General features: G+C 34.2%; 53 protein-coding genes, 4 pseudogenes and 1 riboswitch (1 of these 58 running past the window's edge). Of the genes and pseudogenes, 41 read left to right on the top strand and 16 right to left on the bottom strand.

What is annotated here, in order from left to right:
* Positions 1-466: 466 nt before the first annotated feature.
* The 10 genes and pseudogenes from IGI38_RS06830 to IGI38_RS06785 form a co-directional block, all read left to right on the top strand.
* Positions 467-845: pseudogene (locus tag IGI38_RS06830) on the top strand (ATP-binding protein); the annotation flags it as partial.
* A gap of 4 nt (positions 846-849) precedes the next feature.
* A pseudogene (locus IGI38_RS06825) lies at positions 850-1107 on the top strand (FUSC family protein); the annotation flags it as partial.
* Positions 1108-1318: 211 nt separating this feature from the next.
* The gene (gene tnpA / locus IGI38_RS06820) at positions 1319-1795 is read left to right on the top strand and encodes an IS200/IS605 family transposase (RefSeq protein ID WP_438728164.1); all 477 of its coding nucleotides are present in this window, start codon (positions 1319-1321) and stop codon (positions 1793-1795) included.
* A 26-nt stretch (positions 1796-1821) separates the two neighbouring features.
* On the top strand, positions 1822-2211 hold the full coding sequence (locus IGI38_RS06815) for a hypothetical protein (protein WP_438728162.1): 390 nt from the start codon (positions 1822-1824) through the stop codon (positions 2209-2211).
* Between the two features lie 116 nt (positions 2212-2327).
* Positions 2328-2414 (top strand): hypothetical protein, encoded by an 87-nt coding sequence (locus IGI38_RS06810; RefSeq protein ID WP_438730348.1) that lies wholly within the window; start codon positions 2328-2330, stop codon positions 2412-2414.
* 111 nt (positions 2415-2525) lie between these two features.
* Positions 2526-2669 (top strand): hypothetical protein, encoded by a 144-nt coding sequence (locus IGI38_RS06805; RefSeq protein ID WP_438728160.1) that lies wholly within the window; start codon positions 2526-2528, stop codon positions 2667-2669.
* Between the two features lie 1395 nt (positions 2670-4064).
* A complete protein-coding gene (locus tag IGI38_RS06800) occupies positions 4065-5021 on the top strand; it encodes a N(4)-(beta-N-acetylglucosaminyl)-L-asparaginase (RefSeq protein WP_438728158.1) in 957 nt (318 codons plus the stop codon).
* Between the two features lie 32 nt (positions 5022-5053).
* Entirely contained in the window at positions 5054-5938 is an 885-nt protein-coding gene (locus IGI38_RS06795; protein WP_438728155.1) for an ROK family protein, read from the top strand.
* Entirely contained in the window at positions 5939-7132 is a 1194-nt protein-coding gene (locus IGI38_RS06790) for an MFS transporter (protein WP_438728153.1), read from the top strand. It abuts the gene before it with no gap.
* A 33-nt stretch (positions 7133-7165) separates the two neighbouring features.
* Positions 7166-8200: an alpha-L-fucosidase gene (locus tag IGI38_RS06785; RefSeq protein WP_438730345.1), complete on the top strand. Its 1035-nt coding sequence runs from the start codon at positions 7166-7168 to the stop codon at positions 8198-8200.
* Positions 8201-8621: 421 nt separating this feature from the next.
* Positions 8622-8792, top strand: a riboswitch (M-box (ykoK) riboswitch).
* Positions 8793-9837: 1045 nt separating this feature from the next.
* On the opposite strand, the pseudogene IGI38_RS06780 reads toward IGI38_RS06785, so the two are convergent.
* Positions 9838-10008 (bottom strand): annotated as a pseudogene (locus tag IGI38_RS06780) (transposase); the annotation flags it as partial.
* A gap of 847 nt (positions 10009-10855) precedes the next feature.
* Between IGI38_RS06780 and rfbB the strand changes: the two are divergent.
* The 8 genes from rfbB (at position 10856) to IGI38_RS06740 (ending at position 18832) form a co-directional block, all read left to right on the top strand.
* The gene (rfbB, locus tag IGI38_RS06775; RefSeq protein WP_438728151.1) at positions 10856-11887 is read left to right on the top strand and encodes a dTDP-glucose 4,6-dehydratase; all 1032 of its coding nucleotides are present in this window, start codon (positions 10856-10858) and stop codon (positions 11885-11887) included.
* 655 nt (positions 11888-12542) lie between these two features.
* Positions 12543-12950 carry a DUF4809 family protein gene (locus IGI38_RS06770; RefSeq protein ID WP_438728149.1) on the top strand — a complete coding sequence of 136 codons (408 nt, stop codon included), beginning with the start codon at positions 12543-12545 and terminating at the stop codon, positions 12948-12950.
* Positions 12951-13217: 267 nt separating this feature from the next.
* Positions 13218-15509 carry a formate C-acetyltransferase gene (gene pflB / locus IGI38_RS06765; RefSeq protein WP_438728146.1) on the top strand — a complete coding sequence of 764 codons (2292 nt, stop codon included), beginning with the start codon at positions 13218-13220 and terminating at the stop codon, positions 15507-15509.
* A gap of 82 nt (positions 15510-15591) precedes the next feature.
* Positions 15592-16362, top strand: a complete 771-nt coding sequence (pflA, locus tag IGI38_RS06760; RefSeq protein WP_438728144.1) for a pyruvate formate-lyase-activating protein — start codon at positions 15592-15594, stop codon at positions 16360-16362.
* 81 nt (positions 16363-16443) lie between these two features.
* Positions 16444-17466 carry a YeeE/YedE family protein gene (locus IGI38_RS06755; RefSeq protein WP_438728142.1) on the top strand — a complete coding sequence of 341 codons (1023 nt, stop codon included), beginning with the start codon at positions 16444-16446 and terminating at the stop codon, positions 17464-17466.
* A gap of 19 nt (positions 17467-17485) precedes the next feature.
* Positions 17486-17713 carry a sulfurtransferase TusA family protein gene (locus IGI38_RS06750; protein WP_438728139.1) on the top strand — a complete coding sequence of 76 codons (228 nt, stop codon included), beginning with the start codon at positions 17486-17488 and terminating at the stop codon, positions 17711-17713.
* 358 nt (positions 17714-18071) lie between these two features.
* Complete coding sequence (locus tag IGI38_RS06745) at positions 18072-18266, top strand: transposase (protein ID WP_438728137.1); 195 nt, start codon at positions 18072-18074, stop codon at positions 18264-18266.
* Positions 18267-18670: 404 nt separating this feature from the next.
* Entirely contained in the window at positions 18671-18832 is a 162-nt protein-coding gene (locus IGI38_RS06740) for a hypothetical protein (protein ID WP_438728135.1), read from the top strand.
* Between the two features lie 587 nt (positions 18833-19419).
* On the opposite strand, the gene IGI38_RS06735 is transcribed toward IGI38_RS06740, so the two are convergent.
* The gene (locus tag IGI38_RS06735) at positions 19420-20682 is read right to left on the bottom strand and encodes an ISL3 family transposase (protein ID WP_438730342.1); all 1263 of its coding nucleotides are present in this window, start codon (positions 20680-20682) and stop codon (positions 19420-19422) included.
* 1135 nt (positions 20683-21817) lie between these two features.
* On the bottom strand, positions 21818-22657 hold the full coding sequence (locus IGI38_RS06730) for a LysR family transcriptional regulator (protein WP_438728132.1): 840 nt from the start codon (positions 22655-22657) through the stop codon (positions 21818-21820).
* Positions 22658-23504: 847 nt separating this feature from the next.
* Between IGI38_RS06730 and IGI38_RS06725 the strand changes: the two genes are divergently transcribed.
* The 4 genes from IGI38_RS06725 to IGI38_RS06710 all read left to right on the top strand — a co-directional run bounded on the left by IGI38_RS06725 (position 23505) and on the right by IGI38_RS06710 (position 27216).
* On the top strand, positions 23505-24494 hold the full coding sequence (locus tag IGI38_RS06725) for a TDT family transporter (protein WP_438728130.1): 990 nt from the start codon (positions 23505-23507) through the stop codon (positions 24492-24494).
* Positions 24495-25322, top strand: coding sequence for a dTDP-4-dehydrorhamnose reductase (rfbD, locus tag IGI38_RS06720; protein ID WP_438728128.1), 828 nt, complete (start codon positions 24495-24497; stop codon positions 25320-25322). It begins immediately after the preceding gene.
* 296 nt (positions 25323-25618) lie between these two features.
* Positions 25619-25837 (top strand): hypothetical protein, encoded by a 219-nt coding sequence (locus IGI38_RS06715; RefSeq protein ID WP_438728126.1) that lies wholly within the window; start codon positions 25619-25621, stop codon positions 25835-25837.
* Positions 25838-26031: 194 nt separating this feature from the next.
* On the top strand, positions 26032-27216 hold the full coding sequence (locus IGI38_RS06710) for a class I SAM-dependent methyltransferase (protein WP_438728124.1): 1185 nt from the start codon (positions 26032-26034) through the stop codon (positions 27214-27216).
* 242 nt (positions 27217-27458) lie between these two features.
* Here IGI38_RS06710 and IGI38_RS06705 read toward each other — a convergent pair whose 3' ends face one another.
* The 6 genes and pseudogenes from IGI38_RS06705 to IGI38_RS06680 all read right to left on the bottom strand — a co-directional run bounded on the left by IGI38_RS06705 (position 27459) and on the right by IGI38_RS06680 (position 29621).
* Positions 27459-27653, bottom strand: a complete 195-nt coding sequence (locus IGI38_RS06705; RefSeq protein WP_438728122.1) for a hypothetical protein — start codon at positions 27651-27653, stop codon at positions 27459-27461.
* Between the two features lie 240 nt (positions 27654-27893).
* Complete coding sequence (locus tag IGI38_RS06700; protein ID WP_438728120.1) at positions 27894-28256, bottom strand: transposase; 363 nt, start codon at positions 28254-28256, stop codon at positions 27894-27896.
* Positions 28257-28298: 42 nt separating this feature from the next.
* Entirely contained in the window at positions 28299-28541 is a 243-nt protein-coding gene (locus IGI38_RS06695) for a hypothetical protein (protein WP_438730417.1), read from the bottom strand.
* Positions 28542-28565: 24 nt separating this feature from the next.
* Positions 28566-28784, bottom strand: a pseudogene (locus tag IGI38_RS06690) (transposase family protein); the annotation flags it as partial.
* 388 nt (positions 28785-29172) lie between these two features.
* Positions 29173-29496, bottom strand: coding sequence for an ATP-binding protein (locus IGI38_RS06685; protein WP_438730339.1), 324 nt, complete (start codon positions 29494-29496; stop codon positions 29173-29175).
* Complete coding sequence (locus tag IGI38_RS06680; RefSeq protein WP_438730336.1) at positions 29463-29621, bottom strand: Mu transposase domain-containing protein; 159 nt, start codon at positions 29619-29621, stop codon at positions 29463-29465. The genes IGI38_RS06685 and IGI38_RS06680 overlap by 34 nt, the downstream gene beginning before the upstream one ends.
* Positions 29622-30672: 1051 nt before the next feature.
* Here IGI38_RS06680 and IGI38_RS06675 point away from each other — a divergent pair.
* The 6 genes from IGI38_RS06675 to IGI38_RS06650 all read left to right on the top strand — a co-directional run bounded on the left by IGI38_RS06675 (position 30673) and on the right by IGI38_RS06650 (position 34880).
* Positions 30673-31095 (top strand): RNA polymerase sigma factor, encoded by a 423-nt coding sequence (locus IGI38_RS06675; RefSeq protein WP_438728118.1) that lies wholly within the window; start codon positions 30673-30675, stop codon positions 31093-31095.
* Complete coding sequence (locus IGI38_RS06670; RefSeq protein WP_438728116.1) at positions 31088-31327, top strand: helix-turn-helix domain-containing protein; 240 nt, start codon at positions 31088-31090, stop codon at positions 31325-31327. Before IGI38_RS06675 ends, IGI38_RS06670 begins: the two co-directional genes overlap by 8 nt.
* Before the next feature lie 192 nt (positions 31328-31519).
* Complete coding sequence (locus tag IGI38_RS06665) at positions 31520-31669, top strand: hypothetical protein (protein WP_438728114.1); 150 nt, start codon at positions 31520-31522, stop codon at positions 31667-31669.
* Between the two features lie 25 nt (positions 31670-31694).
* Entirely contained in the window at positions 31695-31880 is a 186-nt protein-coding gene (locus IGI38_RS06660) for a DUF3173 domain-containing protein (protein ID WP_438728112.1), read from the top strand.
* 4 nt (positions 31881-31884) lie between these two features.
* A complete protein-coding gene (locus tag IGI38_RS06655) occupies positions 31885-33033 on the top strand; it encodes a tyrosine-type recombinase/integrase (protein WP_438728110.1) in 1149 nt (382 codons plus the stop codon).
* A gap of 959 nt (positions 33034-33992) precedes the next feature.
* Positions 33993-34880: an aminoglycoside 6-adenylyltransferase gene (locus tag IGI38_RS06650; RefSeq protein WP_438728107.1), complete on the top strand. Its 888-nt coding sequence runs from the start codon at positions 33993-33995 to the stop codon at positions 34878-34880.
* Positions 34881-35227: 347 nt separating this feature from the next.
* Here the strand turns inward: IGI38_RS06650 and IGI38_RS06645 are convergent, their stop codons facing one another.
* Positions 35228-36700, bottom strand: a complete 1473-nt coding sequence (locus tag IGI38_RS06645) for a helix-turn-helix domain-containing protein (RefSeq protein WP_438728105.1) — start codon at positions 36698-36700, stop codon at positions 35228-35230.
* A 483-nt stretch (positions 36701-37183) separates the two neighbouring features.
* Here IGI38_RS06645 and IGI38_RS06640 point away from each other — a divergent pair, with 483 nt between their 5' ends.
* From IGI38_RS06640 to IGI38_RS06625, 4 genes are read left to right on the top strand one after another with little or no spacing between them, the layout of a single operon-like run.
* Positions 37184-39850: a bacterial Ig-like domain-containing protein gene (locus tag IGI38_RS06640; RefSeq protein ID WP_438728103.1), complete on the top strand. Its 2667-nt coding sequence runs from the start codon at positions 37184-37186 to the stop codon at positions 39848-39850.
* Between the two features lie 18 nt (positions 39851-39868).
* Positions 39869-40186: an LPXTG cell wall anchor domain-containing protein gene (locus tag IGI38_RS06635; RefSeq protein WP_438728100.1), complete on the top strand. Its 318-nt coding sequence runs from the start codon at positions 39869-39871 to the stop codon at positions 40184-40186.
* The gene (locus IGI38_RS06630; RefSeq protein WP_438728098.1) at positions 40179-40733 is read left to right on the top strand and encodes a WxL domain-containing protein; all 555 of its coding nucleotides are present in this window, start codon (positions 40179-40181) and stop codon (positions 40731-40733) included. The genes IGI38_RS06635 and IGI38_RS06630 overlap by 8 nt, the downstream gene beginning before the upstream one ends.
* 36 nt (positions 40734-40769) lie before the next feature.
* Positions 40770-41789 carry a DUF916 and DUF3324 domain-containing protein gene (locus IGI38_RS06625; protein WP_438728095.1) on the top strand — a complete coding sequence of 340 codons (1020 nt, stop codon included), beginning with the start codon at positions 40770-40772 and terminating at the stop codon, positions 41787-41789.
* 209 nt (positions 41790-41998) lie between these two features.
* Here the strand turns inward: IGI38_RS06625 and IGI38_RS06620 are convergent, their stop codons facing one another.
* From IGI38_RS06620 to IGI38_RS06610, 3 genes are all read right to left on the bottom strand, one after another.
* Positions 41999-42508: an AAA family ATPase gene (locus IGI38_RS06620; RefSeq protein WP_438728093.1), complete on the bottom strand. Its 510-nt coding sequence runs from the start codon at positions 42506-42508 to the stop codon at positions 41999-42001.
* Positions 42509-42623: 115 nt separating this feature from the next.
* Positions 42624-43421 (bottom strand): class I SAM-dependent methyltransferase, encoded by a 798-nt coding sequence (locus tag IGI38_RS06615; RefSeq protein WP_438728091.1) that lies wholly within the window; start codon positions 43419-43421, stop codon positions 42624-42626.
* Between the two features lie 40 nt (positions 43422-43461).
* On the bottom strand, positions 43462-45321 hold the full coding sequence (locus tag IGI38_RS06610; protein ID WP_438728089.1) for an FUSC family protein: 1860 nt from the start codon (positions 45319-45321) through the stop codon (positions 43462-43464).
* 645 nt (positions 45322-45966) lie between these two features.
* Between IGI38_RS06610 and IGI38_RS06605 the strand changes: the two genes are divergently transcribed.
* The 4 genes from IGI38_RS06605 to IGI38_RS06590 all read left to right on the top strand — a co-directional run bounded on the left by IGI38_RS06605 (position 45967) and on the right by IGI38_RS06590 (position 50133).
* A complete protein-coding gene (locus IGI38_RS06605) occupies positions 45967-46953 on the top strand; it encodes a hydroxyacid dehydrogenase (RefSeq protein WP_438728087.1) in 987 nt (328 codons plus the stop codon).
* Entirely contained in the window at positions 46950-48347 is a 1398-nt protein-coding gene (locus IGI38_RS06600) for an SLC13 family permease (protein WP_438728084.1), read from the top strand. Before IGI38_RS06605 ends, IGI38_RS06600 begins: the two co-directional genes overlap by 4 nt.
* Positions 48348-48488: 141 nt before the next feature.
* Positions 48489-49652 (top strand): multidrug efflux MFS transporter, encoded by a 1164-nt coding sequence (locus tag IGI38_RS06595; protein ID WP_438728082.1) that lies wholly within the window; start codon positions 48489-48491, stop codon positions 49650-49652.
* A 76-nt stretch (positions 49653-49728) separates the two neighbouring features.
* The gene (locus tag IGI38_RS06590) at positions 49729-50133 is read left to right on the top strand and encodes an ArsC/Spx/MgsR family protein (protein WP_438728079.1); all 405 of its coding nucleotides are present in this window, start codon (positions 49729-49731) and stop codon (positions 50131-50133) included.
* Positions 50134-50562: 429 nt separating this feature from the next.
* Here IGI38_RS06590 and IGI38_RS06585 read toward each other — a convergent pair whose 3' ends face one another.
* The gene (locus IGI38_RS06585; RefSeq protein ID WP_438728077.1) at positions 50563-50805 is read right to left on the bottom strand and encodes a YgiT-type zinc finger protein; all 243 of its coding nucleotides are present in this window, start codon (positions 50803-50805) and stop codon (positions 50563-50565) included.
* 37 nt (positions 50806-50842) lie between these two features.
* Positions 50843-51982: a helix-turn-helix domain-containing protein gene (locus IGI38_RS06580; protein WP_438728075.1), complete on the bottom strand. Its 1140-nt coding sequence runs from the start codon at positions 51980-51982 to the stop codon at positions 50843-50845.
* A 382-nt stretch (positions 51983-52364) separates the two neighbouring features.
* On the opposite strand from IGI38_RS06580, the gene IGI38_RS06575 reads away from it, so the two are divergent.
* The 3 genes from IGI38_RS06575 to IGI38_RS06565 all read left to right on the top strand — a co-directional run bounded on the left by IGI38_RS06575 (position 52365) and on the right by IGI38_RS06565 (position 54337).
* Positions 52365-52592 carry a PspC domain-containing protein gene (locus IGI38_RS06575; protein ID WP_438728073.1) on the top strand — a complete coding sequence of 76 codons (228 nt, stop codon included), beginning with the start codon at positions 52365-52367 and terminating at the stop codon, positions 52590-52592.
* 662 nt (positions 52593-53254) lie between these two features.
* A complete protein-coding gene (locus IGI38_RS06570; protein ID WP_438728071.1) occupies positions 53255-53638 on the top strand; it encodes a hypothetical protein in 384 nt (127 codons plus the stop codon).
* 42 nt (positions 53639-53680) lie between these two features.
* Positions 53681-54337, top strand: a complete 657-nt coding sequence (locus IGI38_RS06565) for a hypothetical protein (protein WP_438728069.1) — start codon at positions 53681-53683, stop codon at positions 54335-54337.
* A 218-nt stretch (positions 54338-54555) separates the two neighbouring features.
* On the opposite strand, the gene IGI38_RS06560 is transcribed toward IGI38_RS06565, so the two are convergent.
* Positions 54556-55587 (bottom strand): AraC family transcriptional regulator, encoded by a 1032-nt coding sequence (locus tag IGI38_RS06560; protein WP_438728067.1) that lies wholly within the window; start codon positions 55585-55587, stop codon positions 54556-54558.
* A 300-nt stretch (positions 55588-55887) separates the two neighbouring features.
* Between IGI38_RS06560 and IGI38_RS06555 the strand changes: the two genes are divergently transcribed.
* Positions 55888-57189 (top strand): PTS sugar transporter subunit IIC, encoded by a 1302-nt coding sequence (locus IGI38_RS06555; protein ID WP_438728065.1) that lies wholly within the window; start codon positions 55888-55890, stop codon positions 57187-57189.
* Between the two features lie 81 nt (positions 57190-57270).
* Positions 57271-57671 carry the start of a family 78 glycoside hydrolase catalytic domain gene (locus tag IGI38_RS06550; protein ID WP_438728063.1) on the top strand. It continues 2143 nt past the right edge of the window, so only the first 401 of its 2544 coding nucleotides appear in the window; the start codon lies at positions 57271-57273; its stop codon lies off the right edge, out of view.

Below are 57671 nucleotides of genomic sequence, written 5' to 3'. Positions count from 1 at the left end.
ATAGTGTTTTACTAAGATTGAATGCTTATGTATATATCGTAATTTAATTAAATATTAGTACCGAATCTAAAAGATTCTCTTTGCTCAGTTTCGGGGGATATTGCAAATAAATGGATTGACTCTATATTGAATATGCATTAATTTGGATACTCTTATATTTTAAATCAGAGACATTTACCGCTGTACTTAATACTAACATGACTATTTAATTCATAATATCTTTACGATAGAATTTTAAAAACAGTTATGTATGATTGGAGGTACATTTTTGAATTTATGTTCTGGTCTTTATCACCCAATCTTATAAATGGAGATTTTTCGTTGCTGTTAGCTAGCAACATAGCCCTTTTTGGATTCTCAATTATAAAAAACAATGCTCATCTGAACTACAGAAACAACTAAAATTTAGCTGAAATACAACTATGGATAAGAAAACTGAACAAAATGGGAAAGTTGAACATTTGCTTTGGATGAAGCTTGGAGTTTTCTTCAAGTGGCCCATGAGGAAAGACTTTATCAAATAAGTTAGTCCGAGCTGGTCGAGCCATGAATGCCGGTGTTCATTTTGTCATTTAAAATAGTGATGATTTATTGGATGAACGTTTGAAGAACAATATCGGGTTGAAGTTTGCTTTTCGCAGTACTGATATCCATGAAATCAAGAAGACTTTGGAATTCTTTGGATTAGATCAAGAGGATGAAAGTAGTCAAAACCGTTTACGAGGTTTGGAAAACGGAAAATGCTTAATGCAAGATTTATATGGTTGAGTTGGTGTGGTTCAGGTTCTCCCAGTCTTTGAATAACTCTTCCATGTCGTCCACCTGTTCAAGAGAGAATGGAGTGAGGGGATGAAAAGTAAACTTTTTCGGATTGTGGGAATGATTGCAATCAGTCTCTGCACCATTTCACTTCTTCTCAGTCTGAGTGGCACGGTAGCTGAGGCAACGGAACTGGTTGATGATACGATTGAAACGGGGAATCTTTATTCTCAATATTCACTAGGTAACTATCAGTTGGATTTTTTTGTGGATAGCTCTTGGGATTGGCTACCTTGGAATTGGGGTGATGGCTTAGTAAAGAGCGTGATGTATGGTATTTATGCCATAAGGAAAAGACTACAAAAAAGAAGAGAGAACGAGTAGTTTCAGTAGGCAAGCATCGAAAAATGATGCTTACCCTTTTTTGTATGTTTTGAAAACCACAGGCTAGGCCTGTGGTTCAAGAGAGCTTCCAGCGAGGTAGTAAAAAAATCCTCCCAAGATGCTATGATGAGAACGGTTCCCCAACCACTCACATTCGATCAAAGGAGGATATGTCATGAATGACAAACAAAGCTTAGCATACACCACTTGGAGGTGTAAATATCACATCATCTTTGCACCGAAGTATCGTCGCCAAATTATCTATGGAAAATACAAAGAAAGTATAGGAAAGATCATCCGTGTGCTGTGTGAAAGAAAACATGTAACAATCCATGAGGCAAACGCGTGCAAAGATCATATTCATTTGTTAGTTAGTATACCACCCAAGTTAAGCGTAGCTTCCTTTGTTGGATATCTAAAAGGAAAAAGTAGTTTAATGATATTCGATCGCCATGCTAATTTGAAATATAAGTATGGGAATCGAAAATTTTGGTGTACAGGATACTACGTGGATACGGTAGGGAGGAATCAACAGAAGATTGAGGACTATATCAGGAACCAATTGATAGAAGACTATCAAAGTGACCAATTGAGTCTATTTGAAGAAATTGATCCATTTACCGGAAAGAGCAACAGAGGAAAGAAAAAATAAAGTTCTTTAAGAACTAGGAGGAGAATGTGGTACGTGCGAGGGGAACCATTCATTTTTTCGAAGGGGCGTTAGGCCTCATGTCGGTAGCAGAGGGTTCCACCCGAAGAGCAAACCACCCGTTCTCACGGGTGGTTATGATTGATAAAACTGAGGAAGTATATCGATCTGATACTATAGATAACGTGCAAAATTACTTTTTGATTATTACAGGTAAAAACTCATCTGAAGTTTCGCTGATAACAGAAACTATCGCCCAATTAGATTTGTATTATTTATCATTCTTTCATTTTGTATGTCAAGAGTTTGCCGGAGATATGGTTCAATTACAGGTTGAACTTGAGCACGCTTCAAATATGTATCTGGCAATGAAGGAAATCATTGCTCATTTATCGAGAAGCGATTATTTTACGAAATGAGTTATTGAAAGCTAGCGCGGGTCAGCCCTATATGACAGACATCCTCACCTTGTAGTGAGATAAACCACATTCATTTGGTAGTCAAGCGGGATGGTGTGACAGTAAGTACTCTACTAATGCATCCCTGTTCTTCAAATTGCATTCAAATAAAGCAGGTAGCTATTCACCCAGATTATCAAAGAAAAAGTCTGGGGATTCTATAAAAAATGGGGTATTGTGACTTAATGGATGCTTATTATGAAGAAAGGTTTACATTAAAAGTATTTAAAAAAGAATTAGCATACTTTTCGAAAAAAAAAAGGGGATGAAAACAAATGGATGACAGTAGTTCGAGGCAGTTGGGTTTGCAGGAAAAGATTGAAAAAAACAAATTAATTATTATTGTCTATTTGCTTTTAGTTCCTTACTTAAATCAATATCCAGAAAACATTTCCCGTATTTCGGATGGAATTTGTTAAGATATTTTTCCACTTCTATAGGACTTTGTATTTGTATCTGGATACTAAATAATTTGCTATGAAAAAGGATAAAATTTTGAATAATTGTTTCTAACTGGTGTAATTGCATTATTTGATCTTCACAGATAATAATCGGATACATCATCAGAAATTCTCTTTGTGTTTCATTTTTCGGTAAATTAATATAAGTCATTTTTGAGAGATTCATGAATGTTCCCATCCTATATGAGTTAATTTACTTTCTGGCTGAAAAATAATCTCGGATAAAATACTTAGAGTTATTTCAGATTCTTCCCCGGTAGAACCAGAAAATGTATTATCTTGTATTGTTACTACAGAGCAGGAATTATGATTCTCTCTATATTTTTTGTGTAATTAAATACATTTTCCACTATCGTTTTTTTATTCCCTCTAGAATCTGCATAGCTGTGATATCTCAAGCATAAAAAGCTCCTTCAGTTACCTTAACTACATTGTATTCTTCTCCCTGTAAGAAATATTAGTTGGGATCGAGAATTCTTTAGTAATTTTGTAATTAACGGTTTATCGGGATAAAGTATTATCGTATCTTCAATAGGAACAATACTAGTTAATGCTGGATTACTTTCATGTTCTTTATTTCCAAGCCCAATTTATATTTCATTTTGAGCCACCTTTATTTTTTTATAAGGGATTCTATCTACAACAAAAATTCAGTTGATTCTTTTGTCTCTGCATACGTGATACTTCCTAGTGCAAAAGAAAAAAAGCAAACATAATATAAGACAAATATTCTTTTTCATAAATAACTTCATTCTATAAAATTTGATAGTTTTAAACAAAAATATTACTATATAGAAACTTTAACTTTTTGCATGTTCATTAGAATAATACGTCGTCAGAGCTACCCAAACCCATTTTTATTCAGAATAGAAGTTTAATTTTTTAGTATGGATAATTAAAATAGATTCAAGTATGCCATCATCTCCTTTAGATAAAAATTTAAAAAGCCTGAAATATAAAAAGGAAATTAGGGTATTACTCATATAAAAAACTATAATAAATGTTAGGCGAGCCTAATATATAAATCTTGTTGCAAAGTTTTAAATACGATGAACCCATTCTCCTAGGTTGAACTAAGAAACGCGAGTTCTTCATTTTTGTATTTGAAACTACTATTGGGAAGCCGAGTGATAATGCTAAATATTAAGCCAATCTAAGACTTGGTCCCTAGATAAGAAAAATCAAGTTTAAATTATTTTAAACAAGATATTCTGAAATTGTCAGGATGTTTTCACACTTAGAAAACGATAAGAAAATTTTAAGAATTTCCGATATAGTATATACAATATAGTATATACTATTTACAATTAAGTCAGATTTTGAAATGTAAACGGTAACGGAAGGGGTACGACAATGGTTTGGGGAGCAATTGCCACGTGGCGTATGGCACACGATGGTGTGGTAGAAGCATTGCGCTTATTAGAGAAAAAAGAGGGAGCCGGCGATGCCGTGGAGACCTTGATCAAGACAGTAGAGGATTATCCTTACTATAAATCAGTGGGATTTGGCGGATTGCCGAACGCTGAAGGTATCTTAGAAATGGATGCTGCTTTTATGGATGGAGATACCTTTGAGATCGGTGCAGTTGCTGGAATCACAGATGTAAAGAACCCGATCGCTGTTGCACGACAGCTAAGCAAAGATAAATTCAATAGCTTCCGGGTAGGTGGAGGCGCCACCAAGTATTCGATGCTGGAGGGTTTTGAGCGGAAGAGTATGCTGACAGAGCGTGCTCATAAAATTTGGGAAAAACGCTTGAAAGAAATTCAAGAGAACAATTTGAACCCTTACGATGGTCACGATACAGTTGGAGCGATTACGCTAGATCAAATGGGCACGATGACGGCTGGAACTTCTAGCTCCGGATTGTTCATGAAAAAACCTGGTCGCGTAGGGGATTCACCTTTATCTGGTTCCGGATTTTATGTGGATAGCGAGATTGGTGGAGCAGCTGCCACTGGATTAGGGGAAGACTTGATGAAGGGCTGTTTATCCTATGAGATCGTTCGTTTGATGGGTGAAGGGGTAAAACCACAGGCAGCTTGTGACAAAGCGGTCTACGAATTTCACGATAAATTGACAGCACGTTATGGAAAAGCAGGTGCGTTCTCACTAATTGCGATGAATACCAAAGGTGAGTGGGGAGTTGCTACGAACGTGGAATTTACGTTCAGCGTTGGCAACTATCAGGAAGATGCGCAAATATTTATCGCTAATATGGGAGCAAACCATACTACCGATATTCAACTGATCACGAAAGACTGGTTAGATGCGTATGAGAAAAGGATCAAATCTCCAATCTATGATTAGTATCATAAAATGAATAGCTAGAGGTGAAGCAAATGTGTGTATTGGTAATTGATATTGGCGGCTCAAGTGTAAAAAGTGGATTGTTTGAAAAAGGTCAAATAATTGATGTGAAAATGTTCTCCTCCCCATCATCATGGCAGAAAATGACAAAGAAACTAGATGATCTGGTAGCATATTACAAACATAAATACAAGCTGGAAGCAATTTCTTTTAGTGTTCCTGGAATTGCAGACCAAGGCTCAGGGGAGATTAAGGGAGCTAGTTCTTTGAGCTATATTCATGGGTTTAATTTCAAAAAATATTTCGAAATTAAATATGAATTGACCATCTATTTTGAAAACGATGCGAACTGTGCTTGTCTTGCTGAACTTAAACATGGGAATGCTCAGGGGGTTGAGAGTGCATTATTTGTGGTTATTGGAACAGGTATTGGTGGGGCAATATTTATGGGAGGGCAAGTGCATTCTGGTTTTCATGGTTTTAGCGGAGAATTTGGGATGATGTTAATGGATAAGAATAAAGAATGGAGTGAATTAGGATCAGCAGTTCACATGAGTAGGAAGTTTTCGAAATTCAAAGAAAGAAAATTTACAGGAAAAGAAATATTTGAATTGGCAGAGCAAAAAAAAGACAGGGAGGCAATCAAGTTCTGTAATGAACTTTATCATTATCTTGCCTTAGGTATCTATAATCTACAATACATCTTGGATCCCCAATGTATAATTGTAAGCGGTGGCATATCTGGAAATCTTAATTTAATTAATAACATCGAGAAAGAACTTGATAAAATAATGGATTATGGTCAGCGCTGTCCAATCAAACCTAAAATAATTAAAGCAAGATATGGAAATAATGCAAACTTATTAGGGGCTGGGTTACTAGCAACATTACCAAAAAATGAAATAGGAGTGAACTAAATGGAGCATACAATAAATAAGAATTCAAAATTATTAACTTTGGGAATATTATCAATGTCATTTTTGATGTCTGTTAGTAATGCTGTCTCAGGTACTATTCCTCTAATGGAAGAGCATTTTTCTACAGTCTCCCAAGCTAATATTGAGTTATTGATTGTTATTCCTACCGCAGGAGTATTACTAGGAACTGTAATTAGTGGAATCGTATCAAATATTTTAGGTAAAAAAATGACAGTTTTATTTGGCTTGTTCATTTCTTTGGTTTTTGGATTAGTTCCGACAATGTTTTATAGTTATTTCAGTGTACTAATTTCAAGGGCTTTATTCGGATTAGGGATGGGTATCTTTACACCATTAACGGTCTCATACATCACAGACGTTTTTCCAGAGGAGAAAAGAAATAAGCTACTTGGGTGGCGGAACTCTGCTGGAGCAATTGGGGATGCAATAATGCTCTTTATTGCAGGATTTCTAATTAATGTTAGTTGGCAAACAACTTATTTTGTATTCCTTTTCTTATTAGTACCAATAATTATGATAATCTTTTTTGTACCTAAACAGTTGGATAATGTTGCTGTCGTAGACGGTGAAGTTGAAATTGAGGAAAAAATAAAAACAAAGCCTACTACAAATAGGGATGTAATTAAGCTTGCAGGATTGTTTCTTTTCATTTGCTTATTTTATTCTGCGATCTCTTTAAAATTGCCTAGTTTAGTAGTAAATTCAGGTATAGGCTCAGCCTCTCAAGTAACACATATATTTAGTTTTTTAGTTCTATGTTCTATTATTTCAGGACTAGCTTTTGAAAAGATTTCCAAAATTTTCGGCAAATATACTGTTACAATATTTGAAATAGTAACTGCAATTTCTTTTATTTTAATTCCTTTTGTAACTTCAATACCAATGTTATTAATACTAGTTCTTATTTGTGGATTTTCTAATGGAATTATTAACCCCGCATTAACCGCGAGGATGGTTGCATACTCTCCCAAAGATTCCATGAACTTCACAACTTCAATTATTATTATTGGAATAAATATTGGGTTCCTATGTGCACCGTATATCTTTCAATTTCTGAATAGCTTGTTTCATATGGATAGTGCAGGTGTTGTTATTATGTATTCTGGTGTTTTTTATATGATACTTTCTCTGTATGATCTATTTATAATCAAAAAAGACAATTTAAAAATATAATTTTCATAATAACTCTTAATAAAACAACTTAATATAGAATGGAGAAGTAAAATGAATTCAAATGTAGAATGGTTCAAAAACGCGAAGTATGGAATGATGATTCACTGGGGGTTGTACTCATTACTAGCAGGTGAATATAAAGGTGAATCTTCAAGTGCTTATGCGGAATGGATTCAATCAAAGTTTCAAATATCAAATGATGAGTATGCAAAATTAGCAGAGGTTTTTAATCCTATATATTTTGATGCTGAAGAAATTGTGAGTTTTGCAAAAGAATGTGGAATGAACTATTTAGTTATTACGACGAAACACCACGATGGTTTCGCATTATACAATTCAAACGTGGACTCTTTTAATATTTATAAAGCAACTCCATTTAAGCGTGACATCTTAAAGGAATTTTCTGAAGCTTGTAAAAAACATAATCTAAAGTTGGGAATCTATTATTCTCAAGATTTAGATTGGCACGACCCTAACGGAGGCGGTTATTTATCCAATGATTTAGAAACAGCTGGGACCACTTGGGACAACAGCTGGGATTTTACCCAAGAAAAGGATTTTGATATATATTATAAAAACAAGGTTTTGCCACAGATTGAGGAGATTATGACTAATTATGGAGAAATCGTCACAGCTTGGTTTGATGTCCCAATGACTTTGTCAAGCGAACAAAGTCAAGAAATATATGATACAGTTAAACGGTTACAACCAAATTGTCTAATTAATTCTAGATTAGGCAATGGAAGTTACGATTATGTATCGCTTGGCGATAATGAAATTCCTGAGAGTAAACAGGAAAACAATTTTGAAGTTGACTATAACGCATTAGATGGATTTAAACCATCAGAATTTGACCTTTATGAGACAGCAGCTACTATGAATGATTCATGGGGATTCTCATATCATGATCAAAAATGGAAATCACCAGAAAAAATCTTTGACTACAAAACACATTTGAACTATCTAGGTATTAATTATTTATTGAATGTGGGATTAGATGGTTTAGGTCGGATCCCTATGCAATCCATCAAAACGCTAAAAAAAGTAGCTGAGATGGGGGGGGAATAGGTATCATTTTTTCAGATATGTTGAATATTTATATATGACCAAAAAGAAAATTTTTTGATAAAAGCATTCAAAAAGGGATCTAGGTTGAATGGATATTGCTAAATGTCGTTTGGACATATGAACGAAAAAATATCATAAAATAATATTATTGAATCACAAATTATTAAAAAAAATTGAGAACAGAACAAAAACTGGGTTTCTCAAAAAATCTTGAACATTGAGTGGCAATCAAATGTTATTAGTTAGTTTTATCGTTTTGTTTATTACAAAGCAATTGCAAATAATAAATTAAAATCAAATTATCGAATAACAAGCCTAGTTTTTCATTGATACTATTTTGAACAGAGAGTTCCTAGATAAAAAATGCATTATCATTTTTAGACAGATTTTTTACTTTTGTTAATCTCTCTATGAAAATAAAAAGATAGCTTGTTAGGTAATAATCTTATGTAAAAAATAAACTACTACCGAAAAATATTGAGACTCACCAGTGTGTAGAACAGGAATTGTTGAAAACAGGACTTTTCTTAAGGTAGCTAAGATGATTATTTTTAAGTTGTATAGTGCTTAAAATCAACGATTAGATCAACTTTTTTTTGAAAGGTAATTTGACGATTTCAGAAGGGAATTCGTGTAGTTTTGCTTTTTTGTCAAATGAGGGTGAAATAGTAATTATGAATATTTAATGTAGAATAAAAATTTGGCTTTTAGTCAAATAGTGTTATTTTGTTAAATCACTTAAAGGGAATGCTTCGGCATTTCTTTTTTTGTTTTTTAAAGAAATGCTGAATAAAAATGCGTTTGAGAAGGTGGATGATCCTCTAAATTCTTGTATCTGCGTCGTTGAGGATAAAGTAATTTCCTTCTTGCCAATCATTGGTTCCTTTAAATTAATCAATCAATAAATATTTAGACAAGAAATTAGGTTTTAGCCGTGGTTTTTCATAGAAAAATATACAAGACCTACTCAGATGGTGACCATCATATTATTGAATATAAATGGTTGTATTTAGGTCTTGGTCTAAAATTAAAAGATTTTTCTGGATATGAAGAAATTCCTAACATTATAAGGGGGACCTCTAGAAACTAAGTCGATAGATCTACATTCTAGAAATTTGCTTTTTTGAATTTCCAAAAGAGTTAAATCATTCATTTACGAGATAACATGGTGTAAGTAAGCGTTATCTAATTCCATACTTCAAAAAATTGGAAACACTACTACCTTTATGCCGGTCTTACTTTTTTTACCTAGTCAACACGAAATAGGTTATAGGTTATGCTTGTAATCTTGCCATTGAGCTTTGTACGAATACGCGTTGTTCATCTAAATGGCGAACCATTTATACTGTTCTCAAGAAAAGTAAAGACATGTTTAACGTGACAGCGCAAGATACTTTTAATTTGTTGAGTGAAATTTGTTCATTTGTTAGCGAGTTACGTATCATGGACTTCAGAACGTAGTTCAGCAGGCAGTTTTTGCCCCATATAAGTAATGTCTGCAAAGACGTTTGTGTTTGCCCGTCCATTAAGGTTTCAAAGACTTGATTGTCATGAACAGAGGCAGTAATGAATTTTTGGGAGATGGTTACTGACAAATGATTCTTATAACTAAAATAAGAGGCATGATTTTTCTTTGTCTAACGGGCAACGGGAATAGCTGTCGTATATTCAGAAATTCCAAAAAAACTATGAAATGATAAGTAATCTAAAATGGCATATTCCGTTTGATCGTCAGACAAAGAGTAATATCGTTGTAAAATCAGAATTTTAAACATTAACTGATAGTCACATGGATGACGACCGCCAGATCCTTTGGTAGATTTTACCAATAATTGATTCAAACTTGATTGGAAAAGTTCCCATCCGATAATTGATAATCATATTATCACACTTCAAAGAGGAATGTTCCTGTTTATTTGTAGTTTTTAGAGGGGCCCTAAAGATTACAAAAGGAAATTTTAAGTTGTTCATCGACTGTATACTCAAATCTATCGAGTACTAGAGTTTACAATTACTGCAAAAGTTATAGAAGCAGCAAGAAATAGTTTAGTTATCGCGCTGTGAATAATACTGATTATTATAGTATATTTTGAAAAGTACTTGCTCTGAGAATGATTCCGAGAAGTCTTCAGCGTGGTATTAAAAAGATCGTCCCCAATTGATAGACTATTGTTGGTTTTCTAACCGCATCACAATCAAATTTAGGAGGACCCATTATGTTTAGCACATAATGGGTCCTGAATATGAGAAAAATTTTCAGGTGTATGACGTAGAGATGAACGAAAGTAAAGAACTGGTGAAGCATCATTAAGTAAAGTGAGAAAGAACTCTTTCTCAGTTGTAGTCAACATAATTTTATCAATTAATTTCTGAAAAAAAACCTTTCTTTTGAAATATAAATTTTTATTAGTAATTCAGGTAGTAGATCAAATTGCTTTTTATAACTGGATATTCAGAAGTAAGAATCTACAAAAATATTTCATTTTATACTTACTATAAAATAAATTTATACTAGGTATTTGAATAATTAATTTTACAAATGCTATCATAAAATTTATCATTATAGTGAAGAAAGAGTTAAAAACTTTGAAGCAGTATTATCCTTTAGAGTGGCTAGTATTTTTATATCTTAGAAAAAGATTGAGGAGTGAACTCATGTTAAAGAATATTCTTGTAACTGGTGGAGCAGGATTTATAGGATCAAATTTTGTGCACTACGTAATTGATAATTATCCAGACATTCATATTACTGTTTTAGACAAGCTGACATATGCTGGAAATAAAGAAAATTTAAAGGGATTGCATAGAAATCAAGTAGAGTTAGTTGTAGGAGATGTGACTAATTCTGTATTAGTTAATCATTTGGTGAAAAAAGCTGATGCAATAATTCATTTTGCAGCAGAATCTCACAATGATAATTCTTTGGAGTCACCATTTCCATTTATTCATACTAATATAATTGGAACATATATCATAATCGAAGCATGTTGTAAATATAATAAACGTTACCATCACGTGTCAACCGACGAGGTATTTGGCGATTTACCCTTGGAAAATGATGATTGTTTCGATTTTAAAAGAACGATTGAGCGATTTACTCCAGAAACACCATATAATCCGTCAAGTCCCTATTCAGCTAGTAAAGCAAGTTCAGATTTCTTAGTTAAAGCATGGGTGCGTTCTTTTGGTTTACTTGCAACCATATCAAATTGTTCTAACAATTACGGACCTTTCCAAAATATTGAGAAGTTTATTCCTCGTCAAATAACTAACATATTAAGTGGATTTCGTCCAAAACTTTACGGAGATGGTCGGAATGTTCGGGACTGGATTCATACTAATGATCATTCTTCAGCAGTTTGGACAATTTTAAATAAAGGAAAGATTGGAGAGACTTATTTAATTGGAGCCGATTGCGAGAAGGACAATAAGAGTGTATTGAAAATCATTTTAGAAGAGATGGGACAATCAAATTTGGAGATTGACTACGTGAAAGATCGCGTTGGTCATGACCTAAGATATGCTATTGATTCAACTAAATTAAGGAATGAGTTAGGGTGGATGCCTGAGTTCACTGATTTTCGTGCAGGAATAAGGAGCACAATTGAATGGTATACCCAGCATGATTTATGGTGGCTTGATGAAAAAGAATCAATAGAGAATAAATATATTAGGCAAAATCATTAACTTATAACAGAGGGTTATTGAGAAATATTTTTATTTTAATAATGATAAATGTGTATTTATTTTGCTGTATCGAAAAAAGGTTCATTACAATAAGTAAAACTGATATATCAGCGAAACATAAGCATATAAACAAATAGGTGAATTTTGATTATAAAACTATGGGAGGATTGAAATTGAGGTATGTATAAAATTTTTATTATTTTTTTAATGATTCTTTTTGCACATCTTTTTTTGCCATCAGAGGTTTGTGATGCTAAAAATAAAAAAATTTTTCACGGACTAATTCGTACGACTTTATATTTAGTTGCTATATATTTTTTTCACTTTGAAATTTTATTATATAGAGCAACTAGCGTCATATATTTTTGGTTTCTTTCTGATTTTCATTATGCTTAAAGTCAATTGGATTTCATATAAACGACACAAAAAATGGATTTATATTAAAGCGAAAACAAGTAATAGAAATAATTATTCTCGTAAAGAATAATATTCGGAAAAAATAATAATTAATAGCTAGTTGCTTACGCATTTTTGGTATTTTGAATTTATATTTCATGTTTAAGTGGGTTTATCAAATTATGAAAATGTAGAGGCAAAATTTCTTTAATATTAAAATACTGGATTTAAAATAATTCGCGAAAGATGGGTGGAATTTATGCATAAAGCTGTAATCTCTACTAAGCATTTTTTAATTGAAGGTGGATGTAATGCTTGCGGACTTAAAAATATTTCTACATTTACTATTTATTATGAAGATCACTCGTTTCAAATTTTAGATGGACTTGATTTATTTTCATTAATAAAAATTATTTCTCAAAAGAATGGTTGGAAAGAGCAAGTTATTAATGAAGGAATTAATGATGAAAAGATAATATTTAAAAAAGGGAATTCAATTATTGAACCTAAATATGATTCAAACAGAGTGACTTATAAAAAAAAGACAGAATATATCGAGTTGCCACGAACGTTTTCAAGCAATAAGGAGCTATTTGATCAAGCAAATAAGATATTGAAACACTTTTTTGATATTGAACCTTATGAAATAACTATTGTTGAACCTTAAAATTTAGTTTTTTAAAGAATCATCTTAAAAGGTTATGGAATGCATTCCACCAAAAAAAAAGTTTTTAGTTTATATAAGTATTGAATTGATAGAAGTTTAATTTAAGAAATATTTTTTATTCACTTCAAGAAAATTAGTGTTAGAAGTTACTGGTGATGGTTGATTAGCTATTCGTTTATAAAAATAATTTATATTTAAAAGCTCTGATTTTATTAGTAGTAACCCGTAGCAATTAAGTTTTTATTATTCTAAGGAGGTCCTTTTGGAATGGGAACTGCAACAAATGAACTAGAAAAAATGAAAAACACTGAAAAGTCTGCATGGGAAGGCTTTAAAGGTCATCTATGGAAGAACGAGATCAATACTCGGGACTTTATCCAAGCAAACTACACACCTTATGAAGGCGCGGCTGACTTCTTAGCTGATCCAACTGAGGAAACCAATGCATTATGGAATAAGTTGCAAGAACTTCAAAAACAAGAACGCGAAAATGGCGGAGTGCTAGATATGGAAGCGGATATCGTATCTGCTGCTAACGCATACGGTGCTGGTTATATTGACGAAGATATGAAAGATAAAGAAACAATCGTTGGTATTCAGACTGATAAGCCTTTGAAATGTGCATTCATGCCTTATGGCGGTATTCGTATGGCTGAAGAATCACTTGAAAGCTATGGCTACACACCAAATCCTAAATATACTGAAATCTTCAATGATTATCATAAAACTCATAACCAAGCTGTATTTGATGTCTATACTCCAGAAATTCGTGCAGCTCGTCGTGCTAAGATCATTACAGGGCTTCCAGATACTTACGGACGTGGACGTATCATTGGTGACTATCGTCGTGTAGCTTTATATGGTATTGATTATTTGATGCAGCAAAAATTAAAAGATCATGCAAATTGTGGTCATGGTCAATTCACAGAAGAAGACCTTCGTCTACGTGAAGAAATTAGTGATCAATACAAGGCATTAAAACGTATTAAAGAAATGGCAGAAGCTTATGGCTTTGATATCTCTCGTCCAGCAGAAAATGCGAAAGAAGCTGTTCAATGGACATACTTCGGTTATCTAGCAGCAATTAAGGAACAAAATGGTGCTGCAATGTCAATCGGCCGTGTTTCTACTTTCTTGGACATCTATATTCAACGCGATATCCAAAATGGCATATTGACAGAGGAACAGGCGCAAGAATTGATTGACCATTTGGTAATGAAATTACGTATGGTTAAATTTGCACGTATTCCATCATACAATGAGTTATTCTCTGGTGACCCGGTTTGGGCAACATTATCAATTGCTGGTATGGGTATGGACGGACGTACATTGGTTACTAAGAATGATTTCCGTTTCTTACACACATTAGAAAATATGGGACCATCTCCAGAACCAAACTTGACTGTATTGTATTCTTCTCGTTTACCAGAAGGGTTCAAAGACTATGCAGCAAAAATTTCAATTGATACATCTTCAATTCAATATGAAAATGATGATGTAATGCGCCCAGTATGGTTAGATGATTACGCAATCTGCTGCTGTGTATCTGCTACACAAACAGGGAAAGAAATGCAATTCTTTGGTGCTCGCGCTAACTTAGCAAAAGCTTTGTTATATGCAATTAACGGCGGTGTTGATGAAAAATCTAAAGCACAAGTTGGACCTGATTTCCGCCCAATCGAATCAGACGATGCATTGGACTTTGACGATGTTATGGCTAAATATGATGAAGTACTTGAATGGCTAGCGGGTATGTATGTGAATACATTGAATGCAATCCACTATATGCATGACAAATATTACTATGAAGCAGCTGAATTGGCGTTGATGGATACTGACTTAAAACGTACATTCGCAACGGGAATCGCTGGATTCTCACATGTTGTCGATTCGTTAGCAGCTATCAAGTATGCGAAGGTCTTCCCAATTCGCGACGAAGATGGAATTGTTACTGACTTTAAGATCGATGGTGAGTTCCCTAAATATGGTAATGACGACGCTCGTGCGGATGATTTAGCGGTTTGGGTATTGAAAACATTTATGGAAAAATTAGAACACTACCATACTTACCGTAACTCAGAACCAACAACTTCAATCTTAACAATTACTTCAAACGTTGTTTATGGTAAAGCAACTGGTACAATGCCTGATGGACGTAAAGCCGGTGAACCGTTGGCTCCAGGAGCAAATCCATCTTATGGTGCTGAACAAAATGGGTTATTGGCATCTCTTAACTCATTGACAAAATTACCATACGAATATGCATTAGACGGTATTTCAAATACTCAAAGTATTAATCCTGATGCCTTAGGACATGATGAAGATGAGCGGATTGAAAACTTGACGAACGTTTTAGATGGTTACTTCAATCAAGGAGCACATCACTTAAACGTGAACGTATTCGGTAAAGAAAAATTAATCGATGCAATGGAACATCCAGAAAAAGAAGAATATGCGAACTTTACGATCCGTGTTTCTGGATATGCAGTTAAATTCATCGACTTGACTCGTGAACAGCAAGAAGATGTTATCAGCCGTACATTCCACGCAAAAATGTGACAAAATACTTAACTTTATATTGATGGAGTTTAATCTCTTTATTTTGTAAATTAATAGGAATCTTGAAGAAAAGAGGTTTTTTATGGATATTTGTATTGAACATCTTGTAATTGGAGATATTCATTCAACTGAAAGCTTTGGATCCGTTGACGGACCGGGAGTACGTTTTATTGTCTTTATGCAAGGGTGTCGTATGCGCTGTCAATTCTGCCATAATCCAGATACTTGGAAAATCAATGATCCAAAAGCTAAAAAGAGAACTGCTGATGATATTTTAAAGGAAGCAGTGAATTATAAAAGCTATTGGGGTAAAAAAGGTGGTATCACTGTAAGTGGTGGGGAACCATTATTGCAAATTGATTTTTTAATTGATTTATTTAAAAAGGCAAAAGAGATGGGAATTAACACGACTTTAGATAGTTGTGGCAAGCCCTTTACATTTGACGAACCATTCTTCTCGAAATTTGAGGAATTGATGAAATATACGGATCTAGTTTTATTTGATATTAAGCAGATTGATAATCAAAAGCACAAAGAACTGACTGGTGAAAGCAATGACAATATCTTGGAGATGGCGAAATATCTTTCTGACATCAATAAACCTGTTTGGATACGCCATGTGCTGGTACCTTTTAGAAGTGACTATGACGAATTTTTAGTTCGATTAGATACATTTATTAAGAGCTTAAACAATGTTGATAAGGTTGAAATCCTGCCTTATCATACGATGGGAAAATATAAGTGGGAAGAAATGGGAATGAAGTATCCTTTAGAAGGAATTGAGCCACCTACTGATGATCGTATAGAGAATGCTAAAAAAATATTGCATTATGAAGAGTATAGAGATTGGTAGGAGGAGATTTTTGCTGATTTTTTCGATGAAGAAAATAATTCGAATGAGAGATGATATGTTCTCACATTATTGGAGGATAAGATGAGTGGTATTGTTATTGGGTTCCTATTTGGTTATTTGTTGAAAAGAAGTCGCTTATGTTTCACAGCTGGTTTTAGGGATATTTATTTGGAAAAAAAAAATACTGGATTTTTAATTTTTCTAACAATCGTATTTATTCAAAGCCTTTTGTTTTTTTTTCTTGTATTCACTAAAAAAATCCCCAATGTAACGTATGAAAACTTTTCAATTTTAGCTACTATTTTAGGTGGGACTTTGTTTGGTTTAGGGGCGATATTAGCTAACGGATGTGTTACATCATCACTAATAAAAGTTGGCGACGGACGATTTACAGGTTTCGTCTCTCTCGTAGCCTTTTCACTAGTCGCTACAACATCTAAATTTGGAATATTATCAAATTTCATTAAACATATACAAGAAAGTTATTTTGTTATTGAGGATAATTTTGCACTTCACGCAGGTATGCGTATCCTCTTTTTGATAATTTCTGTATTAACAGTTTTATTATATGTCTTATTTAGTGATGTAAAGAAAAGACCTAAAAATCATGCTTTTCCATCTGTTAAATACACAGGATTGAAACATATTTTTTTCGAAAAAATTTGGGATGCTAGAATAGTTAGCATCCCAATAGGTATAATTGCAGGTTTAAGTTTTTATTTAAACTACATTTTATCGGGAGAGGCTAAAGGATTGGGACTTACATCTCCGTTAATTGAGTTCGTAATTACATTTGTCAGTGGATCGAACCAAATGAATTGGGGAAATTTCTTTGTAATAGGAATAATCTTAGGCTCATTCCTTTGTACGTATTGTAGTGAAGAATTTAGCATAAAGGGAGCAGATGGCGAATCCCTAATGTTTTCTTTATTTGGGGGGGGACTAATGGGACTAGGTTCTGTCTTAGCAAAAGGTTGTATCATTGGCAATGGATTAACAGGGGCGGCTACGATGTCTATGAGATCATGGATAGGAATTATTTCTATAGTAATTGGAATATGGATTGGTACTTATCTAAAACTAGTCAAACCCTATAAAAATTAAATAATGTGGAGGTATCATTATGACACAAGAATTAAAAATCGATACGATGGGTAAAGATTGCCCAATTCCTTTATTGGAATTAAAGAAAGCAATTAAGAACAGTAATAAAGGGGATATAGTTGAAATTCTATTCACGTGTCCTGAAGCTGTGGAAACACTGCCAAGCTATTGCGCTGAACAAAATCATGAAGTTTTAGAGTTTGATAAAAAAGGGCTGAACGGTTGGGTTATAAAAGTTAAAAATTGATTTCAATCATGTTGATTGAATAGAGGATTAATAGAAATATCAGCGTTATAAAAAACTTTGAAATACAACTGGAAGAATTGGCTAGTGTGATGCAATTAACTTTGAATGTTTAAATATTTCAATTTTCTTTCTTTTTGTCCTTTATGATAATCTTAGAACAAAAAGTATGCAAATAGAGCACGTAAGTAACGTTTTCTGAAAAAGTCCCAAGAACAATAGAAGTGAAACACGTGTGAACCCATCTTGGCTTCACACGTGTTTCTTCGTATAATTGAATTATCAAATAATGGTGGTTAGACATATGCTGAAAAGACAAGAAAACTAGTTTTGAGTCTCTATTCTGATAATCCTTGAATTAGTGGATTTTGAATTTAATTATGAAGAACTAGAGGATAAATACTGCTTGTTGGATGGTCAAAATGTCATTGACCCAGTTCGTATGTTTAAATACATTCTCTTGAAAGTGATTTATAAAATGTCTGATCGAGACTTAGTTGAACGAACAAAGACGGATTTGGTTTTCAAATTATTCCTTGGCATGGCACCAGAATAAGATGTAATCAATCCATCTGCTCTACTCTAACTAAGTTTTGCCATTAACATTTGAAATATAAGAATTTACTAGATATGCAGATTTCTAAATCTGTTCACATCGTCACTGATTAAGAGTAAGACAATTATCGTTGATGGCACTCATACAGTTCTCACGGTCTAATAAAAAATTACCATAATCATTCTAAAAACCTGAGAAAAATGTCTTATGGAAATCTAAAAAATAAGCTTCCCACTAAGCCACCGATTAACGACTCAGAAACCGAATAAGTCTCTACCAAAGAAGCAATTCAAACGATTAAAAAGCAATCTTATACTAATCTACTAGTAGTGTTGGAAAGTTTAAATATGTTGAAAGAGAATCTCGATAATGACACCCGGATTGGTCACAAAACGCATGTTGCTATGACTGACGTAAGAATTATTACAGCTGCCGTTCTAATTCCATCTACTAATGGATTCAAGAGCATGAAAAACACGGAGAACATGCGTTTCCCGGAAGATGGAATCGTGAATTCATTCGTAGAAATGAAATTACGTGCCTCTAAAAAGGGAATAAATACTTAAAAGAAGAAGTGGAACTCATAGAAATTACCGAAGTCTTCCTGAAATAAAAAGGAAGACTTCGGTAATTTCTGAGGTTATTAACGGTCACCGTGGAACTCTATTTATTTTAAAGAACTGTCGTTGCCTAAATGTATCACGAGCAGGTATTATTTGTTCTTTCAGCGAGAACCATCAAATCTTGAAATTGAAAACGAAACCTTAGCTGAACCATTGAAAGAAATTTGAGGGCTATGGGTTCAGAAGCATCAAATTTGTGTTACAAAAAGAATACCAATTAACAATCTGTTGTAGACGTATTAATAAACTTATTTATGTTCAAGGACTCTGACTCGAGCCGTTCGCTAAAAATATCGGAGTTAAAAGACTGAATGTTCTAGCACTCAAAAAAACCTAATTAATAAGAAGTTTTCAGTTAAATTCCTTAACTCTGTTTGGTTTGTAGATATTCCTTACATGCCTGCTGCGAATGCACCTTTTACCTCAGTACATATATTGATGCTTATTTAATTCGCGTGATTATCTACCATATTGACCACCATGTGAGAGATGAATTAGTTATTGAAAGTCTAGAAGCTGTTTATGCTAGTTTAAAAAGTGATTTTCCTTAAAAGTATTTTCTTTCTTAAAAGATCGAAGCTATTTCTTCCAAACATAATTCGTTTTATTAACTTTGTTTTATTCACACTGCCTTCCGCAAGTCCATTGCTATAACCATATTTTACTGCATTGAAAACAGCGGTATGATCCCTTTTGATACCGGTCAGAAAAGAATCCATACCATATAATTTTGAGCTTTCTAGGATTTGAAACCATTTAGCGAAGCTAGAAAGATCTAATTCTCTAAAAATTCTTTGTAGCTGGTAAAAAAGTGATAGGAAACTGCCTAATAAAGGATAATCAATTATTAGTTGTACCAATTGCTTTTGATCCAAATAATCTCCTAAATGTGGCTGATAAAGCAAATGAATAATCCTATTCCTTGAAATTACCGTTTTACTTGTTTGAATTGTTTTTAGTTGGTTCACTAAATTTCTAATCGTCGATTCACAACCGGTGAATCCTTGATCCTTAATTGTATTAAAGATTTTTCTGGCCGTATAGCCTTTCTGGAAAAGTTGCTGGATTTCCTTATTAAATGGCTTAGTTTTTTCTCTAGATCTTCCTCTTTTCTGAATCAACGATGTATCATTTAGATTGATTTCAATATATTTTTTAATAGTTTTACGATTAAGATTGAAAATTTTACTCAGTTCTCTCATGCTTATGCCTTTGGCATATTGCTGTTTTACTTGCTTAATTAATTTTTGTTTTTGATTACTACGTTCCATTTGTTGCTTTTCCAATTTTGTCATAAACAGCTTATCTAGTTCTTTGTTGGAGAGTGAAAGGTATTTCTCTATCGTTCGCTTATCCATGCTGAGTTCTTTGGCTATCCTGTTAATTGAATAGTCTCCTGACTTAATTAATTTTTTTGCTTTGACTATTTTTTCTTTCAATGACAAATGAGACTCCATTTTTCTCATACTATTAGATTCAATGACAGTAATGGCATTCGGAAGTACCTGTTTAAGAACTTTTTTGAGATATTCAGAGAAATTCTTTATCAAGTGAAAACGATCGCTTATTTGAGTAGCAGTTGGATGACTTGCTGTAATTGCATTTTTAAACGTACGTGAACCATCTCGACAGACAATTTTTAGGTTAGGGAAAGTTTCTAACCATCTTTTAACATCGTCAAAATCCCTAGATGGTATAAGATCGACGATCTTATGAGATTCTAAATCAACCATGATCGTTCCATAAGTTTGTCGTTTTTTGATCGCGAAGTCATCAATACAAACTTTGGTAATCGTACTCTTACTTATTCGAATTTCTTTTTTTTAATCCATCGACATATTGTACTTTTACTAATATCTATCTTCTCTTTTTTTAACTGTTTAGAGGCATTTTTTGAACTGATTTCTAGGGACAAAGACAGAATCTTATCTTCTAATCGTTTTGTTTTACGTGCATGATTTTTAACAAATGACAATGGAGACGTGAAAGTAGTATAGCTACAATTTTCATTCACACAAAAAAAATTTCTGAATAGTAAGAATAATATTTGTCTCATATATTGAAACTGGAAGGTCTAGAAAGGTTCTTTTGTAAGTAGAGTGGACATGAGAACTCACCATTTTACAGTAAGAGCAAATAAAATGAGTTCTCTCAATCTTTCCGTAAATCATTAGTTTGTTCTTAATAATTGTATGATTGAGATAGATAATTTCTGAATTTAAAGATTGAATGATTTGTTCCATAGTATTCTCCCAGTTTTCATCTAATGTAACACAATTCAACTAAAGTGGGAAAGAACCCTTTTTCAGTTGCGTTTAACAGAAGCAGCTCTTCTTGAGGAAAAGTAAAGCCTTAATTAATTATTCATGTGGACAAAGACTCTCAATATATGAGTCATTGTTTTTTTTGAAATAATTTGACCAAATAGACTTTTACGGAGCCATTCAAGGCAAAGCACGTCCTATACCAACGCTGTAATGGAATCATTTTATAAATCACTCTAACGAGAAGTATCAAACAAATACGGTTTTAAGAAAAATCGTAGGCTGTCATGTAGCGTGTAAACTATTTAGAAAATTACTATGACGTAAAAAGAATACATCTTAGTTTAGACTATAAAACGCTAGACGAATTTCTACTTTCACAAAAATAACTTATTTCTTTGATCATAAAAGTCTTGCCATTCCATTTCTGTGCGATTGATACGCGACACTTTATCAAAAAAAGCTAAAAGGAAATGCCGAAGCATTTCCTTTTAGGAGATTTTACAAAATAACACTATTTGACTTGAAGCCAAATCTTTCTTCTACATTAAATATTTATAATTACTCTTTAAGTCTCACCTGACGAAGAGACGTAGTTCTAATTTAGAGTTAAAAGACGCTTATAGTTCATGTATCTATGCTAATAAGTGTTTAAGCACTAATCTTAGCTTGTTTTTCCATACCGCATATCTGTTAATAAATCTTTTATCAACGTATAAACCGAGTTGATATCTGGCATGTTATCTCGCTTATTTTGGATAATAAACAAATCACGATAGCTAAAATCGGGATCTAAAGGTTGGCAATTCAGCGAATCGGTCAATGCCAATTTCGAAATGATTGATTTTCCTAGACCGTTTTCTAATAATGCTAGAATGACCTCGCTATTGTTAGCTTTAATAATTTGAGGATTTAAATGATTGGTATAGAGATAAGTCTCGTTAATATAGTACATTCCCGAATCATTTTCTCTGAGAATCCAAAAATTTGACTCGATATTTCCTGCAAGTACTAGCTCGTCTCGATAAACAAAATCCTTTTTGATCAGGGGTGAGACGATCGCTTTTTCAATAAGACCGATATGTGCTTTATTTTTTTCAACGGCATCAATCACTTCTTGAGAATTCATGATCCTTATTTCAAAAGCAAGAGCAGGAAAGGCTTCGACTAAATCGCTCATGATTTTAGGTAATAGATAGATGGCTGTTGTATTGGAACAGGCTAACAGGCAGTCTGTCTTAAAATTGCTTGAATCTTTGGCCTGAGCGAAGATACCTGAAAGGGAATTCAGCGACTCAACGACCTTCGGATATAAGAATTCAGCTTGCTTAGTTGGCAAAATAAGCTGCTTTCCGTTTCTCTCGAATAATTTGAAACCTAACTCATTTTCCAGCTTTTTAATTTGGATGGAGATCGTAGGCTGTGTTTTGAATATCTTTTCCGCAGCAAGACTGAAATTTCTAGTTTCATAAACGGCGACGAACGTTTTTAGCAAATCAAACAAGTGGTCACTTTCCTTTCTATTTAAAATATTAATAGTTGGTATTTAAAAACTTTATTTTTCAAATGGAATATCTTTGTTTATTATATGGGTATGATAAATAATTATCAAGTGCTTAAGAGAATTTTTATAGATAGAAAGACTAACTATATAAAGTCAAGTACAAATAAATGTCCTTCTACTGGAATGATTTAACAAATATAAGCATGGCAAATAAACATTAGAAGAATCACTTTTTCGTTTATGAATTTCAGTTCCTTTTCGCCGACCGTCTGTTTAAATTGGATTGATGAAGTGAATAAAATAGTCTTGTTCGTCGAGAAAGTAAAAAAAGTACTAACCAATAATGTCCGGTAGCTTCCATCCCAACAAGATACGCCTCAAAGTAAGCAGAAAAAGATTATAACTGTTTCTATAGAGCGGTAGCACCCTCCAAAGAATTTGAGAAGGAGAAACCCTTAAGGACATTTTTCCCTTCATCATTCATTATCGAAGCGACATGGATTCTTTTACAAATATCAATACCGTGATAGAACATAGAAGCACCTTCTTAAAAGGAATTGGATTTATTACCACTCAACTGAAAATCGTCACTACCTTGTTCTAGAGACGTAGCCATGAAAATACGCAACATCTAGCTCATTTGCAAATAGCTTAATAGAAAGAAGAGTTCAGCCTTTCAAGTCCGAGTCTAAAAACTCTGATTAACCGATTCAATCTCTCAGTCCATTAAGTATGTTTTCTCAAATAAACGAGGAAATACTAATAAAAATATAACAAAGGTTTTTTAGGATTCTCCTTCAACAATCGGAAGATTAAAACCCTAAAATTAGTATACAAGGATGATTTTATGAATGATAAGATCAAAGGCTTTTTAAAAGCGATCCCTATTCCAATTTGCGGATTGATATTAGGAACCGTCTCACTAGGAAATTTATTGTTTTCAGAAGGATTCAGAGGAATAGGAACTTTATTTTGTTTAATCGGCAGTTTTATTATGCTTCTGTTTGTCATGAAGTTGCTCTTCACATTGAAGGAAACATTAGCAGATCTGAGAAATCCGATTATCGCGTCTGTTGCACCAACCTTTACGATGGCCTGGATGGTCATTTGCGTCTTTCTAAATCGTTTGTTTCCAGGTTCATTGATTGTCAGTGTGATTTGGCTGGTGTCCATTATCGTTCACCTTGGGTTAATGCTTTATTTCATTGTCGCTCACATCTTCCCAGTTAAGGTAACACTTGAGTGTATCTACCCTAGTTGGTTCATTACCTTTGTCGGGATTGGTGTTATTCCTAATACCTCTGAAGTATTTGTCAAAGAATTAGGCGAAGCGGTGATTTGGCTGGCATTAGGAACGTATCTCATTTTATTGCCGATAATCATCAAACGCTTAGCACATCCGAAAAAAATGGAAGACGCTGCGATTCCTTTAATCACTATTTTGACAGCGCCAGGTTCGCTGTGTTTAGCTGGATACCTTTCCGTTTTTAAAGATGCTTCGTTGCCAATAGTTCTCAGCTTAATGGTTCTATCCCAACTTATATATTTTGGGATCGTCATTTATTTGAGAAAGATGCTGAAAGTTGATTTTTATCCTAGCTATGCGGCATTTACCTTTCCAATGGTGATATCAGCTACGGCGATCTTTAAAGTCTCTCACTTTTTTGCAGGGTCTCCGACATTATCAAGGATTACTGAACTTTTGAGCATTTTTGAAACAGGTGTGGCGATTTTAGTAGTTAGCTATGTATTGTTCAGATATGTTCTTCACTTGAGTAATCAAGCAAAACTGCTACATTTAAAAGGTGAGAATAATAGTAAAAAGGAGCAGAGATGAATGATCTTAATAACAGGTGGAACGGGTCAATTAGGGACAGAACTTCGCTATTTGCTAGATGAAAAGGGAATCGACTATGTAGCCACGGGTTCTAAGGAACTGGATATTACCAATAAAACAGCGGTTTCTAGCTTTATTAATGAATTAAAGCCGACGGTCATTTATCATTGTGCTGCCTATACCGCAGTTGATCAGGCAGAAACTCGCGGGAAAGCATCCGCTGAAAAAATTAATATTGAAGGGACTCGCAATGTGGCCGAAGCAGCCAAAGCTGTTGGCGCAACTTTGGTCTACATTAGTACGGATTACGTTTTTGACGGCGAGCAGAAAGATAAGCTGTATCAAGTGGATGATGAAACCAACCCATTAAATGAATATGGTCGAACAAAGCTTGCGGGAGAAAAATTGGTTCAGGAAATCTTGGATGACTATTATATCATTCGAACTTCATGGGTATTTGGTCAGTATGGGAAGAACTTTGTCTCTACCGTTCAAAACTTAGCCGAGACCCAGAAACGGATAACCGTTGTAAATGATCAATTTGGCCGTCCCACATGGACCCGAACGTTAGCGGAATTCATGCTGTTTATTATTGAAAATCAATCGCCCTTTGGTGTCTATCATCTGTCGAATGAGAATAGCTGTTCTTGGTATGAGTTTGCAAAAGAACTGCTGAAAGAAACAGATATAGAGATATTACCGATAGCGTCAAAAGACTATCAGCGGGAAGCGAAATGCCCGCAATACGCGATTATGGATTTAAGTAAAACCAAAGCGCTTGGTTTTGAACTGCCAACTTGGCAGGAAACCGTCGAAAACCTTAAATAAATTCTATATTTTTAATATAAAGGTTCTCAAGCTGAACTTAGTGCAATGATAAAAATAAATACCAAATTGTCAATCTAAAATTTAACATAATGCAATAATCATTAGTATAGTTTTTCATAATAAAAATTAGTATGAAAATGAAAAAATCAGGATATCACTATTTGATTGACAAAATGATTATTTAAATATAAAAGCTTGATGTTAATGAGAAGTTCATAACAAATAAATACGAATAGTGAAAAAAGCCTGATAAAAGATTAATAATATTTTATTATAATGAAATTAAGGAGAAAAAAATGATTTATGATGTTGGTGATAGTATTACTGTGAAAAATATTGATGGTGAAATAATAAAAGGCCGAATAACAAAAATATATATTAATACTATATTAGTTATAAGTAAAACGGTTCCACATCTTGTCAGTAAAAAAGAGATATACAAACAAGGCAACTCAATAAAATCGACTACTGAACCAATTATTAATTGTACAGAATTTAATATTTCAAAATTTTAATTACTTTAAAAGTTAGATTATATTTTTTTTGACTTGATATGTAGTATTAAAATAGATATGAAATTTTCATATCCATTTTGACGATGTCAGTTAACAAGGTTCAGTTTACTTTTAATTATTAAATTAGCTTTAATCACGTGCTGAGGTAAAAATAATTTATGAATAAATATCATATAAAAAGGTTGGTTAAATAGATGTTTGAAAAAAACGTAATGAGAAATGCTTTGGAAAATGCTTTTGATGTTCCAATTGAAGTTACTTATTGGGATAATGAAACCGAAAAATATGGTAATAATGATTCACGAGCTCGTATAAAAATCAATGAAAAGCTTCCACTTGATGGTTTAGTAAATACGCCAACGTTAACACTTGCTGAAGCTTATATGTACGGAAAAATTGAAATTGATGGTAGTATTCAAGAGCTAGTAACTTCTGCATATAAAAAAAGAGGAAGTTTCATTACTGATCAATCTAAATTTGGAAAGTTAATTCTTTCATACTTAGGGAACCATTCAAAAAAAAATTCCCTAGAGGACATACACGCTCATTATGATATCGGAAATGAATTCTATCAGATGTGGCTTGATAGCACTATGACTTATTCATGTGCATATTTTGAATCTGAAAATATGAATTTAGAAGAAGCTCAAATAGCAAAAGTGCATCACATTTTGAAAAAATTAGACACTAAGCCTGGAAAACGATTACTGGATATTGGTTGTGGATGGGGTAATGTGATATTTACCGCTGCACAAAAATATGGGCTTTACACAGTCGGTATTACATTATCGGAAGAACAATACTTATATATTAATAAAAAGATAGAGATTTTAGGACTTCAAAATAAAGTTAAAGTATTTATGCTTGATTATCGCGATTTAGGCGAAAAAGACTTTGATTATATTATTTCTGTAGGGATGTTTGAACATGTTGGAAAAGATAATTTAGGATTGTATTTTTCAAAAATCTATGATTATTTAAAAACAAACGGAAGAGCACTTATTCATGGAATTACAGGACAACATCAGGGAGCCGGTGTTGATCCATTTATCGTTAAATATATATTTCCAGGAGGATACATTCCAAATATTTCTGAAAATATTAATCACATCATGAATGCGAAATTACAATTAGATGATTTAGAGCCTCTTCGCCGCCACTATCAGAAAACTCTTGAGATTTGGAATACAAATTATCAATCAGTTTTTAATAAAGTAGAAAAAAAAATGGGCCTTCCTTTTGCTAGAATGTGGAGCCTTTACCTTCAATCCTGCGCAGCAAGTTTTGAGTCTGGAAATATTGATATTGTTCAATATTTACTAATAAAAGGGAGTTCAGGGGAGGGATTACCCATGACTAGAAAATATATTTATGATTAATAATGTCAATGGCCATTTGAAAATGGGTCTTTCCCCGATTTGTTGATTCCGTTCATTTTTCAGATAGTAGAACTTTTATTTTTAGTTTTTGAAAGTGACAACGGCCAAACATCATTCGTTTTATTTTCTTTAGCTTATTTATCTTACCCTCGGCTAGGCTGTTTGACAGTTCTGAAAAAATCAATGCGTCTTGGATGGCATCCTTATCACGCTCCAATCCATTTAAAAACGAATTGAGATGTCTACTGTACAATGCTGATCCACTGATCTAACGCATCGAGACTATTACCGGATAAGATTTTACGAAATGTCGCTACCAGTTGAAGTATGCCTAAGACTTTTGATTCTGATTTCAACACATAGCGAGTCGTCTCATCTAATCCATTAAGCGAGAGATCTTTCATGAACAATAATTTGATGATTGGTCTTCGAAACATTTTTTTAGTAATTGTTGTAAGATTTCAGCGCTTGCCTGTAGGATTTTTGAAAAGTCGAAAAGGCTCTAGAGTAGCCTTCAGTAACTAGAGCTTCATACACATCATATAATCTTTCATGCTTTAGTAACAGCGGCTGTAGGCGTATCACATAATAATCGATTTTACTATTGGAAGATTTCTGTTGATGATCGTCTAATACATCAATTTGTGGATAGCAATATCGTTTAACTGTTCGAGGATCTACTGGAAAAAGCGAGCAATTTCAACATATTTCCAACCTTCGGTTCGCTTTTCTCGTACGACCGAACGAAGTAGCTGTTTTTGATTTTGAGCAAAGGTTAATTGCTTGGAAGTACTTTTCTTTATTTCTTCACCTAATTCAATTTTTCTGGGGATTAAGGTTCGAAGTGCTTTCACTGCGTGATCCGTTAGAGCTTTCAACACATGAAACCGATCCGCAATTTGTATAATATCAGAAGATACTTCAGAAATCACACTTCGAAAAGTGTGAGAACCATCTCGAATAATAAATGTTAGGTCTGGAAAATTTTGGAGCCATTCTTGAACATCTGAGAGTTTTCTTGAAGGAATCAGATCTATCACTTTTCTAGACTACGCATCAATCAGAATAGAACCGTAAGATTGTCATTTTCGCAAAACAAAGTCATCTAAGCAAGCAACAGAAACCGACGAATCAATGTGGGAAGTACTTTTTTTAAAAAGTCTAGTAATCGCACTTTTACTGGTTTGGATACCCATGTTTCGTAAACTATCAGTTGCTTGAAGAAGACTCATATGGGTCGCAATATCAAAAATCAGGTCTTCTAAACGAATTGTTTTTGTTGAACCAGTAGATGTGAATTCACTGGTTTGTGTAAAGTAACTCATCGAACAATCCCTATTTTTACACTTAAATCTTCTAGCTTTAACAAGCACAAAAACAGACTTTCCACTTATAGGTAAGTCTTGAATGTTTTTGGTATAAAACGAATGAACGGTGAATGATTCGATCTGGCATTTAGGGTACAAATAGCTACTAGAGCTCAATTTATCGCCCTTCTTTTTCCTTATGGGATGTGCATTGAAAATTTGGAAGTGAAAACTCCATGAAAGATTTCTCCTATCTAACATATTCTATTTACTAGTATATCAAGCTTTTAAACGAAAAGGGGAAAGACCCTTGAAAATGTAGTTTTATGCCGTTAGATGATGTTGGCTATAGGCTTTTATCATTTTCTTTATCCAAATGATAGTACTTAAAACGATACGAGCTGCCTGTAATTTAAAAAACTTTTGAATGATGGATTAACCGATCCGAGATTGCAGCGAAAACTGTAGTGTGTCAAAAATTTTAGCCCACATTGAAAAAGGACTATTGTTAATAATAATTGTAGAGGCTTGTTTATATTTACGGGACATTAAATGATAAATCAATTTGCTTGTTTTTTATCAATTGGAGTGAAACCAATTTTATCTATGATTAATAATGGAATATTGGTAAATATTTTCAGTGTTCGAGCTAAAGCCCCTTTTTGACTCGCAGAATTAATTTATCAATGAGATTGCTAAAAAGAATGAACTTGGTTTTTACGCCTTGTACACACACGTCTAGCCCGATTGCCGTTGCCAAATGAGTTTTACCTACACCGCTAATTCCTAAAAAACAGATATTTGTATAGCTTTCTAAAAAATGAAAACTTTGAAGCTGTAAGACCTCCTGTTTATTGATACTTGGTTGAAAATCAAAGTCAGATCCTTCGAGAGTTTTGATTGTAGGAAAATGCGCAAGTTTAGCTTCCGTCCAGTTATTTAATGAGTCTGGATAAGTTCTCCCTGTAAGTATATCTCAATATAGATTTCATTTGGATCTTTCTCAATCTCCATTTCAGAACCAATATATTTAGTGGGGATAGAGTACTTGTTTTTTTTGAAATTGACTATTGATTCATTTGTGACAATGCGGATCATATCGTTCTCAAAATAAGGAGATAGTAAATCTTTATTAACAGGTAGCAACGTCGACTTTTCTTCGAGATTCCACAAAACAATCGTTTGTTGATAGGTGGCTTGAGAAATTTCTTCGTAGTTAAAGTCATAACAGAGTAGTGTATTTACTAAACTAATTAAGTCGACAGTATCATAAAACTCATAATCATATGGTTTTATCCGTTCAACAGTTTACCGATTCTTTCATTTTAGTCCAGTAGGCGCGACATGTGAGAGCTTTAAATTCGGCATCTTTACTAAACTCTTAAAAATGATAGTTATCCCACACTTGTGTATTATTATTACATATTTTTTCACAAATTTATTAAATTATATTTCAATAATTTTTTACTGCTATTTTTATAATGATAGGTCTAAATAAGATGTTTCTATTGTTTGATTTGAACAATAAAAACATACTGAAATAAGTTGTTCACATTGAAAGTCGAATCAGTAGTTGCCCCAATCCAATAGTATAAACTATGATCAAACAGGTAATGTAATCAAGAGAGAACATTGATGACCATCTTAATTCCGGTGTATGATTTAATGACGGTTTTATCAATTAGACTAATAAGCCAAAATAAGGAATAGAGTAAGCTATTTAGTTCTCACTTTCGTGTGTTTAGAGAATTTTTCGTAAGTAGCTTATTTTAGAAAATAAGTAATATTGCGAAATGAAATTTAAAGTTTGCAATTAGAAGCTTTATGATATCTCAAAATGTGTTTATCTAGAAATTTTTATAGGGGATAGCTAGAGATTCTTTGCCGGTCGGAAGTAATCATTAAAGTTCTTGCTATATAAATATTTCTATTTTTTTAAACTCACACAAAATTATGGATGCTCTTTTCTTTACGGTAGTAAAAAGTAATAAAAATTTTCGTAGTGAATATTTGTGAAGCGTATAGACAATTTTGTCTATACGTTTTTTTAATTTCTTCGAAAAATCGAGCTCTCTAAATTGTATTAGTAGTGGAAAGGGGAAAGTAATGTGTTACAGAATCTTTGTTTGATTTTAAAGGAGGAAAGATTATGGACCATTTGTTTGATTCCCGCATTATTCAAATTTTTGATAGTTTTTGTAAAACTGTTATTCGTAATGAAGCAAGAAATATCAAAAAGCAATACGCACGACTAAGAAAACGTCAAATTTCCTTAACTGAGATACCCAAATCGGTAATATCATCTTTTCAAGTAACTGATACTTCTGTAGAGAATAGTGAAATTTTTGTCGCTTTTGGGATGGAATTGTTAGTTTCAAACCTTGTTTTAGCAGAAGCTATTAACCAACTCAGCGAAGCTAGACGAAAAATTATTTTACTGTACTATTTTGCCGGTTTTAATGACCGTGAAATAGCAGATGTAATTGGGATGAGTATCGGTGCTATATGGTATCAACGCAAAAAGGCTGAAGAGGAACTGAAGGAGCTAATGGAGGAGCAATACTATGAATAAGTACTCATCCGGTTTTTCATTGTCAATAGAAACTATTACCGCAGCATCTTCAGGAGAGCCGTGTGCAATGACAGAAGTTTTACATCATTATCAAGGTTATATTGTAAGCCTCTCGTTGCGAAACAAGTATGTAGATGGTACAGTTTCGACCGTTTATATAGATGAGTTTATACGTAGAAGTTTAGAAAGTAAGTTGATTGAAAAAGTCATGATGTTCGATATTAATCGTTAGTAAAATGCCTTCCTCTTTCCATTTTTCGTTCTATGTAAGTTTTATAAACAGATTCAAATAAGGTTTTCATAGGCTGAAAAACAGCTTGCTGTTCTTTGAAAATTCAATAGAAAATCTATCAGTACGTAAGTTTTCAGATTTTGAATCAGACTACGCCATGAAAAACTCTGTTTGGAGCGTTTAAATAGTTAGATGCGAGTCAGAAAATTAGATAATGATACTTCCGTAACCAAATTGGCCCGCCATAACTGGGGGGAGGTGAGATTCCTATGTGCTTTTGCGAAGCAGCTGATCGATGAAGCAAATCCATCAAGTTTTTTAGCTGATGTGACTGGAGCGTAAGACAATTCAAGAGGAAGGCGGTATAATGAAGACAGCTACTCGAAAAGACATAATTGAATTAGGTTTTTCTCAATACTATGCTGACAAAATCTTCAAGGAGTGTAAGAGACTTCTAGTGAAAGAGGGCTACTCATTTTATCAAAATTCAAAGATAAAACGGATCCCAATTTCTGTATTAGAAGAGGTCTTGCATATTTCTTGGGAGGAATAGTGCAATGAGAAGAGTTGCAAATGTGTACAAAGACGAGAAGAGAGGAACGTGGTATTTTTCATTGACTTTGGGTTATGATCGTTTCGGAAAGAGAATCCAACCCACTAGAAGAGGATTTAAATCGCAAAAAGAAGCAAAAGATGCGATGGAGGAATTAAAAAAGAACTACTCTGATTCTCAAGAAATTTATTTACAAGGGATTACTTTTCGTGAGTTTTATAAGAAGTATTTTTTTCCATGGTATAAACTTGGGACGATTGAGAAAACTTACGTAAAAACCGATAAGACTTTAAAACGTGCTTTAGCCTATTTTGGAAAAATGCAAATGGAAAAAATTAGACCGATTCATATTCAAGAGTTTCAACAATTTCTTGTTCAAGAATGTTCTGTCACGAATAAAGAAGGAAAAATACGTCCGCTTTCGAACAATTATATTAAACAGATCTTTAATAAGTTACGGATTATTTTTAAACGTGCGGTAGTTTTGGAAGTCATTGATGAGAATCCGGTAGACACCATTGGGAAAATTAGAACCCAACGATCGGTTGTGGCATTTTGGACTGTTGATGAATTTAAGAAAGTATACAATTGTTCTTATCGCTGTGATTTCCAAGAAGCCTTTTATAAACGAATGATGCGTTTTTTATTCGTGACAGGACTTAGAAGTGAAGAACTTTTTGCACTACAATGGCCAGATATCGATTTTCGTAAAGGAACTTGTAGTGTGAGTAAGTCACTATATATTCGAACAAGAACAGATTATGATTTCTCAGATACTAAAAATACTTCAAGTATCCGAACGATTACTCTAGACAAGCAAACGATAGAAGACTTAAGGGAATGGAAAGAATCTCAAAAAACGATTGGGGATGACTTGGGTTTTATTTTTACCTTTGATGGTTTACCGCCATCTCCAAAGACATTTTTAGGTCGAGTAAAAAAATTAGCTGAAGTAGCTGGTGTCAAACCAATTCACTTACATGGTTTACGCCATTCTCATGTGGCATTTTTGATTGAGCATAATAACAATATCTATGCTGTTTCAAAGCGCTTGGGGCATTCTTCTGTTAAGACAACTTTAGATAAGTATGGGCATCTTTATCCCGATACCAATCAAACTTTAGCAGATGAGTTTACTAAATTTAAAGTGTAATTTTTTTGCGATTTACTGCTGTCAAATTACTGTCACGAGCCGTTTTTAGTCGATTTTCGAATTTTCGATGTTGATATACCGGGCTTTAGCGGCTAGTTGTCGGAATCGAAAATGGATGAGGATGAACCTAAGAAGAAATAGTTTTTTGTAGTTTGAAAGTCTATAGAATCAATCCATTTACTTCGTTAAATTTATAGGAATAATGATTTAAGACTGATTAAACTATTGTGACAATTTATTTTTAGCATAATATACGATTGAGGCATCTTGGTGAAAGGTGTCTTTTTCGTGACTAAAAATAGAGATTGAAAGGTTATTTTTGAAGGTGGGAATCGACTAAAGTCGCTTAGGAGAAATACTAACTTTATTCAATTGGAATTGGCAGAGAAGCACAATTGAAGATATGCATACTTTGCTAAATCTGTTTGAAAAAAACTATATAAAAATTTTACTTCGCATAAATCCTTGCAGTTCTATAAAAAAGTACGAGTCGGCTCTGAGGATAGTAGCATGAATCCGCTATCTTAATAGTTTATATATTATTTTAGCTATTCTAATAATCATCAGTATACACAGGAGTATTGTTTATCTTGAGAAGGGGATGTTTTTTGCTTGAATACTCTTTCAAATGTTTTCGTTAGTGATAGAAGGAGGTTTGATTCTTTTCCTAAAATCTATATTTAAATTATTAGGGCTAATTTATCATTTTATTGGTAAGCGGTTATACTATTGTAAACGACTGGTTATTGGATTTGAATAGTCATAAGTACTAGTTTTAAGTAGTCATGTAAAAAGTTGAGTTTTTCAAAATCGACTCTATAAAAATTGAAGAAAAACGTGTTCGGGTCTTCCTTATTAGTTACTGAAATCATCAATGAACGCCTAATAATATAAACCAATTTGGTTGAATTTCACTATAAATTAACATACAAAAATTTCGCATGAAAGGTGGGAAACAAATGGGAAAGACGTTAGCTATGTTAAAGGATTTTTTTTATAAAAATGATGATTTGCGTCTATTTGCAATGAACGGATCTAAAGTAAATACGAATATACCTAGTGATAAGTTTCAGGATTACGATGTTGTTTTTTTTACGAATAATATCAAAAAGTATAGCTTAGATAAAACTTTTCTAAATCAGTTTGGAGAAATCCTTCTACTTTCCGAACCTGAGTTAAGTTGTATTTATGAGCCTAGTTTTCCGAGTAAGGATGGTTATATCTTTTTAGTGCAGTATAAGAATGGGGTACGTATTGATATGCAGTTTCGAACGATTAATCAGATTCACACCTATTTAAAAGAAGACACACTTACAAAAATTATTTCTGATAAAGATTATTTACTTCAAGAAGAGATCATTCCAAGCGATCAACAGTACCATATAAACAAACCAACGGGGACTACCATAAATAGTTCTATCAATGAATTTTGGTGGCAATATATCAATACATTAAAGGCAAACATTCGAGAAGATTTTCTGTTAGCTCAGTTTTATCTGAATATCACGCGTAACGAATTATTAAGAATTACTGCTTGGGAGGTTGGAAGTCACCATGGATTTAATCGAAGCTATGGAAAGTTTAATACTCAAATTTTAAATTATTTACCTGAAAAAAATTCGCGACTACTTTGGCAAACATATCGCACTGATTCAAAGGATTCAATTTTTAACGTATTAAAAATTATGGCGCTACTTGAAATAGAAATATCGGATAGACTGGAAGATATGTTTTGTTTGGATGAAAAACTCTTACGCGATTATGAAAATGTAGCATTTGAATATTTATTAAGTAAAAGCGAACCTGTATTGGCAAAAACATTTCAGCACTTGAGAGGGCCTCTATAAAAATGTTAATTGCATTATGTAACTAATAATGACCAAGTTACTCAATGTTTTTAAATATCGCTATTGAAATTATGAAGATTCAGTGGAGGATTTACGAAGGAGAACTTCTATAGAGAATTACTGATTTTATAACAGTGAAGTAGGATGGATCATACGAAAGAATAATTTGAATACGAGGCACTTTCTTCTAAAAATTTGGAGATTAGGTACGACTCATCACACAGTAAAATCGAGTTAACTTACAAACCAATAAGTTAACTCGATTTTAACGATGTTCATTATTGATTATACGGATGGCCAAAACCAATGAGGAATGAGCTGCACAGAATCGTTCTTTTTTGATGAATTTAGTGATATTCCAAAGTGAGTTTCTCTATATATTTTTGCTGAATTAATTCAGTTAATTCATGCCAACATTCCTCGTTTCCAATTGAGTCTAAATAGAAAATTTCTTTGTTAGTAGCGGATTTTTCGAAGGAATCTGTGATGATAATGTCTGCCGCTGAATAGTCATCAGTGATATAGATATTATGCTCATTATACAATGAAGATAGCCGATTTTTAATGAAGTAATCAGCTGAAAAATCCTTAATGATTTGTAGATAGATTTTTAGTTCTGGTTCTTTTTCTGAAATGGATAAAGTATACAGCAGCCTACTAAGTAGTTCAATTTGATCACTTTTATCAATTGTCTTTGAAACTATTCGTTTGATTGAGTTGAAATACTCATTGTTATCAGGTAGATAAATATCAAGTTGTGGCATATATAGCTCTAAGAAAACGGGATAGTTCCCTTCTGTTAAAAAGAACCAGGTATTAAAAATAGTTATATAATAAATGTATTGATAGATAGATTCTTTGCTTTTATTATCAGTTAGCAGAAAAGATACCTGGTAGAATATCTCTTTTGCTAACTGACAATAAGGATGATTAGACTGTAAAAAGAGCTGACCCAGCTCTTTTTTTTGTTCTCTAGAGAAGATATAAGGAATAAAAATTCTTGATAAAAAGTTAAAATAGAGAATTTCGCTTCTTCTAGTTTCCAAATTAAGAGAACTAAAAGAATCTTCATAAAAAATTAACGCAACATCGTAGTGTTGACAGATTAGTCTAAAAAAAACCATTAAATTTTTTGAAGCAGGCATTCTTAAGAAACTTTGATTGCTGATTCTAGTTTGTAATACTGCATACAAGATGTATAATGCACGTTTTTTAGTCTTAGACCTTTTGTACGAGCTTTCGAGAATTTCATTGGGAATTTTTTCCTTAATTTCTTGAATACTTATCTCACAAAAAGGCCACTCTAATTCTTGAAAAGAATCTTGTAAGAAAATATAGGAAAAGATACGAATAGACAACTCATTCCCTTTAAGGCTATATACGCCACGAGTATTTACAATGCAAATATTATAGGATTTAAAAAATACATTCAGCTGTTGGGTTAGCTTTACTAAATAGTGTTCAGAGATGTACAGCAACTTAATTAAGTCTTCTTTATCAATTTTAGAATGAGTAACAAGTTGAACACAGTAATTAAACTGAGCATTGGTTTTTAACAGATCAAGTTTTAATCCGTAGGCATATTCTACAGCACAATGTCGATACTTAGAATTAACACAAATAACGCCACTACTACTTGAAATAATGAAATCATTCATCGAACGGAAATCAGCAAATGCTCGATTTATTTTTATTAGGTTTTCTTTCACTGTACGTTTTGAAACACTCAATGTTGTTGAAATTTCATTCAATGATGTGTGAGTTCTCTTGACAATATAGAACAACATGCTAAGTTCTTTTTTTAGATAATTAGGAAACATTTCTGATACCTCCACCAAGTCTGATCGGATCTTATTATAAGACGAAATTATTAAGATCTAGCATAGATATAATAGCACAAGGAAAAATGAAAAATATCGTCACAATTAACGTATATGGCTGTACGTTAATTGTGAATAGAAAGTACTTTGCTAAATTGGTAAGCTAATAGTAAGAAAAATTATCAAGTAACACAATTTATTGGTTGGTAATTCATCTAAATAACTAAGAGAAAGAAAGACCTTAAAAAAATAGGTGAAGAAGTATTTTGTTAGGCTCTGAAAAAAATCATCGGTTTTTATTAAGAATTTTTCAATAGGGTTACTAATTCATAAGTAAATGAAAGAAGAAACTGTTAAGCATGTTGATGTATTGTAAGAAAATAAGCCTTCGTTCTAGTTTTGATCAATTTTTTATGCTTATATTTTGAAAGTTTAATTAGGATTTCTATTTGATAGACTGTAAAGGTTCAAGGTGAGGGATAAATGACAAAGGAAACACACAATATGATTTCTATGATAATGGAACGAAAGAAGACTATTCCACTTTTAAAACTTTGTTTTTTTTTACTAATCATTTTTTATTCTGTTAGCTTCGATTGTCAGAGCAGCTATGCAGATTCATTGCATCAAGCAGGTGGGTTAGCAATTGACTTAAGAACAGATTTACCTTACGGAATAGAGATGACGCACGATGGTGGAAATGGTCCGGATCAAACCTACGGGGGAAAGTTGCATGTAAAGTTATATGGAACTATAGATACGTCCAATACAGTTTCTATTACCGTAGGGACATTTAATACATCCGGTATGCAATATGCACTGATGTTCCATATACCAGAAAATATCAGTGCAGATAATTTTAAAGCGGCCTATGACAAAGCTTATAGAGATAAACCTGACAACTTCTACTCAATAAGTGGTCAACAGGATACGCGAATAGGAATCACTTCTACCAAAGGTATGAGAACTTTTTCAGGGAGCACAGAAGATGGTTCTCCAGGTTGGGGAGATTCAGTTCAGGATTACAGCGGTGTTGATACCGATCATCAGGTAATGTTTTGTCAACGTGGAGACTCAGTTGATCTATCAGCCGGGCAAGTTTATGATATTTGGAAAAATGAGCCTGATAGCAAAGCAATTAAGTTTGAATTACATTTTGACTTAGATGTTGCAACCTTAATGAAAGATGGCGATCCTAACGATTATACAAAAAATAAAGAATTAACAAAACAAAGGTTACCCGTATCGAACGTTTTAGAAGATGGGACTGACAGAGATCAATTTGCTTTGTCAGCTGATTTTTTTGGGAGAACCTATCAGAAAAATAACATAATTACACCGGATACAACAAATACGGTCAACTATATTTGGACAGCTAGTGCAGACATGTGGTTAAGGTCGTCAAGCTTATTAGAAGCTGCTAATAAAGCTTCTGATAACAAAAAACATCAAATTATTACTGGAATTCAGGGATCAGTTCCAACTTGGTCCTCTTATATTTCACCTTGGGATAGTGGCGATAAGAATAGTCCGTTATCAAATTATAATACTCAAGATGCAACAGAATATCCTGAGACGCCTGGAACAAAAAAGATGTTGCCAGGAGAATTATTAGAACCCAGTTTTTCAATTAATCAAAGGCAGGATAATCCAACAGATTGGACCGATGATTACGTGCGGCAAAGATTTACACGAGTAATAAACTTCCATACACATCAAGTGGAAAATAGTGATGCTGTCTCAGTTTCTTCAAAAACAAGCAATTTGATCACTACTTATTCATTTAAGGGCAAAGATTCACAAGGGAATACCTTAGTTATGCCACCTGTGGGTGATACAACCGATCCAACAGACAGTACATTAATGCGGGTCAATAAGGATGATTATCAGATTCCTAGTATTGAGAAAGTAGCTTTCGCATCTGGTAATACTACTTTTCATGTCGGACAAGAAATTCCGGTTGTTTTAACAGTGAAATCACCCACAACCAGAAAAATACAAATTGAAGAAAAAACTTCTAGTGATAAACAAGCGAACTTCCAGAAAATTGGAGAACAAGATTTGAGAGGTCTGACGGTCAGCGATGATTGTGTTAGTTTTGAATGTTTAGCTGAAGCCATGCCAAAAACCGGGGAATTTAAACTAACATTCAGAATAACTGATCTTGATGACAAAGATAAACGTTATTCTAATGAAAAGGAGATAATGGTTAATATAGACAAAGCAAGCCTCCGTGTCAAACCTCAGGATACTATCTATCAATACAGCCAATGGAATCCTGAACAAGAAGTTACTACTTTACTTGATCCTGATGGAAAAGAAGGGGATTTTAACGAAGTAACGGTATCCATAAATAAAATTGATGGGGATAAAAAAGTCCCTGTTGATCAGGTGGATACTCAAAAAGTTGGGAAATATGAAATTAATTATGAATACTTAGGATTAAAAGCTAAGACTGATTTGGAGGTTATACAATCTTATGCAACTATTGGTGCGCATTCCGGCGGTTTTTCGGTCGGAACAAAATTTAATCCGGAAAAATTATTCGACGATGCACATGATAACGCGAATAAAACAATACCTTATTCAGATATCGATGTTAGCTATAGTCCTAAAGAGGTAAACGACCAAGTACCTGGTGTTTATACAATCACATATGATATTTCTAAGATTGTAGGTTTTGAAAAGAAAGTGTCAGTAACTTGGACCTATTTTTATAGTAATCAACTCGATTTTTATGATCTTTCTCAAAATCTGATGAAATTTGATTCTGTGCGCTTAAATGGTAAAGAGCAGCAACAAACGTTATCTGATTGTCAGATGACAGTAAAAGATACACAAGATCCGCAAAAAGAAAAAGGATGGAAACTGCAAGTAAAATATGATTCTAACGATCCAGACACAAAAGTATGGAACGATGAGGGACTAGATTTAATGTTGAATCCGACCTCAGTTAATTATGTAACGACTGAAAAAGATGTACTGATTAATGGTGACCTACAATTGGTAGCTGAGGTAGATACCAATGGAATTAAAAATAAAAAGATCTTAACGGAGTTGCAATTGTTTCCGACATTAACCGTTCCTAAGGGGGCTTCAGCCAATGAGAATAAATCGAATATTGTATGGAAACTTGCAGCAACACCATAGGGGAAGTGGTGTCTGGCTATGAAATATTTTGTTTATGAAATGCTTATTGTAATATGTGTTTTAGGATTTGTAACGCCTACTCAGGCTTCAGAAACTTCTTTGGGAGGCGATTCTGAAACAGCAGTTGTTGTTACAGTTAAAGAAAATCAAGCGGTCGTTCCTCACCCAAATGAGGTGATTGATATTAATGATATTAGTCCTAATTCACGAGGGCATCCTAGCCTCCTTCCACAAACGAATGAAGTCGAGTCGTCAACTGTATTTCTAGGATTAACAATTATTGCCTGTGCCTTAATGATCATATTATTGAAAAGAAAGAGGAAGAATAATGAATAAGAAAATGTTAGGATTAACAACGTTAACAATTGCTGCAGGATTATTTATAGTTGCCCAACCGATTGCTCACGCAGATGCAAATACTGAAACGAAGGCGGATGTCACTGTTCAAAGTGGAGGTATCACAATTACACCGTTGGCAAAAATCGATTTCGGTACAGTAACAAAAGATGGCGCGGACCATACACAATCAGATCAAAGTAGTTCACAGATTGTTGTTAATGATAATCGAGGAACGACTGATACAGGTTGGTACTTAACTGCAAATTTAGAAGATACCGGTTCAGGTAAGACCGGCTTAGACGGAATGACTCTTCATATAGGAACTAAGAGACCTGATGGTTCAACTGAGAAAGGAACATTTACGGAGGAAGACCTAACTACGGATGCTGCAAATATTATTGCGTTGGGTAAAGATGATATTGATTTAGCCGAAACAGTTACTACTGCAAATCTTAATGCTACCTTAGAAGTTCCTAAAATCATTCCGGCCAATACGTATTCTGGAACGATTGTTTGGAATGCTGTTGATGGGGCTCCTGTGTAGCCTATTATAATTGATTGGGAAATGAGGCGTATATTGTTGAAGCGGATATTAAAAATTACTTTGTTCATTATTTTAATATGTTTGGAAAGTAACAGCAAAGCTTGTGCAGCATCAACAAGTGATTCAGCGCAAAATGAACCTGAGAATGGTTATACTGTTGCGCCGGCTTTTGGTATTACTCAAAAAAAAGAGACCAGTAATTTTTATGATATGACGCTGCAACCGAAACAGGAAGATACGTTTAAACTAACTATTACTAATGGGTCACAAAAGCCTCAGCAATATAAGATTAATGTTAATACAGCAATGACGAATAGTAATGGGATTGTTGACTATACAAAAGAATCTTTCGAAAAGGATTCATCTATGAATTTGATGCTCAATGATTTAGTCACGCCAAGTACTAGTGAAGTTGATGTTGCCGGCAGACAATCTCAAACGATTGATTTTCACATTGCTATGCCTGATCAACCATTTGACGGGATTCTATTAGGTGGAATCACTATTCGTCCTATAACAACAACTCAAAATAAAGGTGGTATTCAGAACGTTTATATGCATACAATAGCCATTCGAGTGGGTGAAAAAGATACAAGTGTTCAAACCAAGTTAGAAGGTGGTTCGGTTAGACTTGGCCAGATTAATCGTCATAATATTGTTTCTATGTCAATTAGGAACCCACAACCAAAACTTCTGTCTAAACTTGAAGGAGACTTTTCGATCAACAAAAAAGGAGGTAATAAGGAACTGATTCATGAGGCTAAAAAGAATCTTAGTATAGCCCCAAACACAAAATTTGAACTCCCTATTTTTCTCAAGGATCATTTTAAACCGGGTAAATCCACCTATACAATTAAGTTGAAGAATAGCGAAGATAATTGGACTTTTTCTAAGGACTTTACAATTAAGAAAAAGGAAGCAGACAAATACAATGCTCGTTCTGTAGATGAAGCAAGTCATAAGTTTGCATGGTGGAAGTACCTCCTAATTGTTTTCCCGATTATTGTATTGTGTATCATCTTTTACAGATTTGGAAAGCGAAGGGGAAAGAACTAAATGAATAAGTAGTACTTGAGAAAATAAGGCTTTTAGAATAATCCAAAAATGCTGAATAGATGCTTATATAATAAGCATCTATTCAGCGTTTTTTAATTATACTTTGGAAAAGAACTTAGCCTTCACGGAATTTGTTTGTTATGGAAGGAAGGTTAATAAAAATTTAAGCGATATATAACGCTGCTTTGGTAAGGGATATCACTCACAAATTATGCTGTGGTCATATCTAGTATCTTATCTGCTGTCTCTGTTGCGGTTAAAAAGGTGGTATCTATATGAATAGATGCTACACCTTGGTACTTTGGTAAGCGTGAAATAGATCGGTTTATGTCTTCAATATTTCTAATTCCTAGTAAAATATCTTTTTCTATATTGCTGGTCAGTTTTTCCGGAGAGGGTAGTAAAGAGAAAGAAGTAACTTCAACATTCAAAAGGTCAAGACCGGTAAGGATTCTTTGGATAATTTCTTGCTCATCCATTACCCAGCAAAAAATTATTGTATTAGTGGTTGTATTGCTGATAAACGAATTAAGTAGAAAGTGAATATTAGAAAAGACCATTCGTTTGTTTTCTTCATTTACTATAAAAGGATTGATTTCCCAGCACCAATCACCATCTAAAAAAGCAGAATGATGTACAGTGTTATTGAGTATTTTCGAGACCGTAGTTTTTCCAGAACCCATAGGTCCTCCAATTAATATAAGTTTTTTCCCCATCATAATTTCCTCCAAGTAAACCTTCAGCCGCCTTATTAGTAGAAAAAGATTAAGAAGCCTCCATATTAAAGCATTCTATCACTTGCAAATACTAGTTTTAAGCTAAAGAGAGTATCTGTTATGGCTTTCGTGCAAGTTGCAAATCTATAATGTCGTGAACTGTTATTTTACCACCACAACGGTTAATTGCATTTTCAATTTTAGAAAAAAATTCAGCCCTAAATTTTTTTTCAATAGCAATGTGATCTGAATAGGTGCTGAGTAGTGTGAGATATTCTTTAGCAGAAAAGTTTCGAGTTCTATTGAATAATTTGTAGTGTACATCGGTAAAGCCATATTTTTCTGCAATGAGCGCCTTTTTCTGAGCTTCAGAGTTACTTATTGTTCTTAGGGATTCTTCTTTTATTTTATGATATCTGTAATAGTACTCAGAATAGAGTTCATCAATTTCTTTAGTGAGAATAGAATCGTCCTTATCTATGCGTGGATGATTCGCAAATTGTGCAAAAGTACCGCCACTCTTTAGTAAAGAGTAAACCTTAGGATAACCAATTTCTTCTTGAATCCAATGAAAGGCAGTCGCAGAATATGCTAAATCAAAAGTATTATTTTCAAACTCGACATTTTCAAATTTATTTGTAATAACTGAAAAAGTGGAATAATCTTTGAATTTAGTTCTCAATAATTTAGAGAAATTTGTTCCATATTCCACAGCAGTGAGAGTGCAACCCGTTCGCAAAAAAGGTAAAGTAGCTTGTCCGCTACCTATACCTATTTCGATAACTTTGCTTGATTTGTTCACTGGATTATATTCGAAGATAGTAGAATATAAGTCATTCACATATCCTGGGCGTATCTTATCATAGACCAAAGGCGTGGTATCAAAAGTCCAATTTAATTTCTTTTTTTGATTCATAAGAACACCAACCTACTATATGAAATACGTTCTAGTTTTTTCAAAGTGTCTCACAAAGTTTTCTCATTGTGAGATCAAGAAAAGGAAAGTATCTTCTCTCTAAGTTAGGAATACTATTGCTAACGATCAAGCTATTAGACAAAGCAACAATTCTATTATTATAATCTGTCAATTCTCTGGAGAGCGAAGATATATTGTACTGTTCCGTGTTTAAATATCTTTGAATTTGGATGAGCTGCAAAATGACATCTTCCATAAGTTTTTGAGATTGCAACAATCTATCTGTTCTTATTTTTGAACCATATATAGCTTTCTCCAAAATAATCTCTTGAATAGATTTGTCAACTCTTGCTTGAATTCTGTATGCAAGTAGTAATTGGAAATCCTTATGAGAGTTCTTTTTTTCATGAGTCAAATCAATCAACATAGTACTAATAGTTTTACACCAGGTACTGATATTCTTCTGTAAGACTTGATCATGCCAAGTTGGAAAAATTAAAAATATAACAAATGCAATAATAGCACCGATTATTACGTCAATCAATCTTGTAAAACCTGCAGTTCCCCCCCCAAGCACAAATGTAAGCCATGAAGTAACACTAAACATGAGAAATGCTTGGCTCATTTTTCGTACGGTTTCATAGTTAATGATAAGCAGACAAGCGATTATAAAGTGCCATTCGGGGTTAAGGGTGCTCAAATTTGAAAAATAGAAACTTAAAAAAGTGCCCGTTATAGCACCTGTAATTGTTCCGAGTGTTCTTGAAGCTATTTTCCCCATGGTTCCATGTGAACCAGGCATGACCATAAGGCAACCAGCTAAAGCAACCCAAAATTCGTGACCTGCTAAGGGTAAAGGGTAGATATGGTTAATCATCATTGAACATATGTGGCAAACAAATCCTGTTAAAACTAATCTTAATGCGAAGCGAGATGAGCTTCCTTTATACGAAAGAATGATATCTTTCAATTCATCGAATCCTTCTTCCGCAGGAAAAAGTGCGCTGATTGAAAATTTTTTATACCCAGTTCGTTTCTGCAAAATGAGAATAGCCTTTTTAATCTCTGGGTTTATTTCTGTTAACTTAATCGATTGGTCTGGTGGACAACCCTTTAGATTGGAAATTATACCTCTTAAAGCAAGACTGTTTTCCTTGGAACTTTGCCACCGTAATGAACCAGCAATTTGATCTGCTTGTCTGACTAGTTCATATATCCATGGATTTCTGAAATTATTAAATTTGGGCATGACTTCAATATATTCGCGTACTTGGATTCTAGTATGTACAAACTGTGAATCCTGATCCTCTGAAAGTAGATATAGTTGCTCATATAAATCTGTGACTAGTTCAATAGAAGAATTAGGATGTTTAGAAAATATAGAAAACATGATAGAGACGATACTCATACCGATTACTACAGCGCATAAACTTTCTAAAACTTTATCTAAAGGATATTCTCCTCGTAGCTGACCACCAGCCAGAACAGCAATGGCACCAAAAAGCCATCTAATATACATACCTATACTAAAGTTTCGCGAAAGCCCGGAAATATATAATCCTAAGCAAAACAATACGATGATAAAAAGTGAATTATGTTGGAAAAGTATACCTAGAGAACTACCTATAGCGATGATCGCAATCCCCTTAATCGAATTAATTACTGGATGGCTATGTCTGGGAAGGGCGCATAGTACAGTTCCCAAAAAACTACCAACATTTACTAAAGTGAAAGCAAGCTCTCCTACATTATTTAAGAGAATTCCTGTGATGTTAGCTAGTACTATTCCAAGAACAATAGCTGTCCAACTTCGTCGATCGTCAAAAGCAAGAATAGGCCGCGTATAAAACCAAGAAGATTGAGCAAAAACCTGACCAAAATTTCTAGCAAATTCTTTCATGAGACACCTCAATTTGTAAGTTTGTCATTTTGGAAGAGAGTAAGTATGTATCTTAACTAAAAAATCGAAGTTAAAGTGAGTTTATAAAATCTAAACATAGCCTATATAGAGCCACTAAAGTTAGTTCACTTTTTCTAAATTTTATTCCTACATTTTTCAGTTTCCTCGAGAACTCATTCAATAAAATGACGTGGTTTCAATAGATATTATTATCGTACCACACTGATAATTGTTTGGTTAACCACGATTAACGTACAGCTGTATACACTTATTGTGACTAGATTGTAGTATGCATACTTGCTAATCTAATAGTTAGGGCAACTATGTTTTATACTACTGAGTTCTAATATTTAATGAAAGAAGATGAACATGTCATGAAAAAGAAGCGAGCCAATTTACCCCCGTTATTTGTCTACTCGTAATCATCCTTTTATCTTTGATAAATTGCACAGAGAATTATTCTTTAGCTTGAAAGATAAAAAGTTTGGCTATTTGTACAAATATTTATTAAAAGAAAGCATGGTTAAAACACTTAAGAATATCCATTATTTTGAATCAAGCAAGGTTATAGCATGGTAGGCAAGTGTGTTTAATGGGCTTCCTTTTATTTTTGTACTAATTTAAAGTATACGAGGAGCGATAGATATGGCAAAAGTATTAATCAGTGAAAAAATAAGCAGAAAAGCAATTGATCTTTTAGTAAACGCTGGCTTCGAGGTTAAGATTTCACCTTCAACGAACGAAGAGATTATGAAGGCAGAAATTAAAGATGCAGACGCTGTTGTAATACGTGCAACACCTTTAACGAAATCTATTATTGAGAGTGGTAAAAATCTTAAAATTATATCCCGGCATGGAACTGGAGTGGACAATATAGATATTCAAGCGGCAACTGAACAAGGAATACTTGTAACGAGAGTCAACGGAGCGAATGCATACTCTGTGGCTGAATATGTTCTAACGTCGATGTTAGCATTGAGTAAAAGACTATATAAATCCGATAAATTATTCAAGGCTGGAAGTTTATCCGTCAACGGAGTCTCATTACCAGGTTTAGCCAACAAATATGATTTAAATGGTCATGAGATTCGTGGGAAGAAACTTGTTATTCTTGGTTTTGGTAGAATAGGGCGTATTTTGGCCGATCTAGCTGAAGGTTTAGGAGTTGAAGTCGTGGCTTATGATCCATACGTCAAGGAAGCTAATATTCCATTAGTTACTGATTTAGAAGATAGTTTCAAGACCGCTGATTTTATCTCCATCAATATGCCGCTTACTCCTGAAACAAAGGATTTGATCACAAAAAAAGAACTGAGGACAATGAAACCATCCTCATTTATCATTAATGCTGGACGTGGGGGGATCATCAATGAGGGTGATTTGGCAGATGCTCTTAATCAGGGTGTTATCGCAGGAGCAGCATTGGATGTTTTTTATCCAGAACCTCCCCAAAATGATAATCCTTTACTAACTGCGAAAAATATTATATTGACTTGTCATATTGCTGGAACAACATTTGAAGCAACTGAAGCTTTAGGTTATGGTGCAGCAGAAAGCATTATTGATTATTTTAATGGAGAGATGCCAAAATTTCCAATTAATCAAGAAGAAGCTAAGAGGTTTAATAAATGAGAAATAGGAATTTTATTATTGGAATAATTGGTCTTTTGGTCGGAGGAATAATCGCTTTTATTCTTCCGACCTCAAGCGGATTAGATAGAAATGCTATGATTGTTCTGGGAACTGTCATAGCAGCCAATATCTTTTGGATTTTCAAAGTCATTCCTAATTTTGCAACTGGTTTAATCATGATTTCCTCTTGGCCTTTGCTGCATGTCGTAAAATTTGAAGAAGCCTTCGGAGTTTTCGCTACTTCAGCATGGTGGATCGTTGTCGGTGGATTAGGGATTGGAGCAGTGGCTACTAAGACAGGATTAATGAAAAGACTAGCACTTAATGTAATGAAAATATTTCCCGTTAATTTTAAAGGACAAACATTAGCACTATTTTTGTCTGGTGCAATAATTTCACCTGCTATTCCAAGTACAAATGCCAAAGGTGCGATGGCATCACCTCTAGCTAAAAGTATTAGTGACTCGTTAGGATACGAATCAAAAAGCAATCCTTGTGCCGGCATTTTCTTATCAACAGTGTGGGGCTTTTTAGTAGCTGCCCCAATATTTTTGAGTGCGACATCAACTAATTATGCAATTAAAGGGATACTGCCAGAAGCAGTCCAAGCGCGCCTTTCTTGGGTAGAATGGTTCTTACTTGCAATTCCATGGGGGCTAGTTGTAATGATCGGTGGTTATTTCTTTATAAATTTTTGGTTCAAACCAAAAAAAGAGAAGAATATTCCGAGATATATTGTTGAAAATCAATTAGAAGAACTAGGACCGTGGACCAGAGATGAAATAATAACGGCTGTCGTAATTGGGATTACACTTGTTTTCTGGATACTCGAGCGTACACTGAATATTTCTTCTTCCATTACTGCAATCATCAGTTTAGGGATACTGCTAGGATTAAGGGTTATGAGCCCTACTGAATTTAGACAAAAAATTGCTTGGGATCCGGCAATCTTTATTGGATGTGCAATGAGTTTGGGAACGGTTTTGGGATTAGTAGGAATAAGTAATTGGTTAAGGATCATTTTAGGAAATATTATTACCCCTGTTTTATCAAATCCTGTAATTACAGTGATATTTTTGGCGCTAGTAATATATTTAGCAAAAGTTTTCTTGGTTTCATTGATTACTGCGGGAACGATTTTTTTACTGATCCTAATTCCTTTCTTTAATTCTTTAAACTACAGCCCCTTAATTTTAGTTTTTATCATTGCAACGAGTATTAATGTTTGGTTTTTACCCTACATGAATCCGCCATACTTAACGACTAGTGCAGCTGTAGATAACAGTATGGCAAATAATAAACAAGCAATGATTTCTTCAATTGGCTATATGGTTTTGAACCTTCTTGGTTTATTGGTCAGTATTCCTTTTTGGAAATTTCTAGGGTTAATGTAGGGGAATAAATTTTAATATAAAACCATTAAATGGAAAGTAGTTTCATCATTCAGGATAAATAATTAAAAATGAAGTTAATAGATAGAGAAGGTGAAAAGGACGGTAACAATTAATTGGAAAAGGAATTTGTTAATTACTTGGATGGGTTGTTTTTTAGTAGGCTCTTCGTTTTCTCTAATCATGCCGTTTCTACCATTATATATAAAAGAATTAGGGATACACGGGAGCCGCGTCGAATTATTTTCAGGGCTTGCATTTTCCTTACCTGCATTAGCATCTGGACTAATCGCACCAATATGGGGGCGATTGGCAGACGAACATGGTAGAAAAGTAATGATGGTAAGAGCGAGTACGGTAATGACGGTAACAATGGGAGGTTTGGCGTTTGTTCCAAATGTTTGGTGGCTATTGGGGCTACGATTATTAATGGGATTTTTTTCTGGCTATATTCCAAATTCGACAGCAATGATTGCCTCGCAAGCTCCAAAAGAAAAATCAGGGTATGCACTTGGAACTTTAGCAACAGCAACGGTAACCGGAACACTTATTGGTCCATCAATTGGTGGCTTTTTAGCTGAATTATTAGGCATCACCAATGTTTTTTTGATTGTTGGAACTCTATTAGCTTTAGCTACTCTACTTACTATCTTTTTTGTTCATGAAAATTTTGTCCCAATACCAAAGGGCGAAATGCTATCTAGTAAAGAAATTATAGATAAAGTTAGCAATAAGCAAATTCTATTTGGATTGTTTGTGACGACTTTTATCATTCAAATTACTTCTCAATCTATAGAACCATTTGTCACTTTGTATGTTAAAAGTTTGGCCTCAAATACGAAAAATTTGATGTTTGTTTCAGGCTTGATTGTATCAGCCGTGGGCCTTTCGGCAATGTTGTCCTCTAGTTTTCTGGGACGTCTAGGGGATAAGGTTGGTTCTCATCACCTAATTTTATTAGGATTAACTTTCACATATGCGATTTATTTGCCTATGGCGTTCGTTCAAAGTCCATTGCAACTTGGTATTTTACGCTTTCTACTTGGGTTTGGGACTGGAGCTTTAATGCCTTCAGTTAATTCGTTACTTTCAAAAATTACTCCTAAGGAAGGAATTAGTAGAATTTTTTCTTATGCGCAGATGTGTTCAAATCTGGGAATGGTCACAGGACCACTAATAGGGTCAACAATTGCTGGTTATATAAGTTATCGAGCAGCAATAATTGGAACAAGCTCGTTTGTTATTGTCAATATTCTTTGGTCATTCAAAAATTTCAAAAGCTATATAGGAAAAAGGACCATTGATTAATGAAAAAAACAATCAAAGAGAGGGTATTATTTAAGCGTGAGAATTAGCTTTTATATCTAAAAGGGGGAATGAACTAGTGATTATTGTTTATACTGAAGGAAACAATCATTCCTGTCAACAGACGATAAGATGGTTTGAAAATGAAAAAATTCCTTTTAAAGAAAGAAAAATAAATCGTCGTCACCCAATTACAGAAAATGAGTTAAGATGGCTATTAGCACAAACTGATAATGGACTAAAGGATATTTTTAAATCTAAATATCTTAATAACAGACAGGTCAAAAATGAGTTTAATGAATCTAAATTATCCGAGATTATAGATTTGATTATCATAAACCCTTGGTTATTGAAAGATCCAATTATAGCTGATGGAAGAAGATTAGTTGTAGGATACAATGAGAACCTTATCAGATGTTTTGTTCCGAAAAACAAAAGGCAAGAGTGGCGGAGAAAAAATATAGACTATTCCTCTTTTAGATAAAACTTTAATTGTTTTCTGTAAATGACGGTGAATTTAAAAAGGAAATGAAGTATAAAAAGTTTGGTCTTATGCTTCAATTGATGAAAATGCAATGTTTCTATAGCTAGTATGTTGTTTATATGTACACTTGCTTTAACTAAACTTAGACTATCTCAGGCTGAATTCAAGCACACAAAACTTTCTTTATACAGTAGGATAACCGTCATTGTAACGAGTTTCAAAAGTGAGATTTCCAATGCATGTGACAAGATTCATTCTGGCGGAGATAACCGGAGTTTCCAATGAAGTAAAACTATCTTATTAATTTCCATAAGCTGGGTTAGGAGTAACTATTTACTTGTTGTGCTAAAATTAGTAGGCTGTATCACTATTTTTCTAGTGGTACAGCCTACTTTTTTATTCTTTATTTTATTCCTCTACTCATTCCTACTATATTTTCCCAGCCATAAGCCCGATACCACTCATTTTGTCGAAATCTAGTGTAGCTTTTTTAACTTTTTTTGCGCTCTTATGCACTAAGGCAGTGGTAATACCGTCAACTACCTGAGCGTCGCATTTGGGACAAATCGAACTGGGAACATTCACCACTTCTATTGTACTTTCTTTCCCGGGGACCTGCATGTTTGTCTTTGAATCCTTCATCTCTTCTTTACAGTTAACACAGAACATCATAAGAACCTCCTAATTTTTTCCTCTTTTTTTGTTTGTATCAGTTTTGCAGCAATGCGTTTAGTTTGTCGACTATTCTCTTGTAGCGAGACAAGTCAGATAGTACAAAGAACACTGGATTTTCTGTCACCGCATGAACAATTTCTCGCTTCATGGCCTGTTCATCACGAGGGAGCACTGGCATAATAAGGCCTCCTGACATCTGCTTTTTTCTGGCTTCTTTGATCAGTGAAAAGAAATGATCGTCTTTTATACCGAGTGAAAAGATCGGGTCTGATACAAGCAGGGTATAGCTTTCTAACATCGAAAGGGTCTTTTCGGTATCTTCAAAGTTCAGGTAACCCTGTGCAGCCGTCATGTAGAAGGACAGAACCGCTAAAGGAAAAAGTGACTTTACTTTAAAATTCTCCTCTAAAACCAGTATGCGTTGGTAGGTTGCTTCAAATTTCTCGACGTCATCGGAACAGATGGAAAGGTACGATGTAATCTCATAAAAAAGAGAGATAACGGCATCAAAGACACTGCCCTGCGAGATGATATTCGCTTCCAAATGATGACCAAGCATTTGGTGGGCGTGTGATAACAGTGTTCCGATAGATGGTTGCGGATCGAGCCTGCATTCGTTTTCCAACAATGCGACGATGTTTTGTGGGTTATCACACATCATTTCGTACATGGCCTCGCTTTGGAGTGCGAGCCTGCTCAATTCAATATTTTCGGAAAGCTCTCTTACCCGTACAAGCAGCACCTTAGCCTCGGCCATTATAGTACTTTTCTGAAGCTCATCTTCTGCTGAAGGGGCGTTGTTGAGTAAAAGAACAGCAATTTGATAAAGCAGCGGCGCACATGCGTAGTATTTTTTGACGATGACATGGCAATGCTCAACTACCTCATTCAGTGGTTTTTCAGCAAACTCACTGATTAACTTTGTATAGAGTGTACGGATATCTGCATCAGACATCTGCGGTTCATAGGCCATCAGTTCATCTAGACTGATATTGAAATAAGCTGCAAGCTGTGGCAGAAAATTTACATCGGGAAAGCTGTTGCCTGTTTCCCATTTTGAGACAGATGCTTTTGAAACGCCTATAAAGCTTGCTAATTCTTCTTGGGTAATCCCTTTTTCTTTTCGTTTGCGTGCAATGTTTTCTGCTATTCGTATCTCTTTCGTAACAACCATCCTTTACTGTTTTTTTGTTCTGAACTAATTATACTGAATATGCAATAACGTATTCAATGGATTTGTAGTTAACTTCTTGCTGATAAATCAACCACTAAGAAACTTGATGATCTGTTAATCAATGATGTGGTTTTCGTAAGATGAGAAGTATTAAGAATGAGCAACAATCAATTTATCGTTTGTAATGATCAACGAAAATTAAAATAGTAGCGTTGATCTCTAAAATAGGATAGCGCTTAGAAAAAATCATACTAAATGACTAGGTGGAAAATACTCCCTTTGACCTATGACGAAAGTTTAAACATCTAGCATAATATAGTCATAAGATAAAAACACATCGCGAGTGGAAAAAATCAGAATTAGGAAAAGGGAGAAATTAAAAATGAAAAAAATGTTGACGAAATCACAAAATAATCGAGTATTTACAGGGACTTTAGCTGGTATCGCAGAGTATTTCGGGATTGACCCAACCGTAGCACGTATCTTGTATGTCTTTGCCAGTCTTACTTTCATTGGCGCACCGATCATACTGTATATCGTTATGTCACTACTTATTCCATCAACAGAGACTAGCGGCTATCAATCCAATTATTCAGATTGTGGTGCTTAGTGAGAACTAAGTAAAAGTATATTAGGAAGAATACTAATATAGCAAGATTGTTTAATCTCAAGTTGATAATATAAACAGAAAAACGAACGACATGTATATCTTTAATTAAAAAAGGACTCAAAACCACAAAAGTGATTTCGAGTCCTTTTTTTGAAGTGAATCGTCTTTTTCGTTTCAACTTTTACAAGAAAGCTAATCTAGTAAATAAACAACGAGAAACGGACTTTTTAAATTAGTATGAAAAGTGTCCGATGATAGCAATTAATGACAAAGGAAATAGTTTAAACGCGAGAGCGATATCATCAAAATTGCATATATGGTTTTCAAACATATTAAAGAAATTTTCACTCGCTTTTACTTTTTGAATAAGTGGGGGCTTCTTTTTTTTGAGAGAATTTTAAATTGTCATAATTGGGTTTAGAAGCGGCTGAAAAACTACCTCTGTTTTTTGCTGTTTTTATTTATTTAATATTAAAAAATAAAAAAAATCTTATTTCATGGTTCTGGCAGCATAAGGTATACAAGACTTGCTCACTTGTGAAAAACGATTTCGGCCTGAAAAGCGGTTTGACTCCTCAGACTTTTAGGCTTATAGTCAAGGCGTGATCACAGAAAAAGGTGTAAAAAGAAAATTAAAAAAGATGAAAAAGGAGGATACGACAGTGTCAAAACCACTATTTACAGGTCAACAGCTATTCACGCTTAAGAGAAAGACCATCGAAAAAAGAATGAATACCTATTACAAGGATACTCGTGATGGAAAATCAACGATCCAGTTTTTGGTAGCGCTTCAAGTCAGAGATGAACTAGGACAGGAGGATTTTTCCTTCTTCATGAAAGGTCTTGTACGGAAGATTCTTTTTGAGAACAAAACGTCGCGCACGTTACGCCGCTATTATATTTATTTTAAAAATTATTTTTCTTCGAAAGAATGGAAGTTAATCAGCCTGCGTTTGTTCGCGGCTAAAACGTTTATTAAAGAGAAAATCGAAAAATTGATTAGCCAATTTATCACAGAGCCTTTACGAGGACTAGTGGGCTCTTGAACATCATAAGTAAAAATCTAAGCAGAAAGGTAGGGAAGAGCAATGGCAGAAATGGCCGCGACATTTAAAAATAGCTGGGGAAGAAAACATATTTTGCATATAGAGGATGCGAACACCGAGCTTGCACCAGAACAAATCAGAGCATCATTAGAAAAATTAACCACGATCAGCCTTTTTAAAAATAAGGGTGCTCGTTTATTTGATAAAGTAGTCACCGCCAGTTTTATTGAAGAAGTGGAAACGATTCTTTTTGATAACGCAACGGAAGAAACGTTTCAGGAAACAACTGAATTTGAAGAGTCAAATGAGGCAGAGGTCTGCTTGCCGATAACAGAGCAAGAAGAATCTTTGATGAATACAACAGAAGAGCTTCAAGTTGCGATTCTTGAAGAAGAACGAATTCAGCCCGATGTATTAAAACAAGTGATTGAACTCCCTTTAGGCATTAACCTAAGTGATCTAACTCAAGATCAGGCACTCTCTTTAGTGGCATCTGTGATGCCGAAAGGAGGAGTTTTAAAAGATATTAAACTCGACGAAGAGGTGATACCTGCCAGAATCGAGCTATTTGTGCAGCTCAAAGGAACAGATAAGAGAAATCAAGAGATAGAGGAGCGAAGTAATTCTTCACCACCAAGGGATACCAGAAAAGGCTGGCGCTTATTCGATCGATTGACGAAACGAAGGCGTAGGCGATAAAACAGAATCATAAAAGGTGATGGAGTAGGCACTTATTTCCGCGGATGAGTGATCTTCTCCAGCTATCATCAATGCATTTAAAAAGGATAAATTAGAGGCTTATTTGTTGTGCAACTGAAAGGAACAGCTAATTAGTGATAAATAGAAACGTTATTAAGAATAAAGAAATTGGCGCTATCTTAAGTGAAAGATAGCGCCAATTTCTTTTGTCTGCTCTACTAATTAGAATGTCGGTACTCGTTTGGAGAAAGAGCAAATTTCTCATGGAATATTTTATAGAAGAAACTCATATTTTTATAGCCGACTTGTTGAATGATCTGCTCTACTGGCAGCGATGAATTTTTTAATAGTAAACCGGCATGATTGAGTTTGATATCCTGAATAATAGAAATGAAGGATTTTCCTACATGCTTATGGATCAGACGACTGAGATAGCTAGGATTATAGCCATAAACCTGAGCGACTTCCTTCAGCGTGCATGTCATATAGTTCTTCTCCATATAATCTAAAATATCACCAATATAGAATTCGTTCGAGTTTTTTGATTCTTGCGCTTTCTTTTTTTGAAAGGATCGTAGTAATTCTGAAAAAATGATAATCATGTAGGCATCGATGATTTCATGAGAATCGCTGCTGGGCTCAAAATAGTGAGACAATAGTCCTTCAATCGCGTCCAATAGAAATTCATTGTTTAACGCTTCGAAAACAATAAATTGGTCATGCTTTTGAGTTTCAGAGAGTGCGTCGACTGCAAATTGAGAGATCATACTATTGGAGGCAAGGCGGCTAAGCATGCGTGAAGAGAAATAGTCCTTTTTCATCAGCAGATTAATCAAAATATCATTCTCCGAAGTTTCCATGATTCGATGGATCACATCTGTATCCAGCAGGCAAAAGGCCCCTTGACTCAGCTGCACTTTTTCGTTATTGATGATCATTTCTACATTTCCTGAGTATACATAACTCATTTCGATAAAATCATGCATGTGTAAAGGGGTATAGGAATGCCTAGCATGTTTTAAAATAATTACCTGGCTGCTTTCCAGAAAATTAGTATAAGCTAAACCTTTCCTCAAGGCACTTTCTAAATGCTTGTCGAAGGTATATTGATAGACTTTTTGGTTATCATCTGTGGTAAAAGAAGAAAACTCATCATAGTTCATTGACGTAGTCTTCTTTGAAGGATTCAATAGTTCTGTTTCGGTATCAGTGTAAGCAACAAGTCGTTTACGAATCTCACTTTTATCCATACATTACCTCCTGTAAAAATAGTCAATAACAATTCCTCTAAATACTATGGTAGTCTGAAGAGGATAACAGTGTCAACTGAATTCTGAACAGGGACTAGCTAGGCCTATCGTGACAGAGTGTTTGTTAAATATACAGGTTTAACAGAAATCAGAAAAGTAAAATTCCGTCAATGTTCTAGTCAAAATCAGATATTAACTCAAACAGAATATTTATATATGATAATTATGATAGCGATATCATAAAAGATGATCCGGACATCATTTATAGTCACTACAAAATTATTAAGGAGACGTGACAAGATGAATAGTGAAAAAATGCCTCTAGGAGACAGAATACAAGAAAAATTAGGCCCATTCTCGGCTAAAGTAAACGGAAATCTCTATATTCAGGCCATTAGAGATGCCATGCTGGCCTACATGCCCTTTACCTTTGTTGCATCGATTTTTCTGATCATTGCTTATTTTCCAATTGATGCAGTAACTAATTTTATTACGAAGATGCTTGGAGTTGCGGATGCTAATGTATGGCAAAGTAAATTATTATATGTAAACAATGCAACACTTGCTATTGGCGGACTTATTGTAGTGATTTCATTAGCGAAATCTTTAGCAGAGAAATTGAATGTTAATAGTACACAAAATATTTTAACAGCATTGGTTTCTTTTCTGATATTGACGCCGCTGACTGAAACTGAAAGTGGCCCGATGCTGGATATTTCTAAAGTTGGCGCACAGGCAATGTTCTTATCAATTGTGGTCTGCATCATTAGTGTGAAGCTGTACAAATTGATCGCAGATAAAGACATTAAGATCAAAATGCCTGCCTCTGTTCCGCCAGCAGTAGCTGGACCATTTGAATCAGTCATCCCATCTTTTATTGTTGTGTTGGTATTCTTTATTATTCGTTTGATTTTAGAACTCGGCTTGAAAAATGATGCCTTAAGTTTAATCAATACTGTTTTAGGCGTTCCATTGACATTGCTAGGCGGGTCTGTAGGGGGAATGGTTGTTGTTAAACTTTTTGAACAGTTTCTATGGTTCTTTGGTTTACACGGTGCATCGATTATTGCGGCGGTTATGGATCCTATCCATCAGGTTTTAGAAGATCAGAATAAAGTGGCGACACTTGCTAGTGAGATTCCTGAAAATATTATCAGCATGAGCTTTAGAAATCATTTTGCTTCGATTGGTCTTGTAGGTGCGATTATCGCCATTTTAATCGTAGCCAAAAGCAGACAATATAGAGAAGTAGGGAAAATTGCGTTTGTACCCTATCTCTTCAATATTGGTGAACCAACGCTGTTTGGTATCCCGCTGATGCTGAATTTCAGCTACATCATTCCTTTCTTATTAGGGAATACGATTACGACTATCGTATCCTATGTTGCCTTTGCCACTGGCTTGGTTCCGATTCCGACAGGTTTAGCACAACTGCCTTGGACGACGCCAATCATATTTAGCGGGTATTTTGTTACAGGAAGTATCAGAGGCTCGATTTTGCAGATTGTCTTGTTAGTTTTAGTAACGCTATTGTGGCTGCCATTTGTAAAAGCCGCAGATAAACAGATTTATGAATCAGAAAAAATGGCTGATTTGGGCTAATACGAAAGGACAAGAAAGGGGGAGGTATGTATCAGTATACTGATAAACGGAGTAGTCGAGCCTGTTGCGGTTTCATTAGAAATGCCGTTAACGATCAGTTGGCGGTCAACGAGTTTTGCACAAGAAAGCTATTCGATACGAATAACTGATGATTGCGGAAAAGAGCTGTTCAAGGAAGAAAAACAGACGACTGATAAAAAAACAGCGCTTGATTTGCGTCAATTAGCTGAAAATCGTCAAACCTTCTTTGTTCAGCTGAGCCTGCATTCAATGAATAATGAACAAATCAGGCTATTAAGCCGCTTTACGACACTGGGGAACGGGATTCAAAAGGCGGATTGGATTACGCGGTTGGATAACCCGATTGCAAAAGAGGCTACTTATTTTAGAGACACCCCGACGATTATTCTATCGAAGACTGTTCAGCTGGATTCGCAAATAAAAAATGCTTGGATCGATCTTTGTGGACTAGGCTATTACAC

The organism is Enterococcus sp. AZ128 (genome assembly GCF_051714485.1).
Classification (GTDB): domain Bacteria; phylum Bacillota; class Bacilli; order Lactobacillales; family Enterococcaceae; genus Enterococcus_A.
The sequence above is the reverse complement of the archived record's forward strand: the minus strand, read 5'-3'. Positions and strand labels throughout refer to the sequence as shown.

Bases quoted from the DNA above. Each gene is read 5' to 3' on its own strand.
- IGI38_RS06795 (WP_438728155.1), top strand. From the start codon at position 5,054: ATGTGTGTATTGGTAATTGATATTGGCGGCTCAAGTGTAAAAAGTGGA.
- IGI38_RS06610 (WP_438728089.1), bottom strand. From the start codon at position 45,321: ATGAAAGAATTTGCTAGAAATTTTGGTCAGGTTTTTGCTCAATCTTCT.
- IGI38_RS06790 (WP_438728153.1), top strand. From the start codon at position 5,939: ATGGAGCATACAATAAATAAGAATTCAAAATTATTAACTTTGGGAATA.
- IGI38_RS06805 (WP_438728160.1), top strand. From the start codon at position 2,526: ATGGATGACAGTAGTTCGAGGCAGTTGGGTTTGCAGGAAAAGATTGAA.
- IGI38_RS06645 (WP_438728105.1), bottom strand. From the start codon at position 36,700: ATGTTTCCTAATTATCTAAAAAAAGAACTTAGCATGTTGTTCTATATT.
- IGI38_RS06650 (WP_438728107.1), top strand. From the start codon at position 33,993: ATGGGAAAGACGTTAGCTATGTTAAAGGATTTTTTTTATAAAAATGAT.
- IGI38_RS06655 (WP_438728110.1), top strand. From the start codon at position 31,885: ATGAGAAGAGTTGCAAATGTGTACAAAGACGAGAAGAGAGGAACGTGG.
- IGI38_RS06585 (WP_438728077.1), bottom strand. From the start codon at position 50,805: ATGATGTTCTGTGTTAACTGTAAAGAAGAGATGAAGGATTCAAAGACA.
- IGI38_RS06740 (WP_438728135.1), top strand. From the start codon at position 18,671: ATGACTGACGTAAGAATTATTACAGCTGCCGTTCTAATTCCATCTACT.
- IGI38_RS06770 (WP_438728149.1), top strand. From the start codon at position 12,543: ATGCATAAAGCTGTAATCTCTACTAAGCATTTTTTAATTGAAGGTGGA.
- IGI38_RS06670 (WP_438728116.1), top strand. From the start codon at position 31,088: ATGAATAAGTACTCATCCGGTTTTTCATTGTCAATAGAAACTATTACC.
- pflB (WP_438728146.1), top strand. From the start codon at position 13,218: ATGGGAACTGCAACAAATGAACTAGAAAAAATGAAAAACACTGAAAAG.
- IGI38_RS06750 (WP_438728139.1), top strand. From the start codon at position 17,486: ATGACACAAGAATTAAAAATCGATACGATGGGTAAAGATTGCCCAATT.
- IGI38_RS06595 (WP_438728082.1), top strand. From the start codon at position 48,489: ATGGGTTGTTTTTTAGTAGGCTCTTCGTTTTCTCTAATCATGCCGTTT.
- IGI38_RS06715 (WP_438728126.1), top strand. From the start codon at position 25,619: ATGATTTATGATGTTGGTGATAGTATTACTGTGAAAAATATTGATGGT.
- rfbB (WP_438728151.1), top strand. From the start codon at position 10,856: ATGTTAAAGAATATTCTTGTAACTGGTGGAGCAGGATTTATAGGATCA.
- IGI38_RS06580 (WP_438728075.1), bottom strand. From the start codon at position 51,982: ATGGTTGTTACGAAAGAGATACGAATAGCAGAAAACATTGCACGCAAA.
- rfbD (WP_438728128.1), top strand. From the start codon at position 24,495: ATGATCTTAATAACAGGTGGAACGGGTCAATTAGGGACAGAACTTCGC.
- IGI38_RS06640 (WP_438728103.1), top strand. From the start codon at position 37,184: ATGACAAAGGAAACACACAATATGATTTCTATGATAATGGAACGAAAG.
- IGI38_RS06675 (WP_438728118.1), top strand. From the start codon at position 30,673: ATGGACCATTTGTTTGATTCCCGCATTATTCAAATTTTTGATAGTTTT.
- IGI38_RS06665 (WP_438728114.1), top strand. From the start codon at position 31,520: ATGCGAGTCAGAAAATTAGATAATGATACTTCCGTAACCAAATTGGCC.
- IGI38_RS06660 (WP_438728112.1), top strand. From the start codon at position 31,695: ATGAAGACAGCTACTCGAAAAGACATAATTGAATTAGGTTTTTCTCAA.
- IGI38_RS06810 (WP_438730348.1), top strand. From the start codon at position 2,328: ATGCATCCCTGTTCTTCAAATTGCATTCAAATAAAGCAGGTAGCTATT.
- IGI38_RS06565 (WP_438728069.1), top strand. From the start codon at position 53,681: ATGGCAGAAATGGCCGCGACATTTAAAAATAGCTGGGGAAGAAAACAT.
- IGI38_RS06800 (WP_438728158.1), top strand. From the start codon at position 4,065: ATGGTTTGGGGAGCAATTGCCACGTGGCGTATGGCACACGATGGTGTG.
- IGI38_RS06635 (WP_438728100.1), top strand. From the start codon at position 39,869: ATGAAATATTTTGTTTATGAAATGCTTATTGTAATATGTGTTTTAGGA.
- IGI38_RS06560 (WP_438728067.1), bottom strand. From the start codon at position 55,587: ATGGATAAAAGTGAGATTCGTAAACGACTTGTTGCTTACACTGATACC.
- IGI38_RS06755 (WP_438728142.1), top strand. From the start codon at position 16,444: ATGAGTGGTATTGTTATTGGGTTCCTATTTGGTTATTTGTTGAAAAGA.
- IGI38_RS06615 (WP_438728091.1), bottom strand. From the start codon at position 43,421: ATGAATCAAAAAAAGAAATTAAATTGGACTTTTGATACCACGCCTTTG.
- tnpA (WP_438728164.1), top strand. From the start codon at position 1,319: ATGAATGACAAACAAAGCTTAGCATACACCACTTGGAGGTGTAAATAT.
- IGI38_RS06710 (WP_438728124.1), top strand. From the start codon at position 26,032: ATGTTTGAAAAAAACGTAATGAGAAATGCTTTGGAAAATGCTTTTGAT.
- IGI38_RS06600 (WP_438728084.1), top strand. From the start codon at position 46,950: ATGAGAAATAGGAATTTTATTATTGGAATAATTGGTCTTTTGGTCGGA.
- IGI38_RS06705 (WP_438728122.1), bottom strand. From the start codon at position 27,653: ATGTTTCGAAGACCAATCATCAAATTATTGTTCATGAAAGATCTCTCG.
- IGI38_RS06695 (WP_438730417.1), bottom strand. From the start codon at position 28,541: ATGAGTTACTTTACACAAACCAGTGAATTCACATCTACTGGTTCAACA.
- IGI38_RS06680 (WP_438730336.1), bottom strand. From the start codon at position 29,621: ATGATCCGCATTGTCACAAATGAATCAATAGTCAATTTCAAAAAAAAC.
- IGI38_RS06725 (WP_438728130.1), top strand. From the start codon at position 23,505: ATGAATGATAAGATCAAAGGCTTTTTAAAAGCGATCCCTATTCCAATT.
- IGI38_RS06605 (WP_438728087.1), top strand. From the start codon at position 45,967: ATGGCAAAAGTATTAATCAGTGAAAAAATAAGCAGAAAAGCAATTGAT.
- IGI38_RS06630 (WP_438728098.1), top strand. From the start codon at position 40,179: ATGAATAAGAAAATGTTAGGATTAACAACGTTAACAATTGCTGCAGGA.
- IGI38_RS06555 (WP_438728065.1), top strand. From the start codon at position 55,888: ATGAATAGTGAAAAAATGCCTCTAGGAGACAGAATACAAGAAAAATTA.
- pflA (WP_438728144.1), top strand. From the start codon at position 15,592: ATGGATATTTGTATTGAACATCTTGTAATTGGAGATATTCATTCAACT.
- IGI38_RS06575 (WP_438728073.1), top strand. From the start codon at position 52,365: ATGAAAAAAATGTTGACGAAATCACAAAATAATCGAGTATTTACAGGG.
- IGI38_RS06620 (WP_438728093.1), bottom strand. From the start codon at position 42,508: ATGATGGGGAAAAAACTTATATTAATTGGAGGACCTATGGGTTCTGGA.